Origin of the sequence: Aminivibrio sp. (assembly GCF_016756745.1) — a bacterium.
Taxonomy (GTDB): domain Bacteria; phylum Synergistota; class Synergistia; order Synergistales; family Aminobacteriaceae; genus Aminivibrio.
In genome coordinates this window covers 63703-104291 of the sequence record NZ_JAESIH010000041.1, presented here as the reverse complement: position 1 = coordinate 104291, position 40589 = coordinate 63703, and the positions used below count along the sequence as shown (strand labels likewise).

The 40589-nt window shown below is 61.6% G+C and carries 29 protein-coding genes and 1 tRNA gene (1 of these 30 running past the window's edge); all 30 read right to left on the bottom strand.

The annotated features are described in order from the left end of the window. Nucleotides 1-428: 428 nt before the first annotated feature. On the bottom strand, nt 429-5423 hold the full coding sequence (gene rpoC, locus JMJ95_RS05480; RefSeq protein WP_290683450.1) for a DNA-directed RNA polymerase subunit beta': 4995 nt from the start codon (nt 5421-5423) through the stop codon (nt 429-431). Further along, nucleotides 5423-9025 (bottom strand): DNA-directed RNA polymerase subunit beta, encoded by a 3603-nt coding sequence (rpoB, locus tag JMJ95_RS05475; protein ID WP_290683448.1) that lies wholly within the window; start codon nt 9023-9025, stop codon nt 5423-5425. Before rpoB ends, rpoC begins: the two co-directional genes overlap by 1 nt. Before the next feature lie 131 nt (nt 9026-9156). After that, nucleotides 9157-9243: transfer RNA gene (locus JMJ95_RS05470), tRNA-Leu, on the bottom strand. A 48-nt stretch (nt 9244-9291) separates the two neighbouring features. After that, nucleotides 9292-10314, bottom strand: a complete 1023-nt coding sequence (locus tag JMJ95_RS05465) for an L-threonylcarbamoyladenylate synthase (RefSeq protein WP_290683446.1) — start codon at nt 10312-10314, stop codon at nt 9292-9294. Further along, nucleotides 10311-11462 carry a tRNA guanosine(34) transglycosylase Tgt gene (tgt, locus tag JMJ95_RS05460; protein ID WP_290683444.1) on the bottom strand — a complete coding sequence of 384 codons (1152 nt, stop codon included), beginning with the start codon at nt 11460-11462 and terminating at the stop codon, nt 10311-10313. The genes JMJ95_RS05465 and tgt overlap by 4 nt, the downstream gene beginning before the upstream one ends. Continuing rightward, entirely contained in the window at nt 11459-12316 is an 858-nt protein-coding gene (locus tag JMJ95_RS05455; RefSeq protein ID WP_290683442.1) for a TatD family hydrolase, read from the bottom strand. Before JMJ95_RS05455 ends, tgt begins: the two co-directional genes overlap by 4 nt. A gap of 93 nt (nt 12317-12409) precedes the next feature. Then, the gene (metG, locus tag JMJ95_RS05450) at nt 12410-14380 is read right to left on the bottom strand and encodes a methionine--tRNA ligase (protein ID WP_290683440.1); all 1971 of its coding nucleotides are present in this window, start codon (nt 14378-14380) and stop codon (nt 12410-12412) included. Nucleotides 14381-14408: 28 nt separating this feature from the next. Further along, nucleotides 14409-15230, bottom strand: a complete 822-nt coding sequence (rsmI, locus tag JMJ95_RS05445; protein WP_290683438.1) for a 16S rRNA (cytidine(1402)-2'-O)-methyltransferase — start codon at nt 15228-15230, stop codon at nt 14409-14411. Beyond that, a complete protein-coding gene (locus JMJ95_RS05440; RefSeq protein ID WP_290683436.1) occupies nt 15215-15967 on the bottom strand; it encodes a methyltransferase in 753 nt (250 codons plus the stop codon). The genes rsmI and JMJ95_RS05440 overlap by 16 nt, the downstream gene beginning before the upstream one ends. Further along, nucleotides 15964-19485: a chromosome segregation protein SMC gene (gene smc / locus JMJ95_RS05435; RefSeq protein WP_290683434.1), complete on the bottom strand. Its 3522-nt coding sequence runs from the start codon at nt 19483-19485 to the stop codon at nt 15964-15966. Before smc ends, JMJ95_RS05440 begins: the two co-directional genes overlap by 4 nt. Further along, nucleotides 19460-20980, bottom strand: a complete 1521-nt coding sequence (locus JMJ95_RS05430; RefSeq protein WP_290683433.1) for an Rne/Rng family ribonuclease — start codon at nt 20978-20980, stop codon at nt 19460-19462. The genes smc and JMJ95_RS05430 overlap by 26 nt, the downstream gene beginning before the upstream one ends. A gap of 69 nt (nt 20981-21049) precedes the next feature. Then, a complete protein-coding gene (locus tag JMJ95_RS05425; protein WP_290683430.1) occupies nt 21050-21733 on the bottom strand; it encodes a DUF2344 domain-containing protein in 684 nt (227 codons plus the stop codon). Then, nucleotides 21726-23606: a TIGR03960 family B12-binding radical SAM protein gene (locus JMJ95_RS05420; protein ID WP_290683428.1), complete on the bottom strand. Its 1881-nt coding sequence runs from the start codon at nt 23604-23606 to the stop codon at nt 21726-21728. The genes JMJ95_RS05425 and JMJ95_RS05420 overlap by 8 nt, the downstream gene beginning before the upstream one ends. Before the next feature lie 110 nt (nt 23607-23716). After that, nucleotides 23717-24823, bottom strand: a complete 1107-nt coding sequence (rodA, locus tag JMJ95_RS05415; RefSeq protein ID WP_290683426.1) for a rod shape-determining protein RodA — start codon at nt 24821-24823, stop codon at nt 23717-23719. After that, entirely contained in the window at nt 24774-25115 is a 342-nt protein-coding gene (gene minE, locus JMJ95_RS05410) for a cell division topological specificity factor MinE (protein ID WP_290683424.1), read from the bottom strand. The genes rodA and minE overlap by 50 nt, the downstream gene beginning before the upstream one ends. A gap of 11 nt (nt 25116-25126) precedes the next feature. Then, the gene (minD, locus tag JMJ95_RS05405) at nt 25127-25933 is read right to left on the bottom strand and encodes a septum site-determining protein MinD (RefSeq protein ID WP_290683422.1); all 807 of its coding nucleotides are present in this window, start codon (nt 25931-25933) and stop codon (nt 25127-25129) included. A gap of 57 nt (nt 25934-25990) precedes the next feature. Further along, nucleotides 25991-26692, bottom strand: a complete 702-nt coding sequence (minC, locus tag JMJ95_RS05400; RefSeq protein WP_290683420.1) for a septum site-determining protein MinC — start codon at nt 26690-26692, stop codon at nt 25991-25993. Nucleotides 26693-26758: 66 nt separating this feature from the next. Next, nucleotides 26759-28504: a penicillin-binding protein 2 gene (mrdA, locus tag JMJ95_RS05395; protein ID WP_290683418.1), complete on the bottom strand. Its 1746-nt coding sequence runs from the start codon at nt 28502-28504 to the stop codon at nt 26759-26761. Continuing rightward, complete coding sequence (locus JMJ95_RS05390; protein ID WP_290683417.1) at nt 28497-28955, bottom strand: hypothetical protein; 459 nt, start codon at nt 28953-28955, stop codon at nt 28497-28499. The genes mrdA and JMJ95_RS05390 overlap by 8 nt, the downstream gene beginning before the upstream one ends. Further along, nucleotides 28952-29761, bottom strand: a complete 810-nt coding sequence (gene mreC, locus JMJ95_RS05385; protein WP_290683415.1) for a rod shape-determining protein MreC — start codon at nt 29759-29761, stop codon at nt 28952-28954. The genes JMJ95_RS05390 and mreC overlap by 4 nt, the downstream gene beginning before the upstream one ends. A 28-nt stretch (nt 29762-29789) precedes the next feature. After that, complete coding sequence (locus JMJ95_RS05380) at nt 29790-30824, bottom strand: rod shape-determining protein (protein WP_290683454.1); 1035 nt, start codon at nt 30822-30824, stop codon at nt 29790-29792. Nucleotides 30825-30864: 40 nt separating this feature from the next. After that, a complete protein-coding gene (locus JMJ95_RS05375; protein WP_290683413.1) occupies nt 30865-31536 on the bottom strand; it encodes a RadC family protein in 672 nt (223 codons plus the stop codon). Continuing rightward, nucleotides 31533-32174: an MBL fold metallo-hydrolase gene (locus JMJ95_RS05370; protein WP_290683411.1), complete on the bottom strand. Its 642-nt coding sequence runs from the start codon at nt 32172-32174 to the stop codon at nt 31533-31535. Before JMJ95_RS05370 ends, JMJ95_RS05375 begins: the two co-directional genes overlap by 4 nt. Before the next feature lie 7 nt (nt 32175-32181). Further along, nucleotides 32182-32670: a D-aminoacyl-tRNA deacylase gene (dtd, locus tag JMJ95_RS05365; protein ID WP_290683409.1), complete on the bottom strand. Its 489-nt coding sequence runs from the start codon at nt 32668-32670 to the stop codon at nt 32182-32184. A 7-nt stretch (nt 32671-32677) separates the two neighbouring features. Next, nucleotides 32678-34918 carry a bifunctional (p)ppGpp synthetase/guanosine-3',5'-bis(diphosphate) 3'-pyrophosphohydrolase gene (locus JMJ95_RS05360; RefSeq protein WP_290683452.1) on the bottom strand — a complete coding sequence of 747 codons (2241 nt, stop codon included), beginning with the start codon at nt 34916-34918 and terminating at the stop codon, nt 32678-32680. A 111-nt stretch (nt 34919-35029) separates the two neighbouring features. Then, on the bottom strand, nt 35030-36682 hold the full coding sequence (locus tag JMJ95_RS05355; RefSeq protein WP_290683407.1) for a DHH family phosphoesterase: 1653 nt from the start codon (nt 36680-36682) through the stop codon (nt 35030-35032). 341 nt (nt 36683-37023) lie between these two features. Then, entirely contained in the window at nt 37024-38532 is a 1509-nt protein-coding gene (locus JMJ95_RS05350) for a trehalose-6-phosphate synthase (protein WP_290683405.1), read from the bottom strand. Then, a complete protein-coding gene (gene otsB, locus JMJ95_RS05345) occupies nt 38529-39305 on the bottom strand; it encodes a trehalose-phosphatase (RefSeq protein ID WP_290683403.1) in 777 nt (258 codons plus the stop codon). The genes JMJ95_RS05350 and otsB overlap by 4 nt, the downstream gene beginning before the upstream one ends. A gap of 11 nt (nt 39306-39316) precedes the next feature. After that, nucleotides 39317-40558, bottom strand: coding sequence for a glycosyltransferase (locus JMJ95_RS05340; protein WP_290683401.1), 1242 nt, complete (start codon nt 40556-40558; stop codon nt 39317-39319). Further along, nucleotides 40555-40589, bottom strand: the 3' end of a protein-coding gene (locus JMJ95_RS05335) for a DUF5752 family protein (RefSeq protein ID WP_290683399.1). Its footprint extends 643 nt past the window's final position; 35 of the gene's 678 nt are visible here — the last part of the coding sequence; its start codon lies off the right edge, out of view; the stop codon is at nt 40555-40557. Before JMJ95_RS05335 ends, JMJ95_RS05340 begins: the two co-directional genes overlap by 4 nt.

The following is a 40589-nucleotide window of genomic DNA, read 5'->3' as shown; positions in this document are numbered from 1 at the left end:
TCTTCGCCTTTTCAGTCATAATGATTGCACCTCTCTGGTGAAGGGTTGTGTCTTCGTAAACACTACCTTACCACTGTTCTCCGAACAGTCCAGAGAGGTTTTTTATTTTTTAGGGTGCGGATTTAGGTTCCCCCTAAATCCGCAGGCAGCGGGGAATGTCACCGGAACTCGCTTGGGCGGGGGGTGCAGATTGTCGTTCGTGACAACTGCCCAAGCGAGTCCCACGGCTCCCTGCGTTCGCCGGTTGCCTGCTTGTGAAACCGACATCCGTGTCGGTTTCTCTCACCTCAGGCGCCTTTCCCCAGGGGATAATCTCTTCGCCCCTGGGGAGGGCGAATTCACCTTATGCCCGGCGACACTCCCTCTGCCTGAAAAATTAGCGGATTTAGGTTCCCGCCGCATTTCCTGTGGAATTTTTCTTCCGCCCTCTACTTCGCCTGCTCCGCCATCGCGGCGGCTTTCTCTTCAAGGACCTTCGCGTGGGCGATCCTGATGGCCCTGAATTTCTCCACTCCCGTTCCGGCAGGGATGAGGTGGCCGATGATCACGTTTTCCTTCAGCCCCTCGAGGGGATCGATTTCACCCTTGACCGCCGCTCCGGCCAGAACCTGGGCCGTCTGCTGGAAGGACGCCGCGCTCAGGAAGCTGTCCGTGGCGAGGGCCGCCTTTGTTATGCCGTGGACGAAGGGCTTTACTTTCGGTCCTTCCCGTAGCTTCCTGACGAAAGTCACCCGCTGGATGATCTTCTTTTCATCCTTCCGGGGGCCGCCCATGGGGCGGACCACCACTTCCTGCAGGTCGGGGCAGCCGGCGAGGGCGTCGATCACGGACTGGTTGACTTCCGCCCCGGCGTCCGCCAAAACCTGTCCCATCCTGTCGGTTACGGGTTCGAGCAGCACTTTGCCGTAAATTTTCGCCGAAAGGAGCTCCCGGAGGAAGCGGTCTCTCGAGAAAATGGATCCGTCGATCTCAATGGCCGAAACGGAACCGTCGAGAATTCCTTTAATAATGGAGGCATCCACCAGCTGCGGGATATCCGTCATGCCGTTCCCTTCACGGTCGATGGCCTGGGTCAGGGGCTTGCCCCACTTGTCCTTGAGGCTCTCCTCGAGCTTGTCGGGTATGTTGACCCGCTCCACCGAATGCCACAGGACAATGGAGGGGACGTTGAGCTCTCTGCACCGGGCGGCATCCTTCGCCGTGAAGACCCGATCGGCCTTCGCGACGAGTTCCCCGTCCACGATGATGTTTTCGGCGAGATAGACTCCGTCGGCGAGCTTTTCAAGAATCTCGCCGTCCCGAACAAGCAGGGGTGTCGGGTCGTCGGCGGTGATGATGCCCAGATGTCCCAGGGTCAGGTGCGTTCCGGCGGGGATTTCCTTGCCGTCGGAAGATGTAAAGGAAGTGATGAGATCCATGCCCTCCATCTGCTTCCTGAAAGCGGCCTCGCCCACGATGAGGGTGACGGGAACGCCTTCCTCGTCGTCCACCACCACGGAGGAGATCAGCAAGCCGGGGCGCAGTATCGTCCGGATGGCTTCCTCGTCCAGGGGGACGCCGATGTACCTGGCCACGGTCTCGTTGAGCTTCTGGGAGGAAACGTCCCGGAGAACCCTGCCCGAGAAGATACGCACCGCCTCGGCGATGTTCTCTTCGTTTTCTTTTTCTATCCGGGACATCTCGGCGTCGATGTCGTCGGTCCACACGAGATCGCCCGCCACGAAGGACGTGTCTCCTTCCTCGGTGATCTTGACCCTGTTCACCGGCGCAACCTTCCGCAGGATGACCTCGATGTGCTTGTTGTTGATGGACACACCCTGGGAGCGGTACACTTCCTGGATCTCGTCCACGAGCGCCCGCTGGACCGCCTCGATCCCCTCCACCTCGAGAAGCTGCTGGGGATCCACGTTGCCCTCGGTGAGCTTGTCGCTCTTCCTGACCTCGTCGCCTTCCTTGATAAGGAGATTCTGAATGATGGGGATGTTATGGATGGTCTTCTCCTCACTCTCACCGCTTTCGGAGGTGATGATGACCTTCCGTTTGCCTTCCATGACCCGGACTTCACTGACCCTGCCGTCCACGCCGGCCAGGTAGGCAACCTTCTTGGGCCGGCGGACTTCAAAGAGCTGTTCGATCCGGGGGAGACCCTGGGTGATGTCCTCGCCGGTGAGGCGGACGCCGCCCGTGTGGAATGTCCGCATGGTGAGCTGTGTTCCCGGCTCGCCGATGGACTGGGCCGCCACGACACCCACGGCCTCGCCGATGGGAACTTCCTTCCTGGTGGCCAGGTCCATGCCGTAGCACACCTGGCACACTCCATGCCGGAGGCCGCATGTCAGAGGACTCCGGACCCACGCGGAGTCGATGCCCGCCTTTTCTATCTTTTCCGCCGTCTCGAAGGAGATGCATTCACCCTTCGCCGCGATCACGGCTCCGGACGCGGGGTCGGTGATGTCGTACAGGGCGGTGCGGCCGTAGATCCTCTCCGAAAGGGGGATCATGACCTTGCCGTCCTGCCTCAGGGGTTCGATGCAGATGCCCCTGTCCGTGCCGCAGTCATGCTCCGTGATGATGAGATCCTGGCCCACGTCCACGAGCCGCCTGGTGAGATATCCGGACTTGGCCGTACGGAGGGCGGTGTCGGCAAGCCCCTTCCTGGCGCCGTGGGTGGAGATGAAGTACTCGAGCATGTTCATTCCCTCGCGGAAGTTCGCCGTGATGGGATAGTCGATGATCCGCCCCGACGGGTCGGACATGAGGCCGCGAATTCCCGCCATCTGCCCCATCTGGCTTCTGCTTCCCCTGGCGCCGCTGTCGCTCATCATGCGGATGGGGTTGGTGCGCTTCATGTGCTCCACAATGCTGTCGGCAATGGCCCTTGACTTCTCGGACCAGAGGCTTTCCTTCTGGAAAAGATACTCGTCCTGGGTCAGGATGCCCATGTTGTATTCGGACTTGAGCTCCTCGTCCTGTTCCATGGCCTGTTTCGTCAGCTCGGCCTTTTCCGGCGGGATGATGATGGACTGGACGCCGAAGCTGATGCCGCTCCGGGTGGCCCACCGGTAACCCAGCATCTTGATGTCGTCGAGCATTTTCACCATGGCGACCCGGTCCACCATGTCGTAGGCTCTGTCGAGGATGATGCCGAGGTCTTTCTTGCCGAGCTGGCGGTTGACGAACCGGAGTCCCTCGGGAAGTATGCTGTTGAAAATGACCCGGCCGGGGGAGGTTTCGATCCATTTTTCCCCGTCGCCCCACTCGGGAAGATTTTTCAGTTTTATTCTGCTGTCAACACTGACCACGCCGTGATTGAACGCCACGAGGGCGTCGTCCAGGTCGGAGAAGTGAGGCAGTTCTTCACCTTCCACTCCGTCCTTCATGTCGGTAAGATAGTAGATGCCCAGCACGATATCCTGGGTAGGCGTCATGACGGGGCGGCCGCTCGCCGGGGAGAGCAGGTTGTTCGCCGAGAGCATGAGCAACCTGGCCTCAGCCTGGGCCTCGATGGACAGGGGCACGTGAACGGCCATCTGGTCTCCGTCGAAGTCGGCGTTGAAGGCGGTGCATACCATGGGGTGCAGGCGGATGGCCTTGCCTTCCATGAGCACCGGTTCGAAAGCCTGGATGCCGAGCCTGTGAAGAGTGGGGGCCCGGTTCAACATGACGGGATGGTCCCTGATGATCTCCTCGAGGATTCCCCAGATCTCCTCCCGGCCCCGTTCGATGATCCGTTTGGCGCTCTTCACGTTGGGGGCGAGGCCCCGCTCAACGAGCTGGCGGATGACGAAAGGCTTGAAGAGCTCCAGGGCCATCTGCTTCGGCAGGCCGCACTGGTAGATCTTGAGCTGGGGGCCGATGACGATGACGGACCGTCCGGAATAGTCAACCCGCTTTCCGAGGAGGTTCTGGCGGAACCGTCCTTTCTTGCCCCGGAGCAGGTCGGTAAGGCTCTTGAGGGGACGGTTGCCCGCGCCCAGCACTGCCTTGCCCATGCGGCCGTTGTCGATGAGAGCGTCAACGGCTTCCTGGAGCATGCGTTTCTCGTTGCGGATGATGATCTCGGGAGCCTTGAGTTCCTGAAGCTTCTTCAGACGGTTGTTCCGGTTGATGACCCTGCGGTACAGGTCGTTGAGGTCAGACGTGGCGAACCGGCCGCCGTCGAGCTGCACCATGGGGCGCAGGTCGGGCGGGATGACCGGCAGGACTTCGAGAATCATGGACTTGGCCGTGGATTTGTTCTTCCGGAAATCCTCCGCGACCTGGAGCCGCTTGATGAGCTTCCGCTTCTTCTGGCCCGTGCTATCGGAGACTTCCTCCCGGAGGGCCGCGCCGAGCTGGTCGAGGTCGATCCGTTCGAGGAGAGCCTGGACACCATCGGCGCCGATGCCTGCCCGGAATTTTTTGTCATAGGCGGCGCAGAGGGCGTACTCTCGCTCGAGAATAATGTCCGCCGGCGAGAAGGGGGAGATCCCCTCTTCGATAACCACATAGCAGGGATCCTCCACCGTGATGACTTCCTTCTGGGCGGTGAACCTCCCGGGAAATTTCTGGCTGTAGAACCGGAACTCGCTTTCGGAGAGGATATCGCCCTTTTCAAAGGGAAGATGGACGGCAGCGGTGACCACGAAGGCCTCCTGATTCCCGACCGCGGCCCGTTCGAATTCAAAGGTGTCGCCGTGGCGTTTTCTGAGGCGCTCAAGGTCGGCGGCAGATATGACCGCTCCCACGGCGCAGGAGGGATCGTCAGGTATGGTGACGAGGGTGAAGGCGGTCTCCACCTTGAAGCTCTCGTCGCCGTACTCCGTCTTAAACCGGGAAACCTGCCCGGCGGAGAGAAGGTCGTTCTCGTTCACCGGAACATCGTCCACGGAGACGATCCGGAAGGCTTCCTCGGCCTTGAACTTGGGGTCGTAATGGCTGTGGATCCGAACCTCGCTTTCGGAGAGCACGTCGTTCTTCCGGGCAAGGTCGATCCGCCTGCCCTCCATGACCACCTTGTAGGCGGCCTCCCGCTGGCGGGTGGGGGCGAAGTAGACCACCTTCTCCAGGTCCTTGGTGGTGCAGCCCAGCAGCAGGCTGAGCCTGCTGGGGATGCCCCGGAGGTACCAGATGTGCACCACCGGCGCGGCGAGCTCGATATGGCCCATGCGCTCCCGGCGGACCCGGTTGTCGGTGACTTCCACGCCGCACCGGTCGCAGACGATCCCCTTGAACTTGGGGCCGCTGCGCTTATATTTTCCGCAGGCACACTCGTAGCTCTTGGTGGGGCCGAAGATGCGCTCGCAGAAGAGTCCGTCCTTTTCAGGCCGGAGGGTTCGGTAATTTATGGTCTCCGGCTTCTTCACCTCTCCGCTGGAAAGTTCCCGTATTCTTTCCGGGCTTGCGAGCTTGACCCGCACCCCCAGTATTTCCCTTCGGGCCATCAGTTTTCATCCCCTTCTTCTATGGACATGCCGTCAGGAAGCTCTTCGCCGAAGAGCATTTCCTCGGGAACGATTTCTTTCATTTCTTCTTCTCCGAAAACGGAGTCGCTTTTTTCCTTTTCTTCAGGCTCCTTCTCCTCGAAAACGGGGCGCTCCCTCGGGCCGGAATACCTTCCGAGAGGAAGCTCGTCCTCGTCATCGTCCATGAGCAGTTCGCCTATCTGTCCGTCACTGTATTTCACTTCCACGTCGAGACCCAGTCCCTGGAGTTCTTTCACGAGAACCCTGAAGCTTTCCGGAACACCGGGCTTTGTGAGATTCTGCCCCTTGACGATCCGTTCGTAGGTCTTGAGCCTTCCCCGAATGTCGTCGGACTTCACGGTAAGCATTTCCTGGAGGATGTTCGCAGCTCCGTACCCTTCCAGGGCCCAGACTTCCATTTCCCCGAACCTCTGGCCGCCGAACTGGGCTTTTCCGCCCAGGGGCTGCTGGGTGATGAGGCTGTAGGGGCCGATGGACCGGGCATGGATCTTGTCGTCCACGAGGTGGATGAGTTTGAGCATGTACATGCAGCCCACAGTGACCTTCTTTTCGAAGGGGTCTCCCGTCCGGCCGTCGTACAGGGTGATCATGCCGTCGGAGGTGAGCTCAGGATATTTATCTTTGCTGAGCTGCTCCAGCAGGTCGAAGATTTCCTTCTCCTTTGCTCCCTCGAAGACCGGTGTGGCCACCTTCCATCCGTTCTGGAAGGCCACGAATCCCATGATGGTCTCCAGCACCTGGCCGAGGTTCATGCGGCTGGGAACGCCGAGGGGATTGAGGACGACGTCCACCGGCGTGCCGTCGGGAAGGTAGGGCATGTCCTCCACAGGGAGAATCCTGGAGACGACGCCCTTGTTGCCGTGCCGTCCCGCCATTTTGTCTCCCACGGTGATTTTGCGGAGCTGGGCGACGTAGATCTTGACCACCTTGTTGACCCCCGGGCTGAGGGCGTCGGGGCTGTCGGCCCTGGTCATCTGCTTGACCGCCACGATTTTTCCCCGTGCCCCGTGGGGCACCTTGAGGGACGTGTCCCGGACTTCCCGGGCTTTTTCTCCGAAGATGGCCCGGAGGAGTTTCTCTTCCGGCGTCTGGTCGGATTCTCCCTTGGGCGTGACCTTCCCGACAAGAATGTCGCCGGCGTTGACTTCGGCGCCCACACGGACAATACCGTCCTCGTCGAGGTTTTTCAGCATGTCCTCGCCCACGTTGGGTATGTCCCTGGTGATCTCCTCGGGGCCGAGCTTGGTGTCCCGGGCCTCGATCTCGTACTCTTCTATATGGATGGAGGAATAGAAATCCTCCTTCACGAGCCGTTCACTGAGCAGGATGGCGTCCTCGAAGTTGAAGCCCTCCCAGGGCATGAAGGCGATGATCACGTTCCTCCCGAGGGCGAGCTCTCCTCCCTCGGAGGCCTGTCCGTCGGCGATGATCTGCCCCTTTTCGACCTTGTCTCCCTTGTGGACGATGGGTTTCTGGTGGATCACCGTGCCCTGGTTGGAGCGGCGGAACTTGACGAGGGGGTAGACATGGGATTCCGCTCCATTGCGGATCTCGATCCGGGTGGAATCCACGTACTCCACCACACCGTCCTTCATGGCCACGACACAAGACCCCGAATCCTTGGCGATGCGGTGCTCCACCCCCGTGCCCACCACCGGGGCCTCGGGTGCGATGAGGGGAACCGCCTGGCGCTGCATGTTCGAGCCCATGAGGGCCCGGTTGGCGTCATCGTGCTCAAGGAAGGGAATGAGCGCCGTGGAGGCGGAGACAATCTGCTTGGGCGACACGTCGAGGTAGGACACTTCCTCCCGGGGCACCGTGACGATGTTGCCCTGGAACCTGGTGAAACAATGCATCTCGGTGATCATTCCCTCGTCGTCCACGGGAGTGTTTGCCATGCCCACGTGCACCCTGTCCTCCTCGTCGGCGGACAGGAAGACGATTTCTCCGGTCACCCGGCCGTTCTCCACTTTCCGCCTGGGGGTGATGAGAAACCCGTACTCGTTGAGGCGGGCATAAGTGGCCAGGGAGGTCACGAGGCCGATGTTGGGGCCTTCCGGAGTCTCGATGGGGCAAACCCGGCCGTAGTGGGTATAGTGGACGTCCCGGGCTTCGAACCCGGCCCGTTCCCTGGAAAGGCCGCCGGGGCCCAGGGCCGAAAGCCTGCGCCTGTGGGTCACCTCGGCGAGGGGGTTCGTCTGGTCCATGAACTGGGAGAGCTGGCCCGAGCCGAAAAATTCCCGGAGGGAGGCCGCGATGGGGCGCACGTTGATCAGGTCCCTGGCCATGGCGTTGCTCAGGTCAGGAATGGTGGTCATTCTCTCCTTGGCGATGCGCTCCATGCGGAGCAGGCCGATGCGGATCTGGTTCTGGAGCAGCTCGCCCACGGAGCGGACCCGGCGGTTGCCGAGGTGGTCAATGTCGTCCCCCGTCTTATCGGGGTTTCTGAGTTCAATGATACCCCGGATGATTTCCACCAGGTCTTCCTTAGTGAGCAGGCGAACCTCCTCGGGGATCTCCAGGCCGAGCTTGCGGTTCATTTTGTACCGGCCCACGCGGCCGAGGTTGTACCGGCGGGGATCGAAGAGAAGACTGTGGACATATTCCCTGGCGTTCTCGATCCGGGCGGGTTCGTTGGGCCGGAGCTTGCGGAACAGCTCCACCATGGCCTCGTCTGTGTTGAAGGCCCCGTCCTTTTCAAGGGTGGCGGCAATGGCGGGGTCTACGTCCCATACCAGAACCTTCGTTCTGCCCATGCTCCAGAGCTTCTCGAGGTGTTCCTTGGTGATGGTCCTGTTCCTGGGCAGCACCGTGGAGCCGTCCTGGTCGAGGACGGACTCGGCGGACAGCATGCCCTTCACGTCCTCCTCGGTGACGTCCCTCTGCACCGTCTTCGCGTCGAAGAGGTCAAGGACGCCGTCGTTGGTGGAGGCGCCGAAGATTTTCAACAGGAGTGTGGCGGGAATCTTTTTCCTGTTGTCGATGTTGACGGAGATGAGATCCCCGGAGGTCAGGCTGAACTCGAGCCAGGCTCCCCTGTCGGGGATTATTTTCGCGGAATAGGCTTCCTGGCCGGTAATCAGTTCATCCTTGGTGAAATAGACGCCGGCGGACCGGGCGAGCTGGTTGACCACCACGCGCTCCGTTCCGTTGATGATGAAAGTGCCCCTTCCCGTCATCAGGGGGAAGTCGCCGAGAAAAATTTCCTCTTCCTTCATCTCTTTCGTTTTGCGGTTCACCAGCCTAATGGTGGCCCTTATGGGGCGCGACCAGGTAAGGTCCCTCTGGCGGGATTCCTCTTCCTCTGTGGAGGGTTCGTCGAGAAGATACTTGACGAACTCGAGGGCGAAGGAGCCGTCATAACTTTCGATGGGAAACACTTCGTGGAGCAGTTCCTGCAGTCCCTGCGGAACCCGCGCATCCGGAGCGGTGTCTTCCTGGTAGAACCAGTTGTATGAGTCGCGCTGCACCTCGATCATGTCGGGAATCTCGACAAGATCCCGGGCACGCCCGAAGGTCAATCTCTGGCGCTCGCTGCTGACGGGAACAAATTCGGCCATGAACTGTATGACCTCCCTGAAAAGATTGGTGGGAAATGAGTACTGACAAATAGAAAAGATAACAAAAAGGCCGTATTATGTCAACGGACATAATACGACCTTTAGAAAAAAGGTTGCTGTTTTCTTCAGTATGGTGCCGAGGCGGGGACTCGAACCCCGACAGGCTATCGCCCACTAGAACCTGAATCTAGCGCGTCTACCAATTCCGCCACCCCGGCTTGAATCACGAGGGTAATTTTAGCAAGGCCCGGAGCCTTTGGCAAGCCTTATTTTTCCGGACCGCTATTCTTCTCTCCGGAAGACGCTCTTTCCAGCCGATCCCTGAGGGCGAGGGCGATGCCGGCATCGTCCTCCGGCCGCTGGGCGACGATGATCGCCGCTCCTGACGACTCGAGGACCCTGAGGGCGTGGAAAAGCCCCCGGGCATAGTTTTCCGTCGTGGAGAACCGGAGGGAAAGCTCTCCGTCCGTCTCGCCGGGAGCGAAAAGAATCTCGGGACCGTCCATGCCGATCCAGGCAATCGGCCCCCCGAAGGCGAGGGCCTTCTCCCTCGCCCCGGCTCCGTCGTGAAGGATCAATGGAACAGCCGGGGCATAATGGCGGTACCTCGTTCCCGGAGAGCGGCGCACGTTGCCGCCGGAACGGAGAACCGGCTGCCCCGTCCTGGCTTCGATCTCCTCCACGGGACATCCTCCCGGCCGCAAAAGAACCATATGTTCCCCGGTGATGTCAAGGACCGTGGACTCGAGCCCCACCGACGTGGCCCCCCCGTCGAGGACGAGGTCCACCCTGTCTTCCAGGTCCGACGCCACGGCCAAGGCGTCCGTGGGGCTGGGGCGGCCGCTCGAGTTGGCGCTCGGCGCGGCCACGGGCAAGCCTGCAGCCGCGATCAGGGCAAGGGCTACGGGATGGGAGGGCATCCGCACCGCCACAGTGTCGAGGCCGGCCGTCACCTCCTGCGGCACCGTTCCACGGGAGGGGAGGACCAGGGTCAGGGGACCCGGCCAGAAGAGGTCCATGAGCCGCCTGGCTCTTTCGTTGACCAGAACGGCCGACTCCGCGTCCCCGGGAGAGGAAAAATGGAGGATCAGGGGATTGTCCGAAGGGCGTCCCTTGGCGGCGTAGATTTTTGCCGCCGCCGCCGGGTCGAGCCCGTTGGCACCGAGGCCGTAGACGGTCTCTGTGGGAAAGGCGACGAGACAGCCGCCGCGCAGAAGTTCCGCAGCCTCCCCGATGACCTTCGGATCCGGGTTCCAGGGATCCACGGCGAGAATGCGGGGGGAACTCACTGGGCATCACCTCCTGAAAAACGCGACAGAAAGGCGCGCCGGAATTCCGGAAATCGTCCCTCCAGGATGGATGCGCGCATTTCCTCGCCGAGCCGGATCACGAACCTGAGGTTGTGCCAGCTGCACAGCCTCGAGGCGAGGATCTCCCCTGAGCGGTAAAGGTGGCGGATATAGGCCCTGGTGAAGGTCCGGCAGGCGTAGCAGTCGCATTCGGGGTCCACCGGGGTGAAATCCCGCTCGTACTGTTTTTTCTTGATGTTCACCGCGCCTGAGGGTGTGAAGAGGGTTCCGTTCCTCCCGTTCCGTGTGGGGAGAACGCAGTCGAACATATCGATGCCCCGGGCAACTCCCTCAACAAGGTTGTCCGGCCGTCCCACTCCCATGAGATACCGGGGTTTGCCGGAGGGAAGCACGCCCTTCAGACTGTCGAGGATTCGGTACATGTCCTCGTGGGGCTCTCCCACGGAGAGGCCGCCCACGGCGTAACCGGAAAAATCCAGGGGAATGATGTCCTCCGCCGAGCGGAGCCTGAGGTCCTCCCAGACGGAGCCCTGGACGATGCCGAACAGGGCCTGCCGCTGCCGCCCCTGCCATTCCCGGGCGTGGGCCTCCTTCGACCTGGCGGCCCAAAGGGCCGTGCGCCGCACCGCCCCTTCCGCATCCTCCCGGGAACAGGGCCAGGGGGCACACTGGTCGAAACACATGGCGATGTCGCTGCCGAGTCTTTTCTGCACCGACATGGACCACTCGGGGTTCATGACGTGAGGTGTCCCGTCGTGGTGAGACCTGCACCAGACCCCTTCATCGGAAATCCGGTTGAGGGTGGAGAGAGAGAAGACCTGGAAGCCTCCGCTGTCGGTAAGAATGGGCCTCTTCCACTGCATGAATCCGTGGAGCCCTCCCCCTTCGGCGATGATGTCCGCGCCGGGCCTGAGATAGAGGTGGTAGGTATTGGCCAGGATGATCCCGGCTCCCATCTCCTCGAGTTCGAAGGGAGCCATAGCCTTCACGGTGGCCTGGGTCCCCACGGGCATGAAGACCGGGGTTCGTATCTCCCCCCGGGGGGTGCGGATGGTTCCCGCCCGGGCCCCGGTGACGGGACAGACGGCCTCCAGGGTAAAACTGAAGGCCGTGTCAGGGGCGCTCATCGTGCCGCCTCCCGCCCGGCGCAGGGATCTCCCCACCGGAAGAGGCGGTCCGCGTTGGCCGATACGGTCCGGGCCAGGTCTTCAACGGAAACAGCCCGGACTTCCGCCGCCGTTTCATAGACAAGTTTCACGAAGGCGGGCTCGTTGGTCTTTCCCCTGTACGGTACAGGGGCCAGGTAGGGGGAATCGGTCTCAAGGAGAATCCGGTCCGCAGGCAGGCTGCGGAACAGCTCCCGGAGCGAGCCGTTCCGGGCGAAGGTCAGGGGACCGGCGAAGGAGAGGTAGTACCCCGCCTCGAGAAAGAATGACGCCTCCTCTTCCGTGCCGGAGAAGCAGTGGATGACGCCGGTGGTTTCCGAGGCCCGCTCTTCCCTGAATATGCTGATGATGTCCCCGTAGGACTCCCGTCCGTGGACCACCAGGGGAAACCCCGACTCGAGAGACCAGCGGATGTGGGCCCGGAAGGATTCTTTCTGCTGCTCCCGGGGCGAATGATCGTAATGGTAGTCGAGGCCCGTTTCGCCGACGGCAACCACCCGGGGAGAGGAAGCCAGCTCCGCAAGTTCCCGGGGAATCCCTTTCCCCTCCACGGAGCAGGAGGGAATGGAGGCGGCATCGTGGGGATGGACCCCCACGGCGGCAAATACCCCGAGGGAGGCGTACTTTTCCGCCGTGGCCACCGCCAGAGCGCTCGTAAGGATGGTGCTTCCCGCGAGGAGCATCCTGGCGACCCCGGCCTCCGACGCTCTTTTAAAGACGGCTTTCGCGTCTCCGTACTCGTTCCGCCCCTCGATGACGTGGCAGTGGGTGTCCGTCAGGACGGGGCAAGCCATCGTTCTGTCGTGATTTTCCATGGTCGTTACCTCTTTTTCTCTTCAATAAAAACCGGGAGTCTCCGGCACAGCTCCGCCGGAGACTCCCGGGAACTCCGTCCGGGACGCGGGCGTTCAGCTGACCCTGCAGCCCAGGGGGATGTCCCTGTCAGGTGTCAGGAGGGAGAGGGTGGTCTTTTTCCCGTCGCCGGCGGCCAGAAGCATGCCGTTGCTCTCCACTCCGCAGAGCTTGACCGGCTTCAGGTTGGCCACCACCACGATGCGCTTGCCCAGAAGTTCTTCCGGGGTGAAGAATTCCTTTATGCCGGAGACGATGGTCCGCTTCTCGTACCCGAGGTCGATGGATAGCTTGTAGAGCTTCTTCGACTTGGGGATCTCCTCCACGTTGATGATCCGGGCCACCCGGAGCTCCACGGCCCGGAAGGCGTCGATCTCAACGGTTTCCTCATGCTCCGGAGGGATCTCCGGTGCAGGGACCGGCGCTTTGGGAGCGGCCTTCCGCTCATCCCTGGCCGCCTTGTCTTTCCTCCATTCGTTCATGTCGATCCGGGGAAAGAGTACCTTCCCCTTGTTCACCTTCAGCCCCGGGGTTCTTTCGCCCCAGGTGAAGCCGTCGATGGCACCCTTCCGGAGATCTCCCTCCAGGCCGAGCTGCTCCCGCATGCGGGCCGCCGTGTCGGGGACGAATGGGGCCACGAGAAGGGAGGTGAGCCTGAGGACATCGTAGAGGGTGTTGAGCACCCTGTGTAGGTCCTCTTCCTTCCCTTCTTTGGCGAGCTTCCAGGGCATAGTTTCGTCGATGTACTTGTTGCCCCTGCCGATGAGCGCCCAGATGGCTTTCAGTGCATCGTCGAAGGCAAAAGCGGAGATCTTTTCGTCCACATCCCTGACGGTTTTTGCGGCAAGTTCGGCAATCTCCTGTTCGAGCTGCCCTGCCGGGCCCGAGGCCGGAAGGACACCGCCGCAGAAGTTGTCAACCATCTGGAGGGTCCGGTTGAGAAGGTTGCCCAGGTCGTTGGCGAGGTCGGAGTTGATTCTCCCCACCAGGGCCGCTTCCGAGAAGTCGCCGTCAAGGCCGAAGGGGACTTCCCTCAGGAGGAAATACCGGAAGGGATCCCGCCCGTAGCGCTTCACCATCTCGAAGGGGTCCACCACGTTGCCCTTCGACTTGGACATCTTCTCACCCTCCACGGTCCACCAGCCGTGGGCGAAGACGGACACGGGAGGATTCACGCCCAGGGCGAGAAGCATGATGGGCCAGACGACGCAGTGAAAGCGGATGATGTCCTTCCCCACGAGGTGGTGGGCCGAGGGCCAGTATTTCGCGAATTTTTCGGGGTCGTCGAGATAGCCGCAGGCGGTCACGTAGTTGATGAGGGCGTCGAACCACACGTAGATCACGTGGGCATCGTCGCCGGGAACGGGGATCCCCCATTTCAGCGTGGTCCGAGAGACGGACTGGTCCCGGACGCCGCTTTTCAGGAAGCTCACGATCTCGTTGTAACGGGTCCTTGGCATGACTCCCCGGAGGTTTGTCTCGTAGTACTCGAGGAGACGGGGCACGTACTTCGACGCACGGAGGAAGTAACTCTCCTCCTTCATCATCTGGAGGGGGAGCCTGCAGTCCGGGCAGGTTTTGTCCTCGCCCATGCTGCTTTCCGGCACGTAGGTTTCACAGGGGACGCAGTACCAGCCCTCGTAGGTTCCCTTGTAGATGTCCCCCTGGTCGAGGAGCTTTTTGAAAATGGCCTGCACTGTCCTGTAGTGGCGCTCCTCGGTGGTGCGGATGAAGTCGTCGTAGGAGATTCCCAGGGCGTTCCAGAGTTCCTTGAAGTTCAGAACCGTACGGTCCGCGAGCTCGATGGGAGTCAGCCCCTTGGCGGCGGCGCTCTGCTGGATCTTCTGGCCATGCTCGTCCGTCCCGGTGAGGAACATAACGTCATAGCCCTTCATGCGCTTGTAGCGGCACATCACGTCGGCGGCGATGGTGGTGTAGGCGTGGCCGATGTGGGGAATGTCGTTCACGTAGTAAATCGGGGTGGTGAGGTAAAAGGTTTTGTTCTCCTGGTTCAGGTTCTCCGGCATAACGGTTCCCTCCTGCGTTTCCTCGAATTCAGTCCTCCGCTTTTTCAGCGAAAAGGAACGATTTGACGTCATTTTTCGATAAACCATACTCCTTCGAGACGATTTTGACAACCTCCCGGGAGGAAAGGCCCTCCGAGAGCATGGCCCGGGCTGCTTCCTTCCACCGGTCCCCGTCGGGCTCCGGCGGGGAGGCTCCTTCCACCACAAGGACAATCTCGCCCCGGATTCCCCCGGCGACGGAATCCGCCAGTTCTCGAAGGGTGCCCCTCCGGGCCTCCTCGTACACCTTGCTGATCTCCCGGACAAGGGCCGCTTTTCTGTTTCCCAGGACGTCCGCTGTGTGGCGGATGTGCTTTTCCGCCTTGTGGGGAGAGACATAGAAGACAAGGGTGCACTGCAGGGGGGCCAGTTCCAGGAGGACCTTCTCCCGTTCTCCCTGTTTGTCGGGAAGAAAGCCGTGGAACAGGAACGGATGGGGCTGCAGCCCCGAGAGCACGAGAGCGGGGACGAAGGCAGTGGGTCCGGGCAGGACCGTTACGTCCACTCCCTCGGCGATGCACCGCAGGACGATTTCCCGCCCCGGATCGGATATGCCCGGGGTGCCCGCGTCGGAGATAAGGGCGACATTTTTCCCCTCCGCGAGCAGGGAGAGAAGGTGCTCCGCCCTGCCCTTTTCGTTGTGGGCATGGTAGGAGACGAGGCGGGCCGATATGCCGAAATGCCGCAGCAGCGGCAGGGATGTCCTGGTGTCCTCGCAGGCGATCACGTCGGCTTCTTTCAGCATCCGGACCGCCCGGGGCGACATGTCCTCAAGGTTTCCCACCGGGGTGGGGATCACTGCGAGCGGCATGGCAGTCCCTCCTTCGTATAGGCGGCCAGGAGCTCCTCCGTGTAGTTCCCCCGGCCGTCTTCGATGTAAAGGGGAGGCTCCACGGTCATGCCCGGTTTTCCACCCCGGAGGGCTTCCACAAGAACGACCGAGGCTTTTCTTCCCGGCAGAGGGTGGACGAAGCGGATTCTCTTCGGCTCCAGGCCCTGCTCCGAGAGGGATGCCAGGAGCTCTGCCGTCCGGCCGGCCCGGAAGACCACGTACATCCTTCCCCTGTGCTTCAGCAGGTAGCGGGCCGCCGCCGCCATGTCGCCGAGGGAGCACCAGATCCCCTGGCGGGCAGGCCGGTCCGAAGAGGAGGCGCTGGGCCTGCCGCAGCCGGGTTCCTCGTAGGGAGGGTTCATGGCCACGCAGTCGAAGAGCTGGGGGGGGAAGAGAGCTCCGGAATTCCTGAGGTCTCCCCGGACAACGGACACTCTTTCCGAAAGCCCGTTGAGGACGGCATTCTCTTCCGCAAGGGCCGCCAGCTCGTCCTGGATTTCGAGTCCGGTGACGGCCACAGCGGGGAATCGCAGGGCGAGGATCAGCGACACGGCTCCGGAGGCGCACCCGAGTTCCATCACCCTGCCCCCCGAACGGGGAAAAGTATCCCGTACGTAGGCTGCGAGGAGGATGGTGTCCACGTTGACCCGCGGCCCCCCGGCGGGCTGGCGGAGAGTAAGGGCACCGTAGAGAAGATCGTCCCTCGTGACGGTCATCGCCGTACCGCCCCGGAAAGCCTTCCGCCTTCCCTCTCCTCCGGCTCGGCCCAGTCCTCTACCTTCATGCCCACGACTCTGGACAGCCCGGGTTCCGCGAGGGTGACACCGTAGAGGATGTCGGCCCTCTCCATGGTGGCCCGGCGATGAGTCATGACGAGAAGCTGGATTCCCTTGCCCTGTCCCGGAGGGGAGGAGTATTCTTTGGCGAGATCACCGAACCTCAGGAGGTTCGATTCGTCCAGGGCTGCGTCCACCTCGTCGAGGACCGCCAGGGGCACCCCGGCCACCTCCATGGAGGCGAAGAGGTAGGCTATGGCGGTGAGGGTTTGCTCTCCGCCGGAAAGCTGGGCTAGGTTCTGGAGGTGCTTCCCGGGAGGCCGGGCCACGATTTCCACCCCGGCATCCCAGGCGGGGGAAGACTCCTCCTCTTCGCCCGAACCGACGGGTTCGGGGCCCTGAAGGCGGAGCCGGGCCTCCCCTCCGCCGAACAGCCTGCAAAAGAGGGAATTGAAGCGGGCGTTGATGTTCTCCAGGGCCTTGCCGAAAAGGGCTCCCACGTGGCGGTCCGTCTCGCTGATGATGCCCCGGAGTTCCCCTATGGCCGCCTGCACGTCCCCGAGCTGCTCGGAAAGGAAGGCAACCCGCGCGGAAAGGGACTGGTCCTCCGAAAGGGCGCCCCACTCCACTTCCCCGAGAGCCCGGAGTTCCCGTTCCAGCCTGCGGACCGCCGCCGATGCGGCTTCCCCTTCATCACCGGGGGGAGCCTCCGCTGAGCTGTACGGGTACTGTTCTTCCCACATCTCGGTGAGCTGCCTGAGCTCGCCTGCCAGGCTCTCCCTTTTCGAGGCCAGGGTCCGGGCCCGTTCTCCTGCGGCTCCGGCGGCCTCCACCGCTCTCCTGCTCCGGACGGAAATCCGGCCTGAGCGGGAGGCCAGCAGTTTTTCCTTGTCCAGCAGGGCGTGCAGGGCGGCCTCCTTGTCCCGTATCTCCCTGAAAAGGAGATACTGCTCCCGGCCCCACCGCTCAAGGCGCTCTTTCTCGACCCGCTCCCTGGCGAGGCAGTTCTCCCGCTCAGCGGCAAGGTAGGCAAGCCTCTCCCGGGTCCGCTCAAGTTCCGAGGCGGCCCGGATCCTGAGGGATGCCACGCTGGACAGGCGCTCCTGCAGAAGAACGCATGTATTTTCCGCTTCGGCGAGCCGTGCCGGAAGGGAGGATTCTTCATCGCCCCCGGAGGGAGACGGCATGGAAGCGAAAAGGATTTCCATCTCACCGTCGATCTCCGCCATCCGCTGCTCCCACGAGGCTGCATCGGCGAGAGCCCGGCGACGGTCGCGCTCCAACCGCTCACAGGCTTCCCGTTCAAGGTCCAGATCCCGCCGCTTTTCCTCCAGGCGTTTTCCGGTCTCCCTCAGTTCCATGGTGAGAGCTTCCTTTTCGGCGGACCGGGCCCGTTCCAGGGCTTCTTCCTTTTCGAGGGCGGCGGCCAGGGAGGCGGCCTCCTGTCTGACCCGGGCAAGATGCTCCTCGGCCTCCCTGATCCGTCGGCGCCGTTCGATGGCGCCCGCGGCGGCCCGCGTCCGTCCGCCGCTCACCGTGCCCGAGGGAAGGAACACTTCCCCTTCCAGGGACGCTATGGGATAGGAGGCCCCCCTGGAGGCGAGCTGCGCCCCCACGGAGTACTCCTCCACCAGCAGCAAGTCCCCGAGAATGTGGGAGACACAGGGCTTCCACTCCTCCGAGGGCGTGACGATCTCCAGGGCCCACCCCACGATCCCTCGGGCGGGAAGGATGGCCCTCCTGTCTGGAAATCGGGGACGGCTTTTCTCCAGGGGAAGGAAAGTGGCCCTTCCCGCCCGGCGTTCCTTGAGGAGGTCGATGCAGGCTCCCGCCTCGGCGATGGTCTTGACGAAAAGCCAGTACTGACGCCCTCCAAGGTAAGCCTCCAGGGCGGATGTGACCGACGGGGGACAGGAAAAGGACTCTGCGGCCACCGTCACGGGAACCTGGAGTTTTCCGAGGCGGTAGGCCGACGAGAGGAAACGGACGGGTTCGGGGTAGGATGAGCTCTCGGCCGTCTTCAGGTCCTCGGCGGCCGCATCGAGGGAAGCGGCTTCCTTCCGGGCCTTCTGGAGGGCCGATGCCGTCTTCCGGCAGGCCGCGAAGGCGTCGCCGTGGGCCTCCAGCACCTCGGCCTCCCTCCGTTCGAGATCGGTTATTTTCTCTTCCAGGGCGGCCGATTCTTCCCGCAGGGCGGCCAAAGCCTCCCTGGATGCCTTGATCCGGGCGTCGCAGTCTGCGAGAAAGGCCTCCCGGGATTCTCTTTTCGACCGGAGGGTCTCCTTTTCTCCACCTAGAGCCGAAAGGGCGGCAGAGAGGGATTTTTTGCGCTCCTGCTCTTTTTCAATGGCCGCCCGGAGTTGGTTCATCCGGCCCCGAAGCCTGTCCCTTTCTCCCGTCGCCGCAGCAAGCTCGGCAGAGAGTGAGTTCTCCTTCGAGAGTATTTCTCCGTTTTCCGCTCCTATTTCTCCGAGACGGACGGAAAGGCTTTTTTCCTCCCCTTCAAGGGAGGCCGTCCTCGAGCGGATCTCCCGAACGGCGGCGGCGGCGGCGAAGCAGCTTCTACGGAGCTCCTCCCTCTTCCTGATCAATTCCTCCCGGTCTCCGCGCAGGCATTTCACCCGTTCTTCAAGTTCCCCCCGCTCCCGGAGGGAGCGGCTGTACATTTGTTCCCACCGGTCTCTCCAGCGTATCCGGAAGGTTTCTTCCGCGCCGAGGGTACGGATTTCCTCCTCAAGGATTGCAAGGCTTTCTTCGAGAACGCGCCTCCGGTAAAAATAGTAGAGCCGTCGTTTTTCTTCCAGGGTGTCGGTTATGGCCTTGGCCCGGGACGCAAGGGCAACGGCGGGAGCGATCTCCTCCCTGCGGTTGCTGAGTTCGGCCGCAAGGGCCCCCAGCCGGAGGCTTTCCTCCTCCGCCGAGACGAGTTTTGCCGAGGTCTCGTTCCTTTTTCGGCGGTACTGGTCGATGCCGAAGAGAAGCTCGAGATGGGCCCTTCTCTGGGCCGGCCTCTGGCTGATGGCCTCCGCCACCTCCCCCTGTCCGATGAAGGCGAACTGATCGCCCTCGAGCTTCCAGAGCCTCTTCACCGCATCGAGGTCGGCGAGCCTGGTCCGGACGCCGTCCACGGTGATCACCGCACCGGTTTCCGGCGAAAAGGATCTCTTGAGGACGCAGCTTCCGGCGCCGGGAGTTCCGTCCTGTCGGATGAAAAGGGCCACTTCCGCCCTGGTCGCTGGAGGGATGCTCGCGCTTCCGGAGAAAAGCAGGTCTCCCTGCCTGACGATCCGGAGCCTTTGGAACCCTCCGTCGCCCAGCACCCACCGGAGGGCGTCGAGAAGGTTGCTCTTTCCGCTGCCGTTGGGTCCCACGATGGCGGTGAGCCCCGGCGAGAACACCAGGTCCTGGGAAGCCCCGAAACTTTTGAAGCCTTTAAGATGAAGACGTTCGATATACAACGAGACGGGCCTCCCATTTTTCCATCTGTTCCATTCTCCGCTCCACCTGCTCGAGGCCTCCCTGAGCATCCAACCGGAACTTGCTCCAGGCGAAGTCGGGAACCGCCGCGAGGAAGATCTTCCGGCCGAGCTCCTCCTCCCAGAGAGAGAGATAGGTTTCATAAATATATTGGGCCACCGCAGGGTTCACCTCCAGCAGGAGAGCCTCCGAGCGGTTCGACGCCGACACTTTCCGGAGGAAACGCTTGATGGTCATGGAGATGGTGTCCTCCCGGTGAACCCATCCGTTGCCGCCGCAGAAGGGGCAGCTCCTGGTGAGGGTGGAGCGGATGTCGGGCCGGGCACGCTTCCTGGTAATCTCCACGAGCCCGAGCTGGGATACGCCGAAAATCCGCGCCCGGTACCGGTCGGGCAGAAAGACTTCTTCCAGGCGCTTCATGAGGAGGGCCCGGTCCTCCTCGTAATCCATGTCGATGAAGTCGATGACCACGATGCCTCCGATGGCCCGCAGCCGGAGCTGCCTGGCGATTTCCGACGCCGCTTCGAGATTGGTCTCGAGCACCGTATGGCGGAGGTCCGTCTTGCCGATGAATTTCCCCGTGTTCACGTCGATGACCGTCAGCGCCTCGGTGTGGTCGATGATGAGATAGGCTCCCGACCGGAGCCACACTTTTCTCTCCAGGGCGGCCTCGATCTCCTTTTCGATGCCGTAGAACTCGAAGAGGGGCGTGATCCCTCCGTAGAGGCTCACCTCCGGGTGGTCCGTTCCGGAGAAGAGAGACAGACTGTTCTTGACGTTTTCGCATTCTTCCCTGCCGTCCACTACGATCTCGGACACGGCATCGGTGAGCTCGTCCCGGAGAACTCTCCCGATAAGGCCCAGGTCCCGGTACAGCAGGCACGGAGCGGACTGGACCCTCCCGTTGTGCTCTATCTCCCTCCAGAGAGCGAGGAGAACTTCCACGTCGTGAGCGAGGCTTTCCTCGTCCACCCCCTCGGCGGCGGTCCGGACGATGATGCCGTAATCCTCTCCCCGAAGCTCCCGGGCGATGGTCTTGAGCCTCCTGCGCTCGTTCTCGTCGGTGATTCTCTTGGAAACCCCCGACTCCTGGCCGTGGGGCACAAGGACCACGTACCGACCGGGAAGAGATATCCGGGAGGTCACCCGGGCTCCCTTGTTCTTCCTCGCAGTCTTGGTGACCTGGACGAGAAGCTCCTGGTTCGGCTGGAGATTGAGCCCCCTGGCGTCGTTCAGGTACAGGAAGGCGTTCCTTCCGTCGCCGAGGTTGACGAAGGATGCGTGGATACCGGGGAGGACGCTCTCCACCCGGGCCTTGTAAATCTCCCCCGCTTTCTGGCGCTCCCACATCCGTTCCACGAACAGGTCGGCGAGGCGCCCGTCCTCGATGATGGCGACCCTCGTCTCTTCCGGATCGATACAGTTGGCTACAATCTTCCGGTTTACGGCGCCCGGCTCCGTACGGCTGTCACTCACGGCGACGCCCTCCTCCCGAAGAAAACCGTTTTTTTTCAAAGAGGGGGATACATCTCCCCCGGAAAGGCTTCATGCTCTCCGGTCCTCCCCGACTGCAGCCGCGAGCGGTTCCGCAAGGGGCAGGACCCGGGGCTCTTCGCCGTCCTCCCGAAGAGAAAGGGATCCCACCGCCTCCCGAAGAATGAAGACGTCCGGCCACCCCGCGACGATCCCCCGGGCGGCAAGGGCTTTTACCAGCACGCCGGGGCCCTTTTGCGCCGGGTTCTCCATCACGAGACGGTAAAACCCGGCCGGGAGATCCCGCCCCCTTCCGAAGGAAAGGACCGTTCCCTCATTCTTCAGTTCTTCAAGGCATTCATGCAGTACCGTGCCGGGTTCTCCTCCCCTGAGGGCGAGGATGCACGACGAGGCCCGGCACCATTTGCCCAGAGACTTCGCCTCTTCCGTTCCGGGAAGGCCCTCCACCACGGTGCTTCCCGTGATGGAAAACCCTTCGGGCAAAAAGAGATTCCACCGGCGGGGGGTATCTTCATCGTACCCGGTAAGCCAGGCTTCAAAGGGTTCGGCAAGGGCCGGAACACCCACGGAAAGCTCGGGCCCGAGGCTGATCTTCGGGCGCGGGGTGAACCCTTCGGAAAGCCGGAAACCGATGGCGGCCCTGGCGGCACTTCTGGCGAGGACTGTGGGGATGGCGATATGGGGGATGAAGCAGGCCCTCCCCCTCTTCGAATAGGTGAGGCGGACCCTAATCACGGGAAGCCGCTCCCTTCCCGAGGACCGGGCAGCGATCCTCCACTCCGCACGCCCTGCAGGGGGCGCCTTCATTTCCGCCCAGGGGCCTGCAGTCGGGAGATACAAGCTCCCCGAGGGCCCGTTCCCTCTCCCGGAGCAGGAAGGTTTTGCTCACCCCGGCATCGATATGATCCCAAGGGAGCCCCTCGTCCGTGGCCCGCCTGCGGGTGGTGAATTCAGCCGGGTCGATTCCCGTCTTTTCAAAAGCCTCCATCCAGCGGGGCAGGAAAAAGGTCTCGCTCCAGCCGTCGAACCTCGCCCCCGCCTTCCACGCCTCCAGCAGGGCCGGAGCGAGGCGGCGGTCTCCCCGGGCGAAAACGCCCTCGAGAAAGGTCTGTTCCGGTTCATGGTACTTGAGGGAGACCCGGCTGTTCTTTCCGCCGTGCCGGGAAGCGAGCTTTCCCTTCAAGAAGCGCCCGGCGGACCGGAGCTCGTCCACTCCCGCCTGGGGCTCCCACTGGAAGGGGGTGTGGGCCTTGGGGACGAATCCTGCCACGGAAAGGGCCACCTGGGCTTTTTTCCCGCTGCTCTTCCCGATGGAGAGGGCCCGTTCGGCAAGGTCGAGAATGCCCTCCAGGTCTTCGGTGGTCTCGGTTGGAAGCCCCATCATGAAGTAGAGCTTCACCCTGTCCCACCCCCTGGAGAAGACAGTCTCGAGGCAGGTGGTGAATTCCTCGTCGGAGACGCCCTTGTTGATTACGTTCCTGAGCCTCTGGGTGCCCGCCTCCGGGGCGAAGGTGACGCCGCCCCGGCGCATGGACTCCATATCAGCGGCGAGGCGCACCGAGAAGGCGTCCATTCTCAAGCTGGGGAGACTGATCTTCACGTTTTTCGGCGCAAGGGCGGCGGAGAGTTCCCGGATGACCGGAGATATGCCGCTGTAATCGCAGGAGGCGAGGGAGAGCAGGCCGACTTCCTCCCATCCCGTCTTTTCCACCAGGGAGAGGGTTTTTTCAACCACGGTCTTCACGGACCGTTCCCTCACGGGACGGGTGACCATACCGGCCTGGCAGAACCGGCACCCCCTGGTGCAGCCCCGGAAGAGCTCCATGGGGACCCGGTCGTGTACGATGCCGCCGGACGGAACCAGGAGCATATCGGGATAGAAGGCCCCGTCGAGGGAATCCACTATCCTCCGGCGGACGGGAAGAGGCCCGGCGGACGACCGGAAGGCCGTTCCGCCGCCGGGAACGAACTCACAGTCCACCAGGGAGGGAACATAGACACCCTCTACCCGGGCGAGGGCTTCGAGACGATCTCTCCTCGGCAATCCCTTCGTCTCAGAGAGGACCTTCAGGGCTTCGGGCAGAAGCTCCTCGCCATCGCCGACGCAGAAGAAATCCACGAAAGGGGCGAGGGGCTCGGGGGCCAGGGCTCCCGGTCCTCCCGCGGTCACCAGGGGATGATCTTCTCCCCGGTCTTCCGCCAGGAGGGGGATCCCCCCGAGATCGAGCATGGTAAGAACGTTGGTGTAGCTCAGCTCATACTGGAGGGTAAACCCCACCACGTCGAACCGGTCAAGGGGACGACCGCTCTCCATGGAAGCCAGCGGCATCCCCTTTTCCCGGAGCAGTCCCTCGAGATCCGTCCACGGGCAGTAGGCCCTTTCCGCGTCGGCCCAGGGCAGCCCCTTCAAAAGAAAATAGAGGATCTGAAATCCAAGGTAGCTCATCCCGATTTCGTAGACGTCAGGAAAAGCCAGGCACACCCGGACCAGCCCCCCGAAATCCCCCTTCGGGGGCCGGGAGCCGAACTCGCATCCGGCATACCGGGAAGGCCGCTTCACATCCGAGAGAAGCGGCCACATTCCATCGGCATATTCAGGAAAATGCATACAGCGCCTCCTAGAAAAATCCGGCGGCCCGGGCGCAGACCTCGGGACGTCCGGTCCAAAATACCCGAATACGGCGCAAGAAAGGCTCCGCCCCTTCGGGGTTCTTCTCGCTAATAGGTTTTCAGCGTGGATATGTATACGCTCTGGGCAAGGGCAAGGGCAATGGAGAGAGCGAGAAGGGAACTTCCCCCGTAGCTCACCAGCGGCAGGGGCAGCCCCGTGACGGGAAGCAGACCGATGCTCATGCCGATGCTCTCGGCCATCTGGAACCAGATCCATGCCGAAATGCCGGCGATGAGCACCTTCGCCCGGCTGTCCTTGGTGCGCATGCCCGTCTCGAGAAGCCGCCAGAAAAGCATCCCGAAAAGAAAGAGCATGGCGACGGCTCCGATAAAGCCGAATTCCTCGCAGTAGACGCTGAAAATAAAATCGGTGTGGGGCTCGGGCAGAAACCGGAGCTTGCTCTGCAGCCCTTCCATGAATCCCTTTCCGAAGAGTCCTCCCGATCCCACGGCGATCCTTGACTGGATCACGTTGTATCCCGCTCCAAGAGGGTCCGCCCAGGGATCAAGAAATACCCTGATGCGCATCTTCTGGTACTCCTTCAGAAACTGCCACACCAGGGGGACGGCGGCCATCATCAGGCCGATGATCCCTGCGGGGTATTTCCACGGCGCTCCCGCGACCACGATCGTCACCATGGTGATGGCTCCGTAGACCATGGCGCTTCCGGTGTCGGGCTGGAGGAGCACCAGCCATCCCGAAACTCCGGCCAGGGCGAGGCCCCCCAGGAAGGAAGGCAGCGTCAGGGGAGGGTACCGGCAGAAATGCTTCGAGAGCGCGAGGATCAAGGCAATCTTGCCGAACTCAGCCGGCTGGAACCGGAAAACCCCCAAGTGAAACCAGCTCCGGGATCCCTTCACCGTGAGTCCGAGCACGATGACACCCAGAAGGAGGACGAGGGCGAACAGGTAAATCCGGTAGGCCCAGGAGAAAAGACCGGCGTACCCGACCTGGAGCACGGCAAGAAACGCCGCGACGGAAAGGCCGCCCCACAGGAGCTGGCGGACGGCGAAACCGCCTCCGCGGCCGTCGAACCCGGCGCCGGCGCTGAAGATTGACACGACGCCGAGAAGGAAAAGCGCCAGGACGGGAAAAAGCTGGAGCCTATCCAGACTTGCCAGGTTTTCTCTTAGGGTGAGTCTTTTTTCCTCCATCCGGTATCTCCTGTTCCTTCTTTCCGGGGAGCATCCCCCGCTTGATACGGATGACCGGGATGTTGGCCACAAAGGCCACGGACCTGTCCGCCCGATCGAAATCCATCTCTATCTTGGACGTGTCGATATCCATGTAGCGGGTGATCACGTCGATCATGTCCCGCCGGAGCTGTTCGAGCATTTCGGGCGAAATGTCCGCCCGGTCATGGATGAGAACGATCTGCAGTCGCTCCTTGGCGATATTCTTCGAACCGCCGGAGCCGAAAAAAATCTTCAGAAATTCCAGTGCCATGGTCCTTCCCCCTATTCCTTCAAGCCGAAGAACTTCCGGATTCCCGCAAACAGACCTTTTCCTTGTTCTTCGCTGAAGTCGGGGAAGGGGACGGTTTCGCCGAGTATTCGCGATGCGATTCGCTGGAATGCACGGGCTGCCGGAGCCGAGTCTCCGAAGGTAAGAGGCTCGCCCCTGTTCGCGGATTTCACCACGCTGTCGTCCTCGGGGACGATGCCCACAAGGTCGATGGCGAGAATATCGAGAACGTCCCGTACGTCAAGCATCTCGCCTTCCCTGACGAGCCGGGATCTGAGGCGGTTGATCACGAGGCGGATGGGCGCCTTGCCCATAGATTCGAGGAGGCCGATGATCCTGTCGGCATCCCGTACGGCGGGAACCTCCGGCGTGGTGATGACGAGAGCCTCGTCCGCACCCGCGGCGGCGTTGCGGAACCCCGATTCGATGCCCGCGGGGCTGTCAAGAAGAATAAAGTCGAACTCCCTGCGGAGCATGCGGCACAGTTCTTCCATCTGTTCAAAGGTTACCGCGTCCTTCGTCCTTGTCTGGGCGGCGGGAAGGAGGAACAGGTTGTCCACCCTCTTGTCCCTGACCAGGGCCTGGTTGAGCCTGCATGTCCCTTCCAGCACGTCGATGAAATTATATACCACCCTGTTCTCAAGGCCCATCACCACGTCGAGGTTCCGAAGCCCGATGTCGGCGTCCACGGCAACAACCTTATGTCCGGCCCGGGCGAGGGCCACCGAGATATTCGATGTGGTGGTGGTTTTGCCGACGCCGCCTTTTCCAGATGTAATCACTATCACCCGAGGGTCCACTGAATTTCTCCCCTTCCCTTTCCCGGAGGATCGAGTCTTCCAGGAAATCATGTTCGTTTATAATTTCAATTCCCTCACCACGAGGGAATTGTTCTCCAGGGTAATGATAACAGGTTTTCCCCACCATTCCATGGAACTGCCCAGGGAAGAGCTCACTTTTCCGCCGACCCGGACCTGCTTGGCCTCGAAAAGTCCCGCCACCACGGTGTGGTTTTCCCCGCCGTCGAGACCGGCGTGGGCCAGTCCTTTCAGCCTGCCCCATACGCAGATGCTGCCCGAGGCGAAGACCTCCGCGCCGTCGTTCACATGACCGATGATGATCACGTCGCCTTCGTGCTCAACCCTCTGGCCCGAACGGAGGGAACGGGCCAGGAACAGGGTGTTCTCCGTCGGTTTTTCCTTCTTTCCTGACCGCTCCGCCACAGGCTCTCCGGTGGCCACTCCCATGGACCGGAAGTCGTCCAGGGTCTCTCCGTCCAGGGAGATCCATGAAAGGATCTTCATCTTTCGTGACCAGATGAAATCGGAGAGAAGCTTCTGGATAAAGAACCTGGATACCCTCCGTCCCTGGAAGTCGAGGACTACGCCAAGGCTGCCCGAGAGCAGCGAAGCCTCGCCAAAGAGTTTTTCCAGGTCGGAAAGAAGCTTGTCCTCGCTCCCCGTCTCCGGAAAGATCATCCGTATTCCGTACCCGGCGCCTTTCAGGAGTATTTCTCCTGAATCCGCCTGGTCTTGTCTTTGCTCAAGGGGATCCGACACGACCGCACCTCCTCAGAATTCTGCGGCGGAATATTCCGCCGCATTTTTCCGTTCCCTGGCCCCGGGTCACTGGGCCTTTCCCCTTGCTTCGGGGACGAGCAGATAGGAGAGAATCTCCCCCACCATGGGCGATGCCACCGAGCTGCCGTGAAGCCCCGCCTCGATCACGGCCACTGCCACGTACTTCGGGTTGTCCATGGGGGCATAGCCCGCAAAAAGGGCGTGGTCGTCGCCGTGGGCGTTCTGAGCGGTACCCGTCTTTCCCGCCACGGTAATGCCGAAGCTGCCTGCCTGCCTGCCGGTTCCCCGCCTGACCACGTAATCGAGGCCCCGCCTTATGACATCAAGGTTCTTCGTGTCGATGGGCAGAGCCTGGACCGGTGCGCCTGCCGCCGGGAAAAGATGGGGCCGGACGAGCCTGCCGCCGTTGGCGATCACCGCATAGAGCCGTGCGATCTGGAGAGGCGTGGTCAGCAGAAAACCCTGTCCGATGGAATAGTTGACCGTATCCCCCTGGAACCATGATTCCCTGAACCTGGCCCTCTTCCAGTCGGGCCCGGCGATGACTCCCGCAGATTCGCCGGGGAGATCGATTCCCGTGGGGGAACCGAGCCCGACGAGGGCGCCCCATTTCAGAAGCCTGGAAATGCCGAGATTGAGCCCCATCTTGTAGAAATACACGTCGCAGGATTCCTGGAGGGCCCTCAGAAGGTTCACCGTTCCGTGACCAGAGCGCTTCCAGCAGCGGAACGTCCTGTTTCCCAGGGTGAAGGCCCCGGAGCAGTGCACCGTGACGGCCGTGGTCGTCTCCTTCTCCTCCAGGGCGGCGAGTCCCACAAGGGCTTTGAAGGTGGAGGCAGGAGGATACAGGCCGGAGATGCTTCTGTCGAGCATGGGTTTTTCCGGGTCGTTGAGCAGGGCATTCCATTCCCGGACGGAAATGCCCCACGCCAGGGGGTTGTTGTCATAGGAGGGGGAGGAATAGAGGACGAGCACCTCCCCGGTGTGGGCGTCCATCACCACGATGGCCCCCCTGTACCCCTTCATGAGGTCCGCCGCGAGGCGCTGGGCGCCGAGGTCGAGAGTGAGGTGGAGATCCTGTCCCCGCTCCGCCGGCCGGGCATCGATGGTCCTCACTTTCCTGCCCTTGGCGTCCACTTCCACCGACTCCTCCCCGGGGGTTCCCCGGAGAAGCTCCTCGTACTGCCGCTCGATACCGTTCTTTCCTATCTGGTCCCCGACGACGTAATTGCTTTCGCTGAACTGCTGGAGTTCATTTTCGCTGATTTCCCCCACATAACCCGTGATGTTCGATGCGAGGCTTCCCGCCGGGTAGGTTCTCCGCCAGACGGGGAGGGGAAAGAGTTCCCTGGGGAACTCGGGGTCGGCCACAAGGTCGGCCATCTGGGCGAGGGTGATGTTCCCCACGAGCCTCACGACTCTGTACGGAGCCCATGACTGCCTTTTGATGGACCTGGAGAGATCCTCCGCCGTATAGGGAATGCCGTGGCCGGAAAGTAGTCCCGCCAGTAGTTCCAGCATGTTGTTTTTCTCGATATCAAGGGGATATCCCATAATGTCGAAGGTGGTGACGTTCACCGCGAGAAGGGCCCCGTTCCGGTCGTAGATCTCCCCCCTGACCGGCGGGAAGCGGATCAGCCGGAGGCGGTTGTTCGACGCGAGCCGGATGTAGGTGTCCGCATGGATCACCTGGAAAAAGTACAGTCCCCCCACGAGAACGGTCATGGAAAGCAGGATGGCCGCCCGCCACAGCTTCAGGCGGAAATTGAGCACGGGCCTGAAGTCAGGCATCGGGGTTCTTCAGCCTCCAACCGTAAATGAGGGAGGTGAACAGCACCAGGGGCAGCAGGTAGCTCTGCTGCAGAAAATAGGTGGTAAAGATACCCAGGCCCCTGGCGCCTCCCATGAAAATCCGGACCACGGAAACAGGGAAGAAGGCGGCCCAGAGGATCGCACCAAAGACCGGCGCCGTCCGCCCCGAGACGGGCAGAGAAAACCATGCCCACCGGGACATAAGGATGGTAACCACGTAAAAGAGGGACGAAAGCCCCGGAAAGCCTACCCACCTGAGGTCCCAGAGAATGCCGCCGAGAAATCCAGCCCAGAGAATTTCCACTCCCCTGGACGGATGCCTGAGCGAAAGGAAGAGGAGGACCAGAAGAAAAATCTCGGGCACTACCACTCTTCCCGTGCCGAGAACCCAGAGAAAATCCTGTATATACCATGCCAGGGCATAGATCACCGGGAACGTCCCTCCCGTCCACCGCCCGGAGGCGTTTCACCGAATATTTCCAGGGCGTAGAGCTGGGTGAGGCCGGCTCCCGGGATAACCCGCCAAGCGAGGTATGCGCTGCCGGAATTCCTGGTTTCGGAGGAAAGGCGCCCCACGGGGATTCCCGGCGGAAGGGCTTCGCTCACCATGGCAGTGCTGACCGTCATTCCTTCGGAAAACAACCTTCCCTCCGGCACGTACAGGAGCCAGAGGCCTCCCTCGCCGTCCCCGGCAACCACGCCGAGATCCCGGGTTTCTTCGATGACCACAGGTATCATAAGGGATGAAGACGTGATGAGCTCCACCCAGGAATAGTTCTCTTCAGACGAGCTGACCCTGCCCACGAGATAGCCGTTATGGAGAACCGGCGCCCCGAAGAAGACACCGTCGGAGGTGCCCTTGTTGATCCTCACTTCGGACCACCACGACAAAGGCTCCCGCAGGGTAACCCGAGCGTAGCCGTAAAATCTGTCCAGCTCCTGCTTCAGGTGACTGGCGGACCCCACGGACCATGCCAGCCTGAGGCGGGTGTTCTCCTCCTCCAGAATATCGAGCCGCTCCTTGAGGGCACTCTTGTCGGCAAACCAGAAGGAGACCCTCTTGGCGCCGCGCTGAAGAGCTACGGCAGGATACTCGGGATACCGGAGAATTTCCCCCACCAGGTCAACAGCGCCCCTGAAGACATCCTTCCTGGGCGCCGCCGCCAGAAACAGCAGGCTCGCTATGATCATGAGAAGCCCGTGAATCCATTCTTTCCCCAGATGTTTTTCCGTCATAAAACCCTTCCCCGCCCCGGGTAAACTTCTACTTGGATCCCCTTTCCACGGAAAGGAGAATCTTTCTCATGTCGTCGAGATTGTCGAGGATTTTGCCCACTCCCCTGGCCACGGCAAAGAGAGGATCCTCCGCCACGATCACCGGTGTGTTCAGTGCCCTGGAGAGCCTCTCGGCCAGGCCCCGAAGCTGGGAAACCCCTCCGGACAACAGGATCCCCTGGTCCACAATATCCTTCGCAAGCTCGGGAGGAGTCTGCTCGAGGGCGACCTTGACCATGTCCTCTATGCGCAGCACGATGGGCTCGAGAGCCTCCCTGACCTCTACGGAGGACACCGTGTCGGCCTTCGGGAGGCCGTCGGCAAGATCCCGTCCCTTGACCGCCATCTCGAGCTCCGTGTCGAGAGGCAGGGCAGAACCGACGGCAATCTTGACCTCTTCCGCCGTGGTCTCGCCGATGAGCAGGGCGTACCTCTGCCTGAGCATGGCCACGATGGCGTTGTCCATATCCTTGCCGGCAGCCCTCAGGGAATTGGTGACCACAATCCCGCCGAGGGAAAGCACCGCCACCTCGCTGGTGCCGCCACCGATGTCCAGGATCATGCTGCCCCTGGGCTCCTGGATGGGAAGCCCCACGCCGAGGGCCGCCGAAATGGGCTCCTCGACCACGTAGGCCTCCCGCGCCCCAGCGCCGAGGGTGGCGTCCACAACAGCTTTCCTCTCTACCTCGGTCACTTCGGCGGGAACCGAGATAACCACCCGCGGGTTGGCCAGCAGCCCTCGCCCGCCGCCCGCTTTCCGGAGACAGTGGCGGATGAGTTCTTCCGTCATGTCGAAGTTTGCGATCACCCCGTCCTGAAGGGGCCAGATGGTGGAAACCCCTGCGGGGGTCTTCCCCGCCATGGCCTTGGCTTCCTTCCCCACGGCGATCACGTCGACCGCCCCGCCCTTCGGGCGTTTCCGCACCGCCACCGCGGAGGGCTCGCTGAGCACGATACCCCTGCCCTTCACATACACCACGATGTTGGCCGTTCCGAGATCGATACCAACGTCAGTGCCGAACATCCCATTGAATATTCCGAACACCTGCTTCAGTCCCCGCTTTCTAGGCTTCACCGGGAAGCGGAATGGAAACATGCTTCCCGTTCGCCACAACATAATGGCCGATGAACCTGATATCGAGCATCTTCGTTCTCCCGGCCAGATAGTCTGTCAGCATCCTGTCTTCCCTGCTGGGACCGAGGGTTCCGTCGGGGTGGTTGTGCGCAAGAACAAGTCCCCAGGAGTCGAGGCGGACAGCCCTCCGCAAGAGGTATTTTACATCAAGAAACGCCCCGTCCGGCCCCCCGTAGGAAATTACGTCGGAGGTGATGAGGGTCCCGTTGCGCCGCACGTGCAGTCCCACGATATATTCCCGCTCCTCGGCGGCAAGTTCAGCCGCCAGGGAAGAAAGACGTTTCTCCCAGGGAAGTCCCTCCTCGGGCTCGCTCTTTTCGGAGTGAATCCGCTTCCCCAGCTCCAGGGCCGCCAGGAGTACGCAGGCCTTTGCTTCTCCCAGGCCGGGAAAGGAGAGCATCTCCTCCTCCGTCGCCCGGGAAAGCCCCTTTGCGTTCCCGAATTCTTTCAAGAGGTCCGAGGAGAGTTCCAGCACGTCCCTTCCCCTGCTGCCGGTACGGAGAAGTATCGCAAGCAGCTCCGCCAGTGAGAGCGACGATGCTCCCCTGCGGCGCAGGCGCTCCCGCGGCCGTTCTTCTCCGGGAAGGGCGGAAAGCTTCATTCGGCCGATTCTCCGTCAGGCCAGAAGGGATTGTGCTTCCGTTCGGCGCCGATGGCGGTCTCCGGTCCGTGGCCCGGGAGTACCTTCAGTTCGTCGGGAAGGGCCCCGAGCCTGAGGATCGAACGGTCCAACAGCTCCGGATCTCCCCCGGGAAGGTCCGTCCTGCCCACGCTCCGGGCAAAGAGGGTGTCGCCCGAAAGAAGGAGGCTTCCTTCTCCGGATTCGGCCAGGTAGCAGGTACTTCCCGGAGTATGCCCCGGAGTTGCCAGCACGGTGATCCTCATCTCCCCCACGGTGAGGACATCCCCGTCCCTGAGAGGGGAAAAGGCATCCGTCCCCTTGAAGTCGTATCCCATCCACTCCAGAAGGGCCGGGTCAGGAGAAACCACCAGCGAGGCGTCTTTTTCGGGAACGTACACGGGAGCGTCAAACCGCTCCACGGCGGCCGGAAGCCCCCCGGCATGATCCAAGTGGCCGTGGGTGAGCAGTATTTTTTCTATGGAGACGTTCCGGGTCCGGGCGAAGTCGGCGATCTGGTCCGGGTCTCCGGCAGGGTCGACGAGAAATCCCTTTCCGGCCTCCCAGACCAGGTAGGTGTTCGTCCAGAGCGGCCCCATTGGAAAACGTTTGTAGTTCATGGTCCGATCAACCTCCATTGTCTAAATCACTCAGCCTGCGGGGCATCTCCCCGGCGGACTCTTTTTCCAGTATGAGCGTCACTGGACCGTCATTGGCGATCTCCACAAGCATGTGGGCCTGGAATACCCCGCTTTCCACCGGGATTCCCCGCGATGCCACCGCCTTCTTGAAAGCTTCGTACAGCCGGTTGGCCTCCTCCGGCTCACCGGCGGCGATGAAGGAGGGACGCCGTCCCCTGCGACAGTCGCCGTACAGGGTGAACTGGGAGACGACAAGAACCGCGCCCCCGACGTCCGCCAGGGAGAGGTTCATCTTCCCCTGGTCATCCTCGAAAATCCGGAGACCGGCAATTTTCTCGGCCATCCACTCAACTTCCGCTTCACCGTCGGTACGGGAAGCGGCAAACAAGACGCACAGTCCCCCGCCGATCTCTCCCCTGGTCTCTCCATCCACGGAAACCCTCGCAGAGGAGACTCTCTGCACTACTGCCCTCATTCTGTCGTCACCCCCGTGAGACGTTGATCATTCCCTTGACCGCGTTCAGTTTTGCCACGATAAAATACAGGTGTTCCAGATTCCTGACCCGGACCTCCAGCTTCATCCGGGCGAGGTTTCCCCCCACAACTCCCGCCTTGATGCCGGTCATGGCCCCATCCGCGCCGGTGATGGCCTGGGCCACGTCGCCGAAAAGCCCTCCCCTGTCGATGGCCTCGAGTTTCAGTCTGGCGGTGTACCGCCTGTTCCCCGTTGCCCCCCAGGAGACGGAGATTAACCGCTCTTCTTTGGCGTTCTTCACGTTTTCGCAGTCCGCCCGGTGGACGGTGATACCCCTCGAGCGGGTTGAAAAGCCGACGATAGGGTCGCCCGGCACAGGCTCGCAGCAGTTTGAAAGCACCACCTGGACTCCTTCCGCCCCTTCCACGACGATGTCCGATTCTCCTTTTTTGCCGGCGAAGGACGTATGCTTCTCCTGCTCTACCGCAGCAGGAGGGGGAGCAGGCTGGGGCTGGGCCTTGCCCGCGAGGCGCTGGGCTATGAGGGAGACGCTCTGGTGTCCCGCGCCGATGGCGGAAAGCAGATCCTCCCCGTTGGACTGGCCCGTATCCCTGGCAATCTTGTTGAGCAGGGGAAGCAGTTCCTCGAAGGCCTCGAACTCCAGAGTCCCCCTCCGGCGGAGTTCCCGTTCAAGCAGGTCCCTGCCCCTCTGGACCTTTTCGATCCGCTCCGTCTTTTCCAGTGCGCGGAAATGGGCACGGATCTTGCTCCGGGCCTTGCTGCTCCTGGCGATTTTCAGCCAGTCCCTGGAGGGCGCTCCCTGGGGAGAAGTGATGATCTTGACTATATCCCCATTCTGGAGCTCGTAACCCATGGCCACGATCCTGTTGTTCACCATGGCCCCGACACACCGCATACCCACTTGGGTGTGGATGGCGTAGGCGAAGTCGATGGGGGTGGATCCCCTGGGCAGGGAAACCACCTCTCCCTGGGGCGTGAAGACAAAGACATCGCTCGAGAGAACGTCGTCCTTGAGACGTTCCAGGAACTCCGAGGGCTCGGCGGCTCCGTCGTGGTCCCCTTCGAGGGCCTGGCGTATCCAGGTCAGCTTGGCGTCGAGATCGTCAAGCCTTCCTCCCCCTTCCTTGTACCGCCAGTGGGCAGCGATGCCGTACTCCGCCAGGGAGTTCATCTCCCAGGTACGGATCTGCACCTCCAGGGGCTCTCCCGTGGGCCCCACCACCGTGGTGTGGAGGGACTGGTACATATTGCTCTTCGGGTTTGCGATATAGTCGTCGAACTGCCCGGGGATGGGCTTCCAGATGGTGTGGACGATACCCAGCACGGTATAGCACGCCGCGATGTCGTCCACCACCACCCTGAGGGCCAGGAGATCGTAGAGCTGCTCCACCGGCAGCTTCTTGCGATTCATTTTCTCGTAAATGCTGAAGAAGTGCTTCGCCCTGCCCGTGACCTTGCAGTGGATGCCCTCTTCCTTCAACCTGGCGCTGAGAACCTCCATGGCTTTCCGGACCACGGTCTCCCGCTCGGGCAGCTTTTTGCGGACCCGTCTCCGGATCTCGTAGTACATTTCGGGGTCAGCGTACTTGAAGGCCAGATCCTCGAGCCCCCTCTTCACCTGGTAGATGCCCAGGCGGTGGGCCAGGGGAGCGTAGATCTCCAGGGTCTCCCTGGCGATGCGCATCTGTTTGTCCTTCCTCAGGGCGCCCAGGGTGCGCATGTTGTGCAGCCTGTCGGCCAGTTTGATGAGGACCACCCTGATGTCCTTGGCCATGACCACGAACATCTTGCGGAGGTTTTCCGCCTGGTAGTCCTCGAAGGATTTGAAGGGAAGCTTCCCAAGCTTGGTCACACCGTCCACGAGGGTGGCCACGTCCGCGCCGAAGGCGCCTTCCAGTTTTTCGATGGTGATATCGGTATCCTCGAGGACATCGTGAAGGAGGGCTGCGACGAGAGTGACCACGTCGAGCTGCATTTCGGCGAGGATTGAGGCGACGTTGATACTGTGGACGATGTAAGGGTCGCCGGTGGAGCGTTTCTGGTCCTTGTGGGCCGCCCCGGCGAGGACCAGGGCTTCTCCGAGAGTCATGAGTTCCTCCCGGGAAAGGTAATGGACCACCTTGGACCACAGCTCGTGCCATGCAAACTTCACCGAGATGGCCCGGTCCTCCTCGGGAATACGACCAATGTAGCTGTCCCTCAGTTTTCCGGAGGCCTTCCGGTCCATTTCGGAGTGTTCCTCGCCCCTGAGGGGCAGTTTTTCCCCCGCTCCCAGTTCCTGTTGTTCCCCGAGGATGCTTCCGCTGAGTTCTTTCGGGTCCATTTCGTCCACGCTCCGTTAGGTGATGTCGTCCACGACGACATAATCAACCACGTACTGCAGCCTTTCGCGGCCCTGCCAGTAATCCAGCCGCGGACGGTACACCCATCCCCCGGAAGCCGTCATGGCATCCATAGCGCTTTTCCCGTCAAAAGCAAGGAGCCGCGCCCCACCCGTCTCTATCTGGAGATGACGGCCGTCCCGTCCCAGGGGGAGCATTTTCTCGCCCCCCGTCCGGGCGATGAAGAAAAGGGGCGCCGGGTTGCCGTTGCCGAAGGGGCCGAGGGTGCTTACTTCCTTCCAGGAATCGAGGGCGATTTCGTCAGGGCTCATCTCCAGGGCGGTCACCGGGGGCTCTTCCAGTTCCATGGAAGAGAGGGCATCTTCAAGGCACCTGGAGACATCCGGCCAGTTTTCCCTGGTCACGGAAAAGCCGGCGGCATACTGGTGGCCTCCCCATGCGTCAAGCATGGAGGAAACGGAGTCGAGCACCTTCATGGCGTCGCCCCCCTCCGGTACCCTCAGGGTTCCCCGGATGCCTCCCCGTACAGGGGCAGCCAGCACCACCGGCGACGATTTCATGCTGCACAGCCGGCTTGCGACGCCGCTGAGCACCCCTACCGGCCAGGATTCACCGAGGGCCACGTGGCTGAAGGGACCGCTGAGCAATTCCTCCGCCTCCCCGGAAATGCGCCCGGAAAGCACCTGGCGCTTTTTGTTCAGGGAAAGCAGGGTTTCCACCTTTTCGTCGGCGCCCGACCTGCCGTGGAGCACGCCCACCGCCGTATCGGCAAGCTCCATTCTTCCCGCCGCGTTCAGGCAGGGGATGACCTTCATGGTGAGAGACTCCTCGGAGAGAGCCTGCCCTGCAAGCCCCAGCCGGGAAAACAGTCTCGCAAGTCCGGGTCGCGGGCGGGATTTCATCAGAGAAATCCCCTCCCTTACGAGTTCTCTGTTGAGGGCGTTGAGGGGCATGCAGTCCGCCAGGGTGGCCAGGGCCGCAAGATCCGTCATTGCTTCCATCCGATTCCGGGGAAGAATGTCGAATTTCCATGCCCAGGCCCACAGGACGGTTGTAGCGCAGAGGGCTTTGCCGAAGGAACACCCGTCGCTGCCGTGAGGATTCACCACTGAGCCGTGGAAGTCCTTTCCTTCCTCCGGCTGGTGGTGGTCGAAGACAAAGACGTTGACCCCTGCGGCGGCTGCCTTTTCGAGAATCTCCCGGTCCTTGGAGCCACAGTCCACCACGACGAGGGTATCCCATCCCATGGGGAGAAGCTTGTCCATGACCGACTCGTGGAGGCCGTACCCCTGTTCGTGGCGGTGGGGGATAAAGAAGCGTACCTGTTTCGCCTTTGTTCGGCAGATTTCCATGGCGAGGGTGGTGGAGGCCACGCCGTCCACGTCGTAATCACCGTAGACGAGCACTTTTCCCAGGTCGGGGAGTTTCTTCCAGCGCCCGGCTGCCTCGGCGGCCCCCCGGCCCAGGTCCAGCCCTTCGAGAAGACCGGTAAGAGACGGCCGGTGGAACGAAAAATTCCCCTCCAGGCTGCCCCGGCATTCCAGCACCGCTGCAGCCAGCAGGGAACACCCCTCCCTTTCGGCGATGGCCCTCGCCGAAGAGGTGGGCCGGACGATTCGGAGTCGGTCCGTCCTGCAAAGAGACGTCACAGGAACAATTCCCCCGCAGTACGGAACCACGCTGCGGGAACAGGTTGTTCTTTCCCGTGATGAAATGAAATCACAGTCGCGCAAGCCGCCATAAAAACGGCGGCCGGACTTGGGTTCCTCATGAAATTCCTCCCCGGAATCGGTCTTTCCTGCCGGAAAACATCAAAAAAAGACACATGCGGAGCCGCAGTATAAGGTACGCCCGGGCTCCGCGCAACTGCAAATCAGCGTATTTATATTGTAGTCTGTGCCCCCTGAGAAGTAAACTCCCGCAGAATTCTCCAAACCGCAAACACCGGCGACGCTCTCTCTGCCAGGAACAATTGAGGCTTTGGGAGCGTCTACAATCCGGGGTCGTTTTGCTCCCCCTCCGCCACGCCGGGCCAGAGGGAGGGAATGGTCTGTTCGGGAAAATCTTCCAGTTTTTTCCCGGCGGCTGCCCGAAGGAAATTATCAACCCACCAGAAGACGTCCTGCCGGGCAATGGACTTTCGGAGATACCGCATTCTCTCCTTTTTCTCCCTGTCTTCCATGAAGAACGCCCCCCTGATGGCTCCGGCAACGGCGTCCACGTCATAGGGGTTCACCAGGACGGCTCCCCGTGAGAGCTGGAGGGCGGCGCCGGTGAACTCGCTGAGAATGAGGACTCCCGGCTCCCTTCCCTTGCAGGCGCAGTACTCCTTGCAGACAAGGTTCATCCCGTCCTTGAGGGACGTCACGAGGGCCATATCCGCCGCCCGGTACATGGCGGCGAGCTCCTCCCTGGACACGGAGCCGTAATGCCAGTTCACCGGAACCCACCGGGTTGTGGCAAACTCACCGTTGATTCGGCTGATGAGCAGCTCGATTTCCTCCTTGAGGGTCTGGTACTGTTCCACCGCCTCCCTGCTCGGGACCACGATCTGGTACAAGGTAACCCGCTCACGGAGTTCGGGATATAGCTCAAGACATCTCCTGAAGCCCCTGAGCTTTTCCGGGATTCCCTTTGAATAGTCCAGCCTGTCCACGCCGAGGATGAATTTTTCTCCGAAGATCTCCTGCCGTATTTCCTTTGACCGGGCTACCACGCTTCTTGATCCTCCCAAGGAGGAGTAGGCCTGGTAATCTATGCTGATGGGAAGGCTCCCCACGGAAAAGGAGCGGTCCCCGAGGCGGACCTTCACGATGTGCCCCCGGCCGGACACCTGGTATTCCGGGCGGAAGACCCTCAGGCAGTCAAGGAAATTCTTTCTGTCTCTTCCAGTCTGGAAGCACATGAAGGAGTACCGGGTCATCTGGTCGAGGATTTCGCTGCGCCTGGGCATTTTCATGAACACATCCACGCTCGGGAAAGGAATGTGAAGAAAAAAGGATGTCCTGAGCCCGGGATTCTTCTCCCGGAGCATGGCTCCCAGGGGGATGAGCTGGTAATCGTTCACCCATATAAAGTCGTCCTCCGAGGCGTGTCTCAGGACGACCCTGGCGAACTTGGCGTTTGAACGGATATAGCCGTCCCAGTAGCGGGGAGAAAAATCGCAGCGGCTCTGGAGGTCGTGAAAAAGCGGCCACAGCACTGAGTTGGAATATCCGTAGTAGAAGTCATTGACATCTTCCCTGGTGAGCATAACGGGAAGAAAGCGGTACCCGCTTTCCTCCGACACCGGGCCGAGGATATCCCGAATATCGGCAAGACGAGCACCCGAACCGGTTCCGGGCCACCCGACCCAGAAACCGCCCCTGTTCTTCAGCACGGGGGTCATGGCGCTGACCAGCCCCCCTGAGGCCGGGTATCCTTTCCACTTCCCCTCCTCACAGGAGAGGGTCACCGGAAGCCGGTTGGACACCACCAGCAGTCTTGCTTTTCGCTTCACGGCGATTCCCTTCTTTCGGCTTCAAGAGCGGCAATCCATTTCCGGAGGAATTCCGGGACTTCCTCCGGGCGTATTCTGACAACGGCGGCGCTCGCCGCCGGAAGAGCCGATACGAGAACCCCCACGCCCCTTCCGTCGAGCGCCCGGAAGGCATCTTCGTCCGTCACGTCATCTCCGAGATAGCAGACGGGGTCCCTGAAACTTCGGGCAGCCAGTATCCGTTTCATGGCCTCCCCCTTGGTACATGACGGAAGGCGGAACTCAACCCCCTGATCAAAGGGGAGTTTTTCAAGGCCTGCTGACGAAGCTCTCTCAATAATGGACTTCTCCAGCTTTCCGTACTGTTCCAGCACATCGGGCCGCTCTCTCCAGTGAAGAGCGATCGATACGGGCTTCCTTTCCACGGCATCGGAAGGAAAGGAGCGGAACAGATCCGGAAGCAACCGTAGAGCATCTTCCTCCGCGCCCGACAGGGGCATGGTGATCGTCTCTCCTCCGGGGGAACGGCGCTGCCATCCGTGGCACCCCCATATTTCCGCAGGCACTCCAAGCAGGGAAGCCGCCTCGGACGCCTCTCTCCCCGTGAGGAGAATGAACTCCCCCCCAGCTTCTCCGATTCGCCTGACCAAGTCTCTGGTTTCCCGGGAGGGGACGGCCTCGTCCCTTTCCCTGCGAAAAGGGACGAGCGTGCCGTCATAGTCGCTTACGAGCAGAGGGCTGACTCCGACTCCCCGGAAGGATTCGAAGAAACCTTCCAGATCCGAAAGACCCATTCGGGGATGTCCTATATCCAACGCTCCCACTCCCCTTCCCCTCCGTCCAGGGTCACGAGAAGGGACAGGTAGTTCCGCAGCTGGCCCGTAATCAGGAAATTCTCAAGGACGTACTGTCTGGCGTTCACGCCCATTCTCTCCCTCTTCCACCGGTGGGTCAGGAGGTACCTTATTCTGATGGCGGCGCCCTCGGGGGAGCGTACACGGAAGCCGTTGAACCGGTTGATGACCTGCAGCCGGATGCCCCCGACGTCGCCTCCGATGACCGGTTTTCTCTTCCACATGCCTTCGCTCACCGTAAGACCGAAACCCTCCCTGGTTGACTTTTGAACGATCACGTCGGCACCGGACTGGAGGGCGTTGATGGCCCGATGGGCGTCCGGCGGAAGCACCAGGACCGCAATGTCGGGATCGCCGGCCGCAGCCTCCTGGACGGCGGAGAGCACTTGGCCCGATTCGGGATCGTCCGTCGCTCCGCCTCCAGCGAGAACAAGCCTGATATCAACGTATTCCTTCGCTATCCGGTAGCTTTCTATGACCCCCAGGGGATCCTTGAACCGGTCGAAACGGGAAACCTGGAGGATGATCGGCTTGTCCCGGGGCACCCCCAGTTCCCGATAGGTCTTTTCAATCTCCGTCTTGGAGAGTGGGATGTTCTTCTCGCTCAGGGGATCGATGCTCGGCGTAATGAGGAACTGGGGGTGCGGCAGAGGCTGGGCGAAATCGGACAGAGAAAAGATGGACGCGTCGTACCCTTCGACCTGCCTTTTCACGAACCGCCACACAGACCTGTTCGGGGCGCTGACGTCGATATGGCACCGCCAGATCCATTTCCCTTTCCGTCCGGGAATCATTCCGAGCAGGGCCGCCGGCTGGGGATCGTGGATGAAAACGTAGTCCGCCTCTTCGAGGCAGTCCTTGAGCCTTTCGGCGTTCCTTCGATTCGTTTCCGTGTAGGAGGCGATCTGTCCGTCGGAAAGGCCTCCGGCCATTCCCTGGAGAGAATTGTGCAGCGTTTTCGTGCAGGAGAAGAAGGGTTCGTCCCCCTCGATAACCTCCCAGGAAACGTCCAGCCCGAGCTCCCGGGAGAGGGGAACCATGGAAGAGAGGATTTCCGCCACTCCGCCTCCCTCCTTGGTGGAGTTCACATGGACGATCTTCTTTCCCCTGAGTTTTTCCGCTATGACCAGCAGGCTGTCCGTGGCATGAAAACCGATAATTTCGCCGTACTGCTTCAGCATGTCGGACATCATTTCTTTCCTCCCTTCCGGAGCCCCTTCTCGA

Coding starts and splice junctions, on each gene's coding strand:
- rpoC (WP_290683450.1), bottom strand. CDS start 5,423: ATGGCCCGAAGGGAAATACTGGGGGTGCGGGTCAAGCTCGCAAGCCCG.
- rpoB (WP_290683448.1), bottom strand. CDS start 9,025: ATGGCCGAATTTGTTCCCGTCAGCAGCGAGCGCCAGAGATTGACCTTC.
- tgt (WP_290683444.1), bottom strand. CDS start 11,462: ATGAGCGCCCCTGACACGGCCTTCAGTTTTACCCTGGAGGCCGTCTGT.
- JMJ95_RS05455 (WP_290683442.1), bottom strand. CDS start 12,316: ATGGAAAATCACGACAGAACGATGGCTTGCCCCGTCCTGACGGACACC.
- metG (WP_290683440.1), bottom strand. CDS start 14,380: ATGCCGGAGAACCTGAACCAGGAGAACAAAACCTTTTACCTCACCACC.
- rsmI (WP_290683438.1), bottom strand. CDS start 15,230: ATGCCGCTCGCAGTGATCCCCACCCCGGTGGGAAACCTTGAGGACATG.
- JMJ95_RS05440 (WP_290683436.1), bottom strand. CDS start 15,967: ATGACCGTCACGAGGGACGATCTTCTCTACGGTGCCCTTACTCTCCGC.
- JMJ95_RS05420 (WP_290683428.1), bottom strand. CDS start 23,606: ATGCATTTTCCTGAATATGCCGATGGAATGTGGCCGCTTCTCTCGGAT.
- rodA (WP_290683426.1), bottom strand. CDS start 24,823: ATGGAGGAAAAAAGACTCACCCTAAGAGAAAACCTGGCAAGTCTGGAT.
- minE (WP_290683424.1), bottom strand. CDS start 25,115: ATGGCACTGGAATTTCTGAAGATTTTTTTCGGCTCCGGCGGTTCGAAG.
- mrdA (WP_290683418.1), bottom strand. CDS start 28,504: ATGCCTGACTTCAGGCCCGTGCTCAATTTCCGCCTGAAGCTGTGGCGG.
- mreC (WP_290683415.1), bottom strand. CDS start 29,761: ATGACGGAAAAACATCTGGGGAAAGAATGGATTCACGGGCTTCTCATG.
- JMJ95_RS05380 (WP_290683454.1), bottom strand. CDS start 30,824: ATGTTCGGCACTGACGTTGGTATCGATCTCGGAACGGCCAACATCGTG.
- JMJ95_RS05375 (WP_290683413.1), bottom strand. CDS start 31,536: ATGAAGCTTTCCGCCCTTCCCGGAGAAGAACGGCCGCGGGAGCGCCTG.
- JMJ95_RS05370 (WP_290683411.1), bottom strand. CDS start 32,174: ATGAACTACAAACGTTTTCCAATGGGGCCGCTCTGGACGAACACCTAC.
- dtd (WP_290683409.1), bottom strand. CDS start 32,670: ATGAGGGCAGTAGTGCAGAGAGTCTCCTCTGCGAGGGTTTCCGTGGAT.
- JMJ95_RS05360 (WP_290683452.1), bottom strand. CDS start 34,918: ATGGACCGGAAGGCCTCCGGAAAACTGAGGGACAGCTACATTGGTCGT.
- otsB (WP_290683403.1), bottom strand. CDS start 39,305: ATGGGTCTTTCGGATCTGGAAGGTTTCTTCGAATCCTTCCGGGGAGTC.
- JMJ95_RS05340 (WP_290683401.1), bottom strand. CDS start 40,558: ATGATGTCCGACATGCTGAAGCAGTACGGCGAAATTATCGGTTTTCAT.